Origin of the sequence: Pseudomonas sp., from assembly GCF_028293835.1 — a bacterium.
In the GTDB taxonomy this organism is placed as follows: Bacteria; Pseudomonadota; Gammaproteobacteria; order Pseudomonadales; family Pseudomonadaceae; genus Aquipseudomonas.
In genome coordinates this window covers 1-44,518 of sequence record NZ_JAQGNX010000093.1, presented here as the reverse complement: position 1 = coordinate 44,518, position 44,518 = coordinate 1, and the positions used below count along the sequence as shown (strand labels likewise).

General features: G+C 57.0%; 36 protein-coding genes. 22 read left to right on the top strand and 14 right to left on the bottom strand.

The window, feature by feature from the left end; translation table 11 throughout:
- Positions 1 to 274, bottom strand: a 274-nt coding sequence (locus JWR17_RS12675) for a PIN domain-containing protein (RefSeq protein ID WP_299831931.1), incomplete at its 3' end; no start/stop codon positions are given.
- Positions 275 to 609: 335 nt separating this feature from the next.
- Positions 610 to 1,734: a polysaccharide deacetylase family protein gene (locus JWR17_RS12670; protein WP_299831930.1), complete on the bottom strand. Its 1,125-nt coding sequence runs from the start codon at positions 1,732 to 1,734 to the stop codon at positions 610 to 612.
- 319 nt (positions 1,735 to 2,053) lie between these two features.
- Between JWR17_RS12670 and yaaA the strand changes: the two genes are divergently transcribed.
- The 13 genes from yaaA to JWR17_RS12605 all read left to right on the top strand — a co-directional run bounded on the left by yaaA (position 2,054) and on the right by JWR17_RS12605 (position 20,039).
- Positions 2,054 to 2,833, top strand: coding sequence for a peroxide stress protein YaaA (yaaA, locus tag JWR17_RS12665; RefSeq protein WP_299831929.1), 780 nt, complete (start codon positions 2,054 to 2,056; stop codon positions 2,831 to 2,833).
- A gap of 826 nt (positions 2,834 to 3,659) precedes the next feature.
- Positions 3,660 to 4,976 (top strand): nucleotide sugar dehydrogenase, encoded by a 1,317-nt coding sequence (locus JWR17_RS12660; RefSeq protein ID WP_299831928.1) that lies wholly within the window; start codon positions 3,660 to 3,662, stop codon positions 4,974 to 4,976.
- Between the two features lie 103 nt (positions 4,977 to 5,079).
- Entirely contained in the window at positions 5,080 to 6,561 is a 1,482-nt protein-coding gene (gene alg8, locus JWR17_RS12655; protein WP_299831927.1) for a mannuronan synthase, read from the top strand.
- Between the two features lie 40 nt (positions 6,562 to 6,601).
- Positions 6,602 to 7,774, top strand: a complete 1,173-nt coding sequence (locus JWR17_RS12650; RefSeq protein WP_299831925.1) for a PilZ domain-containing protein — start codon at positions 6,602 to 6,604, stop codon at positions 7,772 to 7,774.
- A 1-nt stretch (position 7,775) separates the two neighbouring features.
- Positions 7,776 to 9,191 (top strand): alginate biosynthesis TPR repeat lipoprotein AlgK, encoded by a 1,416-nt coding sequence (algK, locus tag JWR17_RS12645; protein ID WP_299831924.1) that lies wholly within the window; start codon positions 7,776 to 7,778, stop codon positions 9,189 to 9,191.
- Positions 9,188 to 10,660 (top strand): alginate export family protein, encoded by a 1,473-nt coding sequence (locus JWR17_RS12640; RefSeq protein ID WP_299831922.1) that lies wholly within the window; start codon positions 9,188 to 9,190, stop codon positions 10,658 to 10,660. The genes algK and JWR17_RS12640 overlap by 4 nt, the downstream gene beginning before the upstream one ends.
- Positions 10,661 to 10,685: 25 nt before the next feature.
- Positions 10,686 to 12,266, top strand: coding sequence for a mannuronan 5-epimerase AlgG (gene algG / locus JWR17_RS12635; RefSeq protein WP_299831920.1), 1,581 nt, complete (start codon positions 10,686 to 10,688; stop codon positions 12,264 to 12,266).
- A gap of 11 nt (positions 12,267 to 12,277) precedes the next feature.
- Positions 12,278 to 13,735, top strand: a complete 1,458-nt coding sequence (locus JWR17_RS12630) for an alginate O-acetyltransferase (RefSeq protein WP_299831919.1) — start codon at positions 12,278 to 12,280, stop codon at positions 13,733 to 13,735.
- An 8-nt stretch (positions 13,736 to 13,743) separates the two neighbouring features.
- Positions 13,744 to 14,883, top strand: a complete 1,140-nt coding sequence (locus JWR17_RS12625; RefSeq protein ID WP_299831918.1) for a mannuronate-specific alginate lyase — start codon at positions 13,744 to 13,746, stop codon at positions 14,881 to 14,883.
- Between the two features lie 171 nt (positions 14,884 to 15,054).
- On the top strand, positions 15,055 to 16,587 hold the full coding sequence (locus JWR17_RS12620; RefSeq protein WP_299831916.1) for an MBOAT family protein: 1,533 nt from the start codon (positions 15,055 to 15,057) through the stop codon (positions 16,585 to 16,587).
- 10 nt (positions 16,588 to 16,597) lie between these two features.
- Positions 16,598 to 17,773: an alginate O-acetyltransferase gene (locus tag JWR17_RS12615; protein ID WP_299831915.1), complete on the top strand. Its 1,176-nt coding sequence runs from the start codon at positions 16,598 to 16,600 to the stop codon at positions 17,771 to 17,773.
- Positions 17,774 to 17,784: 11 nt separating this feature from the next.
- A complete protein-coding gene (locus tag JWR17_RS12610; protein WP_299831913.1) occupies positions 17,785 to 18,468 on the top strand; it encodes an alginate O-acetyltransferase AlgF in 684 nt (227 codons plus the stop codon).
- A 119-nt stretch (positions 18,469 to 18,587) separates the two neighbouring features.
- On the top strand, positions 18,588 to 20,039 hold the full coding sequence (locus JWR17_RS12605; protein ID WP_299831912.1) for a mannose-1-phosphate guanylyltransferase/mannose-6-phosphate isomerase: 1,452 nt from the start codon (positions 18,588 to 18,590) through the stop codon (positions 20,037 to 20,039).
- 91 nt (positions 20,040 to 20,130) lie between these two features.
- On the opposite strand, the gene JWR17_RS12600 is transcribed toward JWR17_RS12605, so the two are convergent.
- The gene (locus JWR17_RS12600) at positions 20,131 to 22,965 is read right to left on the bottom strand and encodes an RHS repeat-associated core domain-containing protein (RefSeq protein ID WP_299831911.1); all 2,835 of its coding nucleotides are present in this window, start codon (positions 22,963 to 22,965) and stop codon (positions 20,131 to 20,133) included.
- Positions 22,966 to 23,113: 148 nt separating this feature from the next.
- Here JWR17_RS12600 and JWR17_RS12595 point away from each other — a divergent pair, with 148 nt between their 5' ends.
- On the top strand, positions 23,114 to 23,572 hold the full coding sequence (locus JWR17_RS12595; protein ID WP_299831934.1) for a multidrug transporter: 459 nt from the start codon (positions 23,114 to 23,116) through the stop codon (positions 23,570 to 23,572).
- 18 nt (positions 23,573 to 23,590) lie between these two features.
- Positions 23,591 to 24,409, top strand: a complete 819-nt coding sequence (locus JWR17_RS12590) for an SDR family oxidoreductase (protein ID WP_299831909.1) — start codon at positions 23,591 to 23,593, stop codon at positions 24,407 to 24,409.
- Between the two features lie 146 nt (positions 24,410 to 24,555).
- Here the strand turns inward: JWR17_RS12590 and JWR17_RS12585 are convergent, their stop codons facing one another.
- From JWR17_RS12585 to JWR17_RS12570, 4 genes are read right to left on the bottom strand one after another with little or no spacing between them, the layout of a single operon-like run.
- Positions 24,556 to 25,422: an HlyD family secretion protein gene (locus JWR17_RS12585; protein ID WP_299831933.1), complete on the bottom strand. Its 867-nt coding sequence runs from the start codon at positions 25,420 to 25,422 to the stop codon at positions 24,556 to 24,558.
- A gap of 30 nt (positions 25,423 to 25,452) precedes the next feature.
- Entirely contained in the window at positions 25,453 to 25,653 is a 201-nt protein-coding gene (locus JWR17_RS12580) for a DUF1656 domain-containing protein (RefSeq protein WP_299831907.1), read from the bottom strand.
- The gene (locus tag JWR17_RS12575; protein WP_299831905.1) at positions 25,643 to 27,820 is read right to left on the bottom strand and encodes an FUSC family protein; all 2,178 of its coding nucleotides are present in this window, start codon (positions 27,818 to 27,820) and stop codon (positions 25,643 to 25,645) included. The genes JWR17_RS12580 and JWR17_RS12575 overlap by 11 nt, the downstream gene beginning before the upstream one ends.
- 34 nt (positions 27,821 to 27,854) lie before the next feature.
- Positions 27,855 to 29,366 carry an efflux transporter outer membrane subunit gene (locus JWR17_RS12570; RefSeq protein ID WP_299831903.1) on the bottom strand — a complete coding sequence of 504 codons (1,512 nt, stop codon included), beginning with the start codon at positions 29,364 to 29,366 and terminating at the stop codon, positions 27,855 to 27,857.
- Positions 29,367 to 29,551: 185 nt separating this feature from the next.
- On the opposite strand from JWR17_RS12570, the gene JWR17_RS12565 reads away from it, so the two are divergent.
- Together JWR17_RS12565 and JWR17_RS12560 are read left to right on the top strand one after the other, a co-directional pair.
- Positions 29,552 to 30,526: a LysR family transcriptional regulator gene (locus tag JWR17_RS12565; protein ID WP_299831901.1), complete on the top strand. Its 975-nt coding sequence runs from the start codon at positions 29,552 to 29,554 to the stop codon at positions 30,524 to 30,526.
- Entirely contained in the window at positions 30,523 to 31,497 is a 975-nt protein-coding gene (locus tag JWR17_RS12560; RefSeq protein ID WP_299831899.1) for a D-glycerate dehydrogenase, read from the top strand. The genes JWR17_RS12565 and JWR17_RS12560 overlap by 4 nt, the downstream gene beginning before the upstream one ends.
- A gap of 110 nt (positions 31,498 to 31,607) precedes the next feature.
- Here the strand turns inward: JWR17_RS12560 and JWR17_RS12555 are convergent, their stop codons facing one another.
- Positions 31,608 to 32,525, bottom strand: coding sequence for a DMT family transporter (locus JWR17_RS12555; protein ID WP_299831897.1), 918 nt, complete (start codon positions 32,523 to 32,525; stop codon positions 31,608 to 31,610).
- Positions 32,526 to 32,660: 135 nt separating this feature from the next.
- Here JWR17_RS12555 and JWR17_RS12550 point away from each other — a divergent pair, with 135 nt between their 5' ends.
- From JWR17_RS12550 to JWR17_RS12540, 3 genes are all read left to right on the top strand, one after another.
- Positions 32,661 to 33,533: an AraC family transcriptional regulator gene (locus JWR17_RS12550; RefSeq protein WP_299831895.1), complete on the top strand. Its 873-nt coding sequence runs from the start codon at positions 32,661 to 32,663 to the stop codon at positions 33,531 to 33,533.
- Between the two features lie 152 nt (positions 33,534 to 33,685).
- Positions 33,686 to 34,096 carry an HPF/RaiA family ribosome-associated protein gene (locus JWR17_RS12545; protein WP_299831893.1) on the top strand — a complete coding sequence of 137 codons (411 nt, stop codon included), beginning with the start codon at positions 33,686 to 33,688 and terminating at the stop codon, positions 34,094 to 34,096.
- A 201-nt stretch (positions 34,097 to 34,297) separates the two neighbouring features.
- Positions 34,298 to 34,621 (top strand): DUF3509 domain-containing protein, encoded by a 324-nt coding sequence (locus JWR17_RS12540; RefSeq protein WP_299831891.1) that lies wholly within the window; start codon positions 34,298 to 34,300, stop codon positions 34,619 to 34,621.
- Positions 34,622 to 34,627: 6 nt separating this feature from the next.
- Here JWR17_RS12540 and JWR17_RS12535 read toward each other — a convergent pair whose 3' ends face one another.
- Positions 34,628 to 35,116, bottom strand: a complete 489-nt coding sequence (locus JWR17_RS12535; protein ID WP_299831889.1) for a phosphate-starvation-inducible protein PsiE — start codon at positions 35,114 to 35,116, stop codon at positions 34,628 to 34,630.
- Positions 35,117 to 35,449: 333 nt separating this feature from the next.
- On the opposite strand from JWR17_RS12535, the gene JWR17_RS12530 reads away from it, so the two are divergent.
- Positions 35,450 to 35,710, top strand: coding sequence for a YebG family protein (locus JWR17_RS12530; protein ID WP_299831887.1), 261 nt, complete (start codon positions 35,450 to 35,452; stop codon positions 35,708 to 35,710).
- Positions 35,711 to 35,924: 214 nt separating this feature from the next.
- Here JWR17_RS12530 and JWR17_RS12525 read toward each other — a convergent pair whose 3' ends face one another.
- Positions 35,925 to 36,950 carry a Glu/Leu/Phe/Val dehydrogenase dimerization domain-containing protein gene (locus tag JWR17_RS12525; RefSeq protein ID WP_299831885.1) on the bottom strand — a complete coding sequence of 342 codons (1,026 nt, stop codon included), beginning with the start codon at positions 36,948 to 36,950 and terminating at the stop codon, positions 35,925 to 35,927.
- Between the two features lie 194 nt (positions 36,951 to 37,144).
- On the opposite strand from JWR17_RS12525, the gene JWR17_RS12520 reads away from it, so the two are divergent.
- Positions 37,145 to 37,948 (top strand): transglutaminase family protein, encoded by an 804-nt coding sequence (locus JWR17_RS12520; RefSeq protein ID WP_299831883.1) that lies wholly within the window; start codon positions 37,145 to 37,147, stop codon positions 37,946 to 37,948.
- A gap of 19 nt (positions 37,949 to 37,967) precedes the next feature.
- On the opposite strand, the gene JWR17_RS12515 is transcribed toward JWR17_RS12520, so the two are convergent.
- From JWR17_RS12515 to JWR17_RS12500, 4 genes are all read right to left on the bottom strand, one after another.
- On the bottom strand, positions 37,968 to 40,523 hold the full coding sequence (locus JWR17_RS12515) for a LuxR C-terminal-related transcriptional regulator (protein WP_299831881.1): 2,556 nt from the start codon (positions 40,521 to 40,523) through the stop codon (positions 37,968 to 37,970).
- A gap of 159 nt (positions 40,524 to 40,682) precedes the next feature.
- On the bottom strand, positions 40,683 to 42,047 hold the full coding sequence (locus JWR17_RS12510) for a DUF1329 domain-containing protein (RefSeq protein ID WP_299831932.1): 1,365 nt from the start codon (positions 42,045 to 42,047) through the stop codon (positions 40,683 to 40,685).
- A 22-nt stretch (positions 42,048 to 42,069) separates the two neighbouring features.
- A complete protein-coding gene (locus JWR17_RS12505; RefSeq protein ID WP_299831879.1) occupies positions 42,070 to 43,866 on the bottom strand; it encodes a DUF1302 domain-containing protein in 1,797 nt (598 codons plus the stop codon).
- A 370-nt stretch (positions 43,867 to 44,236) separates the two neighbouring features.
- On the bottom strand, positions 44,237 to 44,518 hold a 282-nt coding region (locus tag JWR17_RS12500), incomplete at its 5' end, for a hypothetical protein (RefSeq protein ID WP_299831877.1).

Here is a 44,518-nt window from a genome sequence, read left to right as displayed (position 1 = left end):
TTTTGCCACGCTGGATCGGTACACCCAGTTCATCGTCTTCAGGGCTGGCATCGCCCAGGGTCTTGTCGATCAGGCGAATTGCCTGCCGGCATTCCGCAGCCACGCTGTGATGCCCGCTCTTGAGCTTGTCCAGCTCCTCAAGCACGGTCATCGGAATCGCGACGTGGTGTTCTTCGAAGTTAAGCAGGGCGTTTGGATCGTGAATCAATACGTTGGTATCGAGTACATAAAGGATTGGCTGGTTGGAGGAAGAACTACGTCCGTGATCATCCATACTCGGTCACCTTTGTGGGAGCCAGGCGACGCAATACCTTGACAGTGCTGCGCCTCGAAGTGACTGCCGAATTCACCTGCGAGGGATCAAGTGAACTGCTCACAAAATGGGTCTTGGGAGACGCCACCTGTGTTGCAGGTTTCGGCGGTCTGTCTTCGTAATACTCCAAAACGTGTGACAGGAAAAAGCACTTTGACGTTTTTTTGAAGTTTATTTTTCAGAGTGACGAATAGCCCTTGGCGTGCAGGCAATGTGCCGTTAAAGTCGGAAGTCCGCCTGCATCGAAATCTCTCGCAAAATCGCCCCTGAGCCAATGATTACGGGCTTTTGCGCTTTCAACGAAATCCGTCCTGACAGTCCTCCCAACCGATCCCGCTGGGCGCCGTTTGCGTGATCAGCCACGGCAGCGCCGTTTTCACCCCGTCCTGCTTCACGTTGAAGTTGATCACCCCGTGCCGCCACAACAGCATCAGGGTCAGCACCCGCTGCGCGCTCTGACTGGCCTTGAGCTTGCCGGCACCGTCCTGGGCATCAATGTCCCACAATGCCACCTGCAACCCCTGGGACTTGAAGAAGCCTTCAGCGTCGGAACGGCGCTGGCCATCGGGCGGGCGAAACAGCGGTACGTAGTTCTCCGGCAATTTGCTTTTGACCAGTTCGGCGCTGCGCCGCACCGAGTCCTGCCAGTCTTGCCAATAGCTGTGGGAGCGGAACTCCCAGCCTTGCACACCGATGCACTGCGTGGAGTAGGTCGACTGCAGGCTGGCCACCGAGCGATCACTCAACCGCGCCTGGATATCCTTGCCCAGCACAAAGAACGTGCCGGTCATGTTGGCCTTGCGCAGGTACTCGGTGACCCACGCGGTGTTGTCCGGCGCGGCGTTGGCGGCGCTGTCGAACGTCAGCAGAAACAGCCGGTCATGCATCGACTCGCCATTGCGCTCATAGTCGCCAAAACGATCGACTTCGCTGCTGGTCTGCGGAAACAGCGCGGCCTTGCGCAACTGCTCGTCCAGGTACTGGGCGTGGAACAGCCGGCTCGGCTCGGCCCATTTGATGTAATAGCTGTCCTCGCTGACCTGAAACTTGCCCGCCTGCTCACGCAGGGTGGCCAGGTCTTCGACGAGGAAACAGAAGGAGGCATCCTGATCGCAGCTCTGCTGGGCGAAGTTGTAGTTGGCCAGCAGCCGTTGCCACAGGCGCTGGCGCAGGCGATTGACCGACTCCAGATTGACCGTGCGCAAGCCCAGGCGCTGGGCCAGGGCCGGTTCATCCAGCGACTCGCTGGCCAGCAGCACGCGCGAGAACATCAGGATCTCTGCCCGCGAGGCGACATCGAACAGCGTCGGGTTGCTGAGTTGTTCAGGCCAGGTGCTGCGATCAAGCGTCGCCACATCGCCGGGCGCCGCGAGAGCACCGAAGCTCAATAGCCAGGCCGAGAATAGAAAAACGATACGCAAAGGGATGTCTCCATAACAAAACCCGCGCGGCACTATAGCTGATCCCACCCACATTCCCGCAGCAACACCGCCCCTTGTGGCGAGGGAGCTTGCTCCCGCTGGGTTGCGAAGCAGCCCCTATTAGCGACGTCATTCGCTCAGGTGAAACAGGTCCGCCTCTTTGCGACCGCTTCGCGCTCGAGCGGGAGCAAGCTCCCTCGCCACAAAAGACCATCCAGTCCAACACCGCACTGAGCCACCGATCACCTATCACCTTGATAGCTGGAGTCATTCAGGACAACCCCCTAGAATCGCCCCCACGATTAAAGGAGACGACTTCATGCTGATGGTGATTTCCCCCGCCAAGACCCTCGATTACGAAACACCCCCGGCGACCCAGCGTTTTACCCAGCCGCAGTACCTCGATCATTCCCAAGAGCTGATCATGCAGCTGCGCGACCTGACGCCGGCGCAGATCAGCGAGTTGATGCACGTCTCCGACAAGATCGGCGGGCTCAACGCCGCGCGTTTCGGCAGCTGGACCCCGGCCTTCACGCCGGAGAATGCGAAACAGGCCCTGCTCGCCTTCAAGGGCGATGTGTATACCGGCCTCAACGCGCAGACCTTCAGCGAAGCCGATTTCGATTACGCCCAGCAACATCTGCGCATGCTCTCCGGTCTCTATGGCCTGTTGCGCCCACTGGACCTGATGCAACCGTATCGCCTGGAAATGGGCACCAAACTGGCGAATGCCCGTGGCAAGGATCTGTATGCCTTCTGGGGCACGCGCATCAGTGAGTGGTTGAACGAAGCCCTGGCTGACCAAGGCGATGATGTGCTGCTGAACCTGGCATCCAACGAGTACTTCTCGGCGGTCAAACGCAACGCCTTGAATGCACGCATCATCAATACCGACTTCAAGGACCTGAAAAACGGTCAGTACAAGATCATCAGCTTCTACGCGAAAAAGGCCCGCGGCATGATGAGCCGCTTCGTCATTGAAGAGCGCATCAATGACCCGGCTGCGCTCAAGCAGTTCGATGTCCAGGGCTATCGGTACAGTGCCGAGCAGTCTAAACCGGACCACCTGGTATTCCTGCGCGATCACGCACCCGAGTAATGCACTCGGTTGGCGCACGACCTTATAAAGCTGTCGTGCGCCAGCGTCCGATCGTCCAACAATTTCCCGCCCACTTAGCCATTTTGTTGGCGCCAAAAACCAAGCAGTCATTTTCCTAACTTTAGTTTCACTCGACTTCGCTGATTTTTTTCAGTAGTGGCACTGAAAATTTTTATCAGTAGTGGCACAAAACTATCTAAGCCGCTCATACCCCTATGTATCAAGGGTGAAACAGTCGTTGCTATCAAAATGAAAGCAGTGCCATCTTTTTCAATATTTCAAGAAATTTCAGAATTCGCGATGGGCGGACAGGAACTATGTCCAAATGCGTAGCTCATACCACCGGTAACGATTATCTCTGAACATGTACGAGATAACTTACGCAGAGAAGAGACTCACGTAGCGAAGTTGTCACATTAATTAGCGCTACATGACCCCTGATCTGGACAACATCAAAGGACAGGAGATAACGCATCACTGCTATCCCCTACAAGGCCAAGGCTGCGCCCCTTATTAACGTGCTCATCTGAGCACCCAACCGCTTGATTTACGGGCTTCTAGCCTGGCTTCAAGCGCGCAAGACTTTTGCACGATTACCTCTGACCAGAGGACTCGGCTGCATAACAGGGCAAGTCATAACAATAAGGCCTAGTTGCGCACACCTTGAGTGCACTTATTTAGACACTCGGAACTTAGTATGCCTGTACACGGCTTTGCGGCGCCTGTCAGCCGCACTTCCGAGTGCACTATGACCGCGGAACATGATTAACACCGGCCATGTAAATGGCCTGGTAAATACCGGCTTGATAATAGAGAGGTAAATGCGATGCGCATCAGCATATTTGGTTTGGGTTACGTCGGTGCAGTATGTGCCGGTTGCTTGTCTGCACGGGGCCACGACGTCGTTGGCGTCGATGTTGCCAAAGACAAGATCGATATGATCAACGCCGGCAAATCGCCGATCGTTGAACCCGGCCTGGGCGAACTTCTGCAGAAAGGTATCGAGACCGGCCGCCTGCGCGGTACGACCAACTTCGCCGAAGCGATTCGTGACACCGACCTGTCGATGATCTGCGTCGGTACGCCGAGCAAGAAGAACGGCGACCTGGAACTGAACTACATCGAAGCCGTGTGCCGCGAGATCGGTTTTGTCCTGCGCGACAAGACCACCCGCCACACCATCGTGGTTCGCAGCACCGTCCTTCCGGGCACGGTCGCAAACGTTGTCATCCCGATCCTCGAAGACTGCTCCGGCAAGAAAGCCGGTGTTGATTTCGGCGTCGCGGTCAACCCGGAATTCCTGCGTGAAAGCACGGCGATCGCCGACTACGACTTGCCTCCGATGACCGTCATCGGCGAGTTCGACAAGGCATCGGGTGATGTTCTGCAATCGCTGTACGAAGAGCTCGACGCGCCGATCATCCGCAAGGACATCGCCGTTGCCGAGATGATCAAGTACACCTGCAACGTCTGGCACGCCACCAAAGTGACCTTCGCCAACGAAATCGGCAACATCGCCAAAGCGTGTGGCGTCGACGGTCGCGAAGTGATGGAAGTGGTCTGCCAGGACAAGACACTGAACCTGTCCCAGTACTACATGCGCCCGGGCTTCGCGTTCGGCGGCTCCTGCCTGCCGAAAGACGTACGCGCCCTGACCTACCGCGCCGGTGCCCTCGACGTGGAATCGCCTCTGCTCAACTCGTTGATGCGCAGTAACGAGTCCCAGGTGCAGAACGCTTTCGACATCGTTTCCAGCCACGACAAACGCAAAGTCGCCCTGCTCGGCCTGAGCTTCAAGGCCGGCACCGATGACCTGCGCGAAAGCCCGCTGGTTGATCTGGCAGAAATGCTGATCGGCAAAGGCTACGACCTGAGCATCTACGACGCCAACGTCGAATACGCCCGCGTTCACGGGGCGAACAAGGATTACATCGAGTCGAAGATCCCGCACGTCTCGTCCTTGCTCAATTCCGACTTCGACGAAGTGATCAACAACTCCGACGTGATCATCCTCGGTAACCGTGACGAGAAATTCCGCGCCCTGGCGCAGAAAGCTCCGCACGGCAAGCAAGTGATCGACCTGGTGGGCTTCATGTCCCAGGCCACCAGCGCCTCCGATCGCACCGAAGGCATCTGCTGGTAAAGCAGCCGCAAGCTTCAAGCTCCAAGCCGCAAGTTCAAAAGCGCCTCGCTCCAGGCTTGTCGCTTGGAGCTTGGGGCTTGCAACTGACTTTAGGATGTTGACTATGCACAGGCTAAAGCACGGCCTACTTCAGGCCGCCGGTTGGCTGTTTTACTTAAGTATTCTGATGGGCATCGCCATGGCGTTGCCTGCGACGACGTTCGATTCCGAGTCGAAGGATTTCATTTTCCTGATCGGCTTTATCGGCATCTGGCGTTATTCGATGGGTGCCACGCACTTCCTGCGCGGCATGCTGTTTCTGTACGTGGTCTACCCGCACCTGCGGCGCAAAGTGCGCAAGCTGGGTAAAGCGGCGGACCCGTCCCACGTGTACCTGATGGTCACCAGTTTTCGTATCGACGCACTGACCACCGCCCAGGTGTACAGCTCGGTGATCCGCGAAGCGATTGACTGCGGCCTGCCGACCACCATGGTCTGCTCGATCGTGGAAATGTCCGATGAGCTGCTGGTGAAAAGCCTGTGGGCGCGGATGAATCCGCCGGATCGGGTCAAACTCGACTTCGTGCGCATTCCCGGTACCGGCAAACGCGACGGACTGGCTTACGGTTTCCGCGCCATCTCTCGCCACCTGCCGGACGACCGCGCCGTGGTGGCCGTGATCGATGGCGACACCGTGCTCGGCGAAGGCACTGTGCGCAAGACCGTGCCGTGGTTCCAGCTGTTCGGCAACGTCGGCGGCCTGACCACCAATGAGTTCTGCGAAGTGCGCGGCGGCTACATCATGGCCCAGTGGCACAAACTGCGCTTCGCTCAGCGCCACCTCAACATGTGTTCCATGGCCCTGTCCAAGCGCGTGCTGACCATGACCGGGCGGATGTCGGTGTTCCGCGCAGAAGTCGTGACCAACCCGGACTTTATTGCCGACGTGGAAAGCGATTCCCTGGAGCATTGGCGCCTGGGCACGTTCAAGTTTCTCACCGGCGACGACAAGTCCAGCTGGTTCAGCCTGATGCGCTTGGGCTACGACACCTTCTACGTGCCCGATGCCGCCATCAACACCGTTGAGCATCCACCGGAAAAAAGCTTCCTCAAGGCCAGCCGCAAACTGATGTTTCGCTGGTACGGCAACAATTTGCGCCAGAACTCACGGGCCTTGGGTCTTGGGGTAAAGCGCCTGGGATTGTTCACCAGCGTGGTGCTGTTTGACCAGCGGGTGTCGATGTGGACATCAATTCTCGGCCTGACCGTGGCCCTGATCGCCAGCTTCAAATACGGCGTGACGTTCATCCTGGTGTACCTGTTGTGGATTGGCTTTACCCGCTTGATTTTGACCCTGCTGCTGTCTTGCACTGGGCACAGCATTGGCCCTGCTTACCCAATGATTCTCTATTACAACCAGATCGTCGGCGCGTTGGTGAAGATCTACGTGTTCTTCCGCCTCGATCAACAGTCCTGGACCCGCCAGGACACCAAACTCACTCGCGACCTGGCCAGCTTTCAACGTTGGTTCAATACATGGTCGTCCCGAACCATGACGTTCTCCGCCTTCAGCGTGTTTGTCGCTGTGCTGCTGGGAATGGTTTGACCGGGCCGATGGATCAAATCAATTTAGTAGGAGCTACGCCATGAATACCGCCGTGAATGCCAATGTTGTGCACGAATCGGAAGCCCAGCGTCAGCACGCCAGGGTCAAAATTCCCGCCAAGCTGCGTTTGCTCACCGGCCAGCCGAACGCCCCGCTGGTGCGCGTGGAAGACTTGTCGGCTGGCGGCCTGAGCTACATCGCCCCAAGCCATCAGAAACCCACCGTTGGGGAAGTGATCAAAGCTCGTATGCAGTTCCTGATCGACAACCTTGGTCTGGCCATGGATGTCGAATTGCAGATCCGTTCGGTCGACGCCGCCACCGGCCGCGTGGGCTGCCAGTTCCAGAACCTGGAACAGCAAGACATTGCCACCCTGCGTCACTTGATCACCTCACACTTGAGCGGCGACATCGTCAGCATGGGTGAAGTATTGGCGACCTTGCAGCGCGACAACTTCACCAAGGCGCGCAAACAAAAAGGCACCGGCGGCGGTATGTCGGCCTTCGCTCGGCTACGCGCCGTGACGTTTAGTGCGGGTATTTTTGTGGTCGGCCTGGTCGCCTTCGGTTTCATCGTCAAGTCGGTCTACGGTTTGTACTTCGTCAGTCATGCCACTGCAGGCGTGGTCAGCGTCGCCAGCCTCGATGTGACCATGCCCCGGGAAGGCACGGTGCAAAGTCTGGTTGGGATTAACGGCGAGGTTGCCAAAGGCGCGCCACTGGCTTCGTTCAACACCAGCATGCTGGAAATGCTTAAAGACCATTTGGCTGACACCCAGTTGCAGCCGGCGAAAATCGAAGAGTTGTTCGCTCGCCAACTGAGCGGCACCCTGACCAGCCCCTGCGATTGCATCGTTTCCAAGCAGCTGATTCCGGACGGCCAGTTCGCCGGTAAAGGCGCAGTGATTTTCCAGCTGGTGCCGCGCAATACCCAAGCCGACATCGAAGCACGCTTCACTTATCGCCAATTCGCCGACGTGCGTCCCGGCGCTCGGGTGAACTTTCAGGTGGCCGGCGACGACACCATTCGCAGCGGCAAAATTGTCAGCAGCGCCAACTTGAGCAGCGTCGATCTGTCCACCGACATTCGTGTACGCATCAAGCCAGACGAGTCGCTGAGCAGCAGCTTGTCCGGGCGCCCCGTGGAAGTCACCAGCGACCGCGGTCCGTCGTTGAACTGGCTGATCGATAAAGCCACGGCAGCAGGTATCTGACATGGCGCGCCCTCTAAGCCCACTACGAACGCTGTCGGCCCCGGCGCTGCTGGGCCTGGCGGTTGCGATCGGCCTCAGCGGTTGTGCCGGGCTGCCCGATCAACGCCTGGCCAATGAGGCCCTGAAACGCGGCGACACAGCGTTGGCGACGCAGAATTATCGGCAACTGGCAGACCTGGGTTACAGCGATGCTCAGGTTGACTTGGCTGATATTCAGGTTGAAACCCATGATCCGGAACAGCTCAAGCTGGCCGAAGCGACTTACCGCGCCGCAGCCGACACTTCGCCACGGGCTCAGGCCCGTTTGGGTCGGTTGTTGGTAGCGCGCCCTGACGCGACGGAAGCTGAACACCGTGAAGCCGAGGGCCTGCTGAAGAAAGCCTTTGCCAATGGCGAAGGCGGCACCTTGATTCCCCTGGCCATGCTCTACCTGCAATACCCGCAGAGTTTCCCCGGTGTCAACGCGCAGCAGAAGATCGACCAGTGGACCAAGGCGCGTTACCCGGAAGCCAACCTGGCGCAGGTATTGCTCTACCGCACGCAAAATACCTATGACCAACACCTGGATGACGTCGAGCGCCTGTGCAAAGCCTCGTTGACCGTCACTGATATTTGCTATGTCGAATTGGCCACCGTTTACCAGAAACGCGCCCAGGCCGATCAACAGTCAGCCTTGATTGCGCAGCTTGAAGCCGCTCACGCCACGGGCAAAGTTTCGTCACAGCGGGTGGATGCCGTAGCCCGCGTATTGAGCGACGCCGACCTTGGCAAGCCGGATGAAAAAACCGCACAGCGGCTGCTCGAAGGCGTGGCGCCAGGTTATCCGGTTTCCTGGGTGGCCTTGGCCAAGCTGCTGTACGACTTTCCCGAGCTGGGCGACGTAAACAAGATGATGGAGTACTTGAACAACGGTCGCGCTGCCGATCAACCCCGCGCCGAACTGCTGTTGGGCAAGTTGTATTACGAAGGTAAATGGGTGCTGCCGGATGCCAAGGCCGCCGAGCAACACTTGAAAAAAGCCGAGGGCAGCGAAATCGCCGCCCACTACTACCTCGGTCAGATTTATCGCCGAGGCTACCTGGGCAACGTCGACTCGCAAAAAGCCGCCGACCAACTGCTGACCGCTGCGCGTGGCGGTCAGAACAGCGCCGATTACGCCCTGGCCCAGTTGTTCTCCCAAGGCCGTGGCACCAAACCGAATCTGCTTAATGCCTACGTGTTCAGCCAATTGGCGCTGGCCCAAGGCACGCCTGAAGCCACCGATCTCGCTCAGCAACTCAATGAACAACTACCGCCTGCACAACACGCCGATGCGCAACGCCTGTTGCAACAAGAGCAACAACTGCGCGGCACGACCGCTCAGAACGCACGCGCCCTGAGTGCATTGCAGCAAGTTGATGGCGAGGAAGCCCTATGAAGTTGAATCCCTGGATGACTGCCGGTTTGGGTCTGAGTATTTCCCTGCTGTCGGCAGGCCATGCATTGGCTGCTGACATGACTGAAACCAAGAATTTCGGCCTTGAAGTGAAAATAACCGGCCAGTCCGAAGACGACCGCGACCTTGGCACTCAAGGCGGTGGCGACGTCAACGGTCTTGGTCTGGACTTACGTCCCTGGGCCTACGGCGAGCGCGGCGATTGGAGCGGCTACGTCATGGGTCAGGCCGTCACCTCTACTGACATTATCGAAACCGATCCCCTGCAAAAAACCGACGATGCCGACAACAGCAGCAACAAGCGCAAGCCCGACAAAAGTTATTTGGCCTTGCGTGAGTTCTGGATCGGTTACAAAGGTTTCACCCCCTACCCCGGCGAGCAACTGCGGTTCGGCCGTCAACGCCTGCACAATGACGACGGCGAGTGGCGCGACACCAACATCGAAGCCCTGAACTGGGATTTCGATACGACACTGCTCAAAGCGCACCTTGGCGCAGCAGAACGCTTCAGCGACTACCGCACCGACTTCAGCCAACTGGCGCCCAGAGACAAGGATCGCCTGCATATCTATGGCGACCTTTCTACGCAATGGACCCCAGGGCAATGGGTCGGCCTGCGTGCCCATCACACCCACGATGACGGCAAATTGAAAACCGGTCTTGATCAAACCGATTCCCTGGACAAGACCGAGAACGGCGACCTGACCTGGCTCGGTATCGAAGCCAACAGCGACGCATACAACTACCGCAACACCAACACCCTCAACTATTGGGCCAGCCTGACCGGACTTTCCGGCAATCGTGATTCCATCAGTCCTACGTCGCAAAACGGCGTGACGGTGGCGGGTGATAAAACCGGCGACCACGTCAACGGATGGGCCACTGATCTTGGCCTGCGCCTGCGTCTGGGTCCTAGTTGGCAAGTCGGCGCGGCGTATGCCCGTGCCAGCAGCGATTACGAACAAAACGGCCTGCAAAGTAACCGCTCCAACTACACCGGCACCCAGTCGCGAGTCCACCGTTTCGGTGAGGCGTTTCGCGGCGAGATGAATAACATGCAGTCCGCGACGCTGTTCGGCTCCTGGATGCTGCGAGACGAGTACGACGCCAGCCTGATCTACCACAAATTCTGGCGCGTAGATGGCAACAAGCCGGTGGGCGTCGACGGTATCGATGCCGTCGAAAACAACTTCAACGCCGAAAGCGGCGTGGAGTCCAGTACGTCCCTGCCACTGATGGACGGCAAAAAAGACCTCGGCCAGGAAATGGACCTGGTGGTCACCAAGTATTTCAAACAGGGCCTGTTGCCGGCGGGACTCAGCCAGTCCATTGACGAACCGGCGGCATTGGTGCGTTTGCGTGGCGGCGTGTTCAAACCGGGCGATGCCTATGGCAGCGGCGTGGATTCGTACATGCACCGCGCCTTTGTCGACGTCATCTGGCGCTTCTGATGCAAGCCGCGAAGGGAGCAATGCGATGATTGATTACAGTAAAAAAGGCGCCTTAAGCCTACTCGCCAGCGCGTTGTTGCTGAGCGGTGCCGCAGCCTTTGCAGCGGACGAGCCCACGGTTGCCGCTCCGGCGAACCAGGTCAAAGGATTGCAGCAAGCCAGAACCTATACCGTGACCGACGCGCCTATCGCGCCGCTGGAATTGGCCACGCCTGAATTGCCGAGCCTGACGGGCTACACCGCAGAAGCAGTGGCGAAAAAGATCGTTCGCAGCAAAGCCGGCAAAGTCAAAATCAAGCGGATGATGGAAGAGATTCCCCTGAAGGAATTCATCGGTGGCGACAACAAAATGGAAGAGTGGGTAGCCCGTCAACACGGTATTCCCCAGGCGATTTTCATCGATGACGGCTACGTGAACCTGCGTGACCTGACCAAAGTCGTGCCCAAGCAGTACTTCAGCGAAACCGCGCCTGGCGTGTTCCTCGCCAGATTGCCCATCGTAGTCGGGCACAAGGGCACCCTTGAGATCGACAGCAAAACTCAAGAATTGCGTCTGTCCCAAGAAGCCGGCGCCTTCATCATCAACGACGGCAATCTGTTCGTACGTGACACCAGAATCACCGGCTGGCGCGAAGCAGATAAAGGACCGGCCACCCAGCGCACGCTTAAAGAATTTCGCCCGTTCTTGCTGTCGTGGGGCGGCACCGAGACCTACATCGTCAACAGCAAGATCGCCAGCCTCGGCTACGCCAACAGCAAGTCGTACGGCGTGAGTATTTCCCAATACACGCCGAACATGGCCAAGGTCATGAAGCGTGCAGAACCGACCGGCTGGATTATCGGCTCGGAGTTCTCGGACATGTGGTACGGCTTCTACTGCTATGAAGCCCGGGACGTGGTGGTCAAGAGCAATATCTACCGCGACAACATCGTCTACGGAATTGACCCCCATGACCGTTCTCACGGGCTGATCATTGCCGACAACACCGTGTACGGCACCCACAAAAAACACGGGATCATTATCTCCCGTGAGGTCAACGACAGCTTCATCTTCAACAACCGAAGCTACGACAACAACCTGTCGGGCATCGTGATTGACCGTAACAGCGTGAACAATTTGATCGCCTACAACGAGGTGTATCAGAACCACACAGACGGCATCACCTTGTACGAGAGCGGCGACAACCTGCTCTGGGGCAACCGTGCAGTAAAAAATCAGCGACACGGGATCCGTGTGCGTAACAGCGTGAACATTCGTCTTTACGAAAACATCGCCATGGCCAACGGTTTGATGGGCGTCTACGGCCACATCAAAGACCTGAGCGACACCGACCGTAACATCGACCTCGACCCGTTCGACGCCAAGGTTTCGCTGATTGTGGTGGGTGGGGAACTGGCGGCCAATGGTTCGGGACCGCTGTCCATCGCGTCACCCTTGAGTGTCGAGTTGTATCGGGTGTCCATGCTCGCCCCGACCAAGGCCAGCGGTATCACCTTTAACGGCATTCTCGGCGAACGTCAGGAGGAAATTCTCGACCTCATTGTCCGTCAGAAAAAAGCCGTGTTGATCGACCCGGTCGAACGCCAGACCGAACTCCGGGATTGAGGAAAGAAACCATGCACGCTCAGTTGATCAAGCGATTCAAACTGCCGGGATTGTTAAGCCTTTCCGGTTTCGCCGCCGCCCTGCTCGCCGCTACCGGCAGCGCGCAGGCTGCCGATGTGCACGCACCGACGTTCACCGCCGACCCGTGCTGCAACTTATGCCCGGAAGCCCTGGACGCGAAAAACTACACCACCCGCTATCAGCAGAACTTCACTACCCTGGTGCAGGCTCAAGGCGACTGGCTGTTCCGGACGCAGGAAGATTTGCGCACTGAGTTCGACACCACGCCTGAAGGCTATCGCCGGATGAAAGAACTCCACGACGCGTTCAAAAGCAAAGGCATCGAATTGGTCGTGGTCTATCAACCGACCCGTGGCCTGGTGGATCGTAACAAGCTGTTCCCGGCTGACCGCGCCAGGTTCGACTATGAAAAAGCCGTGAAAAACTACCAGGCCATGCTCGGTCGGTTCAGCGCCATGGGCTATACCGTGCCTGATTTGTCGCCACTGACCAACGAGCAACAGGCCCACGACTTTTACTTCCGCGGCGACCAGCACTGGACGCCATATGGCGCCCAGCGCACCGCTAAAATCGTTGCCGAAACAGTCAAGCGCATGCCCGAGTTCGCCGGGATTCCCAAGCGGGAATTCGAAAGTCATTTGTCGGGGCGCATGGGTAAAACCGGCACCTTGCACAACATGGCTGGTCAGCTGTGCGGCACCAGTTATGCGATCCAGTACATGGACCAATTCGTCACTGAGCCTAAAGGCGAAGCGGCGGACGGCGATCTGTTTGGCGATTCCGGCAATCCGGAAATCACCTTGGTCGGCACCAGCCACAGCGGCAAAAACTATAACTTCTCGGGCTTTCTTGAAGAGTACATCGGCGCCGACATCCTCAACGTGGCCTTCCCCGGCGGCGGACTGGAAGGCTCGATGTTGCAATACCTGGGCAGCGATGATTTTCAGAAAAAGCCGCCAAAAATCCTGATTTGGGAATTCTCGCCGCTGTATCGCCTCGATCAAGAGACGATCTACCGCCAGATGATGTCGATGCTGGACAACGGCTGCGAAGGCAAGACCGCCATCATGTCCAGCAGCGCCACCCTGAAAACCGGCGCCAATGAGCTGCTGGTCAACGGCACCAACGGAATCAAGGACGTACGCAACGGCAGTAATCAGGTCGATATCAAATTCGCCGACACCTCGGTGAAGGACTTGCACGCCCGGCTTTGGTACATGAACGGCCGGCACGAAGACCTGAAAATCGAAAAACCGACTACATCCGACACCGACGGGCGCTTCGCCTTTGAGCTGCGCGACGACAAGGACTGGGCTGACCAGCAATTGCTCGCCGTAGAAGTACAGGGTCCGGAAGCGGGCGCTGCACCCCAGCAAGTTGAAGCGAAAATTTGCAAACGCAACGTATTCCCTGGGCGTGCGCCCTCTACTGCGCAAGCCGGGTTATGAGGTCTCTTATGCTTATCAATACCGGAAAAACGAGTCTGAAACTGATGGTGCCGACGCTGCTCGGCCTGGCCCTGATGGCCGCCACCAATGCGGCATCTGCGGCCCAGTCGTTGGTGCCGCCCCAGGGTTATATGGCGGGCATCGAAAAAGCCAAGAGCGGCGGCGGCTCGTTTAGTTGTGAAGCGGTTCCTAAGCCGTACACCGACAAACTGGTGTTTCGCAGCAAGTATGAAGGCTCGGACAAATCACGTTCGACCTTCAATGCCGACTCGGATAAAGCCTTCCGTGATGCCACTAACGACATTACAAAAATAGAGCGCGACACCGCGAAAGTCGTCATGCAGTACATGCGTGACGGGCGCCCGGAACAGCTGGATTGTGCATTGAATCTGCTGACTACATGGGCCAACGCGGGCGCACTGGAATCCAAGGATTTCAACCACACCGGCAAGTCCATGCGCAAATGGGCGCTGGGCAGCATGTCGTCGTCTTATCTGCATTTGAAGTTCTCCAGTTCGCAGCCAATGGCTGCGCATCCAGAGCAAGCGAAGATTATTGAAACCTGGTTCAGCACCTTAGCCGATCAGGTGGTCAGCGATTGGGACAACTTGCCGCTGGACAAGAACAACAACCATACCTACTGGGCTGCCTGGTCGGTCATGGCCACGTCGATCGTGACCAACCGTCGCGACTTGTTCGATTGGTCGGTGAAAGAGTTCCGTGTCGCCGCCAATCAGATCGACAAAGACGGTTTTCTGCCCAACGAAGTCAAGCGTAAACAACGCGCCCTGGCCTATCACAACTACGCCCTGCCCCCGCTGGCGATGATCGCCAGTTTTGCCCAGGCCAATGGTGTTGATTTGCGTCCGGAAAACCACGGCGCCCTGCAGCGTCTGGGTGAGCGAGTGATCAACGGGGTCAAGGACAACAGTAGCTTCGCCCAACGCAGCGGCGAGCAGCAGGACATGACCGATCTGAAAGTCGACAGCAAGTTCTCGTGGCTTGAACCCTATTGCTCGCTCTACACCTGCGCGCCGGATGTGTTGGACCGCAAACGTGCAATGGAACCGTTCAAAGCCTTCCGCTTGGGTGGCGACGTCACTCGGGTATATGACCCGGCGCATGAGAAAGGTAACAAAGGTACCTGAGTCACAAATCTGTAGGAGCCAACTTGTTGGCGAGGCGGTGTGTCTGACACACCGCGTTTAACTTCTCGCCAACACGTTGGCTCCTACAGGACGACGCAATAACCTCCTTTTTCATGGGGGGTTTGGGGGGGCTTTGCGCTCCTTACTGTTGGACCAACGGAGGGGTTTAGGATGGTGTTCTCATCCAACGTGTTCCTGTTCTTGTTCTTGCCGGTATTTCTCGGCTTGTACTACTTGAGCGGACAACGCTATCGCAATTTGCTGCTGCTGCTTGCCAGCTATGGGTTTTATGCCTGGTGGCGAGTGGACTTCCTGGCCCTGTTCGTCGGCGTGACGCTGTGGAACTACTGGATAGGCCTCAAAGTCGGCGCCGCAGGCGTGCGAACCAAACCCGCGCAACGCTGGCTCCTGGCCGGTGTGGTGGTGGATCTGGGCATCCTCGGCTACTTCAAATATGCCAACTTCGGCGTCGACAGCATCAACGCGATGATGACCTCGCTGGGTCTGGAGCCGTTTATCCTGACCCACGTGCTGTTGCCGATCGGGATCTCGTTCTACATCTTCGAGTCCATCAGCTACATCATTGACGTTTACCGGGGTGACACACCGGCCACTCGCAACCTGATCGACTTCGCAGCGTTCGTGGCGATCTTTCCGCACTTGATTGCTGGCCCGGTTTTGCGCTTTCGCGACTTGGCGGACCAGTTCAATAACCGCACCCACACGCTGGATAAGTTCAGCGAAGGCGCGACGCGTTTCATGCAGGGTTTCATCAAGAAGGTCTTTATCGCCGACACCTTGGCGGTGGTGGCTGACCACAGCTTCGCGTTGTTGCACCCCACCACCGGCGATGCCTGGCTCGGCGCGTTGGCCTACACCGCGCAGTTGTATTTCGACTTCTCCGGTTACAGCGACATGGCCATTGGTTTGGGCTTGATGATGGGATTCCGCTTCATGGAAAACTTCAAGCAGCCCTACATCAGTCAGTCGATCACCGAGTTCTGGCGCCGCTGGCATATCAGCCTGTCCACCTGGCTGCGCGACTACTTGTACATCACCCTTGGCGGCAACCGTGGCGGTACGTTGAAAACCTACCGCAATCTGTTTCTGACCATGCTTCTTGGCGGTCTGTGGCACGGCGCCAACATCACCTACATCGTCTGGGGCGCCTGGCACGGCATGTGGCTGGCGATTGAAAAAGCCCTGGGTCTCAACACCTCCGCCCGCACCTTCAACCCGATCCGTTGGGCACTGACCTTCCTGCTGGTGATCATGGGCTGGGTAATTTTCCGCTCGGAAAACCTCCACGTCGCGGCACGCATGTACGGCGCAATGTTCAGCTTCGGCGACTGGCAACTGTCGGAACTCAACCGCGCCAGCGTCACCGGTCTGCAAGTGGCGACCTTGATTGTGGCGTACCTGACCCTGGCGTTCTTTGGTCTGCGCGACTTCCTGGCCAACCGCGCCAAACCGGACAACACCACGATGCAACCCGGCGTGATCAAAGCAGTACCGGGTGACCAGCCCAATGATATTCATCTGCCGGGTTATACCGTTGGCACCGACGCGCAAGTGCAGCCTGCATTCTGGGTGGCTGACTGGCCGCGCTATGCCATGCGTGGCGCCGTGTTGCTGATGTTCGTGGCCTCGATCCTCAAACTTTCGGCGCAAAGCTTCTCGCCGTTCCTTTACTTTCAGTTTTGAGGAGCCCGCCATGACCCGCTCATTTCGCATCCTCTACATCGCCCTGTTTCTCGGCATCTTGCTGGCACTTGGGATCTGGTCGCTGCGCAGCTTCGGCAGCTTCTCGACCTCGGCCGAAACCACGGTGCTCAACGGGCGCTGGACCAAGGCCGCCGAGACCCATTACGACGATGAATTCCCCATCAAGCGTCTGGGCACCAACCTTTGGGCGGCGCTGGACTTCAAGCTGTTCAACGAAGGTCGTCCCGGCGTGGTGTTGGGCAGCGATCAATGGTTGTACAGCGACGAAGAATTTAACCCGGTGGCCAACGGTGCGCAGAACGAAGCGGACAACCTGGCGCTGATTCAAGGGGTGCGTGATGCGCTGGAAAAGCGAGGCACGAAACTGGTATTGGCCATCGTTCCAGCAAAGACCCGTTTGTACCCGGAACATGTCGGCACCAATATTCCTGCCGCGCTGCATAGCAACCTGTATCAACAGTTTCACGATCAAGTGGCCCAGGCCGGGATTCTCGCGCCGGACCTGTTGCAACCATTGCAGACTGCCAAACAGGCCGGGGCTGTGTTTTTACGCACCGACACGCACTGGACGCCCATGGGTGCCGAGGTCGTGGCCCAACGCTTGGGCGCCACCATCGCCGTCGACACGCCCTTGAGCGGAGAGCCGGAACGCTTCGTCACCGAGGCCAAGGAAACCGCGCCGTACAAGGGTGACCTGACCACGTTCTTGCCGCTGGACCCACTGTTTAGCAACCTGTTGCCCAAGCCCGATGATCTGCAACAGCGCAGCACTAACCCAGTACCGGCCCAAGCGGCTGGCGACGATGCCTTGTTCGCTAACACTGACGTGCCGGTGGCGCTAGTCGGCACCAGCTACAGCGCCAACCCGAACTGGAACTTCCTCGGTGCGCTGAAGCAAGCGCTGCACAGCGACGTGGTCAATTACGCCGAAGACGGCCACGGGCCGATTCTGCCAATGCTCAAGTATTTGCAAACCGATGCCTTTAAAAACAGCCCACCTCAAGTACTGATCTGGGAATTCCCGGAGCGTTACTTACCTGCCCATAACGACCTTGGCGAGTTCGATCAGAAGTGGATCGCTGAACTCAAGAAGGCCCGTGACCCCCAACAAAACCTGGCACTCAACGCCAACAACTCCGAGTCGCCCCGCCGGGCGCAAAACTGAGAGGAACCCCCATGACCTTACAGACCGCTGCAAACCGTTTGGCGAACACGACGTCGACCAAAAGCCTGCTGAAAACCTGCGCGTTGGTTGCCGGTATCAGCCTGTTCTCTGTGCAAGCGTTCGCCGGTGGCGACTCTGCGCTCTATGGCCCGACTGCACCAAAAGGCTCGACCTTCATTCGGGTCTATAACGCCAGCAACGCCGAAGTCAGCGCCACCGTGGGCAACACTGCCCTTAACGAAATCGCCCCGCTGGCCAGTAGCGCTTTCAGCTTCATGCCCCAAGGCGATTACAGCGCCAAAGTCGGCAGCCAAACCGTGCCGGTGAAATTAGCCAGCGACCAGTATTACACCTTGGTCAGCAACACCAGTGGCGCCCCACAACTGGTTGAAGAACCGCCGTTCAAAAACAAGCAGAAATCATTGGTGCGCGTGCAGAACCTCAGCGACAAACCGCTGACCTTGAAAACCGCCGACGGCAAAACCGATGTGGTCACAGCCGTTGCCGCTAAAGGCCGTGGCGATCGTGAAATCAATCCGGTGAAAGTCAGCCTGGCGCTGTACGAAGGCGACAAGAAAGTCAGCGACCTGAAGCCCGTTGCCCTGGAACGGGGTGAAGCCGCCGTGCTGTATGTCACCGGCAGCGGCAGCAACTTATCGCCGGTTTGGGTCAAGCCGCCGGTCGCTTCGCGCTAATCATTTAACGGCTGGCCCTGGGCGTTTTGCCGTGAGGGGGCCGGCTGGCACAGAACAACAACAAGACTGAAACGACGGAATACGACGTACAACCATTCGAACGCATTTGGAGAAATAAAATGATTCCAGTGATCTTGTCAGGTGGTAGCGGCTCGCGACTCTGGCCGCTTTCGCGCAAACAATTTCCCAAGCAGTTCCTGGCGCTGACCGGCGAGCACACTCTGTTCCAGCAGACCCTGGAGCGCCTGGTGTTCGATGGCATGGAGGAACCTATCGTGGTCTGCAACAAGGACCATCGCTTTATCGTCAACGAGCAGCTTTCAGCCCTGCGGCTGGATACCCAGGCGATCGTGCTGGAACCCTTTGGCCGTAACACGGCGCCAGCGGTGGCGATCACTGCCATGCTGCTGCTCAGCGAAGGCCGCGATGAACTGATGCTGGTATTGCCAGCCGACCACGTTATCGACGATCAAAAAGCCTTGCAGCGCGCCTTGGCGTTGGCCACTGTCGCCGCCGAGCGCGGCGAAATGGTGCTGTTCGGTGTACCGGCGACCAAACCGGAAACCGGCTACGGGTACATCAAATCGACCAACGATGCGTTGCTGCCAGAAGGCGTCAGCCGGGTATCGCACTTCGTCGAAAAACCGGATGAAAAGCGCGCTGCGGAGTTTGTCGAAGCCGGCAACTATTTCTGGAACAGCGGCATGTTCCTGTTCCGTGCCAGCCGCTTCCTGGAAGAGCTGAAAAGGCACGAGCCAGACATTTACGACACCTGCATGTTGGCCCTGGAACGCAGCAAGCGTGACGGCGATAACATCGACATCGACGAAGCCACATTCGCTTGCTGCCCGGACAACTCCATTGACTACGCGGTCATGGAAAAAACCCAACGCGCCTGCGTGGTGCCATTGACTGCGGGCTGGAATGACGTCGGTTGCTGGTCATCACTGTGGGACGTGCAGGAAAAAGACCACAACGGCAACGTCAGCAAAGGCGATGTGGTGATTCAGGACAGCCGCAATTGCATGATCCACGGCAATGGCAAGCTGGTCTCGGTGATTGGCCTGGACAACATTGTCGTGGTTGAAACCAAAGACGCCATGATGATCGCCCACAAGGACAAGGTTCAGGGCGTCAAACAGATGGTCAACACCCTCAACGAACAGGGCCGCAGCGAAACCCAGAACCACTGCGAAGTGTACCGGCCGTGGGGTTCCTACGACTCGGTGGACATGGGTGGTCGTTTCCAGGTCAAGCACATCTCGGTCAAACCGGGTGCCAGCCTGTCGCTGCAAATGCACCATCACCGCGCAGAACACTGGATCGTTGTTTCCGGCACCGCAGAAGTCACCTGCGACGAGAATGTGTTCCTGCTCTGCGAAAACCAATCGACCTACATTCCAATAGCCTCCGTGCACCGCTTGCGCAACCCCGGCAAGATCGCGCTAGAGATTATCGAAGTGCAGTCCGGCAGTTATTTGGGCGAGGATGATATCGAACGCTTCGAAGATATTTATGGTCGTTCGAAGAGTGCAGAGATTGGGGTTCAGACCAAGACAATTGCGCGCTGATAGAGAGTAGCGCAAGGCCTATCGCCGGCAGTCCCCCGCGCATTTCAAATGTGCCGGGATTGCCGTTTTTTTTAAGCCTGACGGAGGGCAATCAAGCCTGGAAACGACTTCGAATAAAACTGATCCTGTTCAAAAACTCAGACTTTGCCTGCCCCCTTCTGTCGGTAAATTGCGGTGAGATGTTTTCTTCAAAAAAATGGTCCCAGTCAGTTTCAAGCAAACTCACCTTGGTGATGGGATCGCTACCGAAAATAGCAAGCGCTTCTGGCGAAATCTGGGATTCAGAAATTGCTTCGTAACCTGGCTCCAAAATCAAATCGTGATCAATTGCAAACGCACGTCCACCTTTGTCGAAAACAATATTCCCATTCCGTCCGTCATCAAGACGATCTCGTGTATTCAATAGAAAGTCGAAAACATACAAACTAGATTGCTGCCTATTGAATGCTACGTCGCCGGGCATCGAATCGACGTATCGTGAAATAACCTCTCTGTCAGTTCCTGGTCGCATGACCGTTGCCGGAACGATGTTCAAGTTGAGCGCCTTACTGAACTGATACGCAAAGATTTCGTTCGCTGCGCCGATCTTTTGTTTAGCCAAACCGTGTGCGTCCAACGCTGTCATTGATGAATAGTCTTTATGCACACCCCACTCCGTGTCCGAAAGCTCCACGACCCAGCTTTCATAACTGCTGGATACGTTCCTTATATTCCTTAACAGAATTGGCCTGCTGCCCAGTGATAGATCTTCGTAAGGTACCGGCAAGCCTGACGGCACTTTAGGAGCGATTGATTTTCTTTTACAGCCAGTAGGAGATGAGGGTCGAGGCGTAACAAAGGGTCCACGTCCCATTGGCGCGGGTCTGTCGGGCACAGGGGGCGGCACTCCACGGCCGCGTAAAGAGGTGACAGGACGTTCCGCTACGGGAGGAGGTCGCTGCATAAGCCCCTCACGATCCACGCGACTGGCAGGACTGTTTCCGACCATTCGATAGCGATTAAGTCCATCAACCTCCCCCGCCGGATCCGGATTTATCCAGCGCTGTAACCAAGGCGCGTAGTACCGCAGCCCATAGTAATAAAGCCCCGTCGCATCTCGCTCCTTGCCCGAATAACGCACGGTTTTATAATTTGCTTCAACAGCATCTCTGCCTGCCCAACACGCCGTGCCGCCGAAAGGGTAATAACTTTCCTGACTGATTAGCTGCGCTTCATGGTCCAGTTCCAGGGTGCGGGAACCCAAATGGTCACTCTGGCTGTAACGATACTGATTGTTATCGATGCCCTCGGGTTTGCCCGCTTCCCAGTGCAATACCCGCACTTCGCTACGCCCCGCCTGAGCCGTGATCACCTGCAATACCTCGCCGGTCGCTGTGTTCGTACGAACCTCTAGACCCGGCAAGTAACGCACTTCACTGCGATGAGTAACAGCTTTGGCTAGGCTGATTCGTACTTTGCGTACACGCTGTCCGCTGGCGTCGTAGATGTAACGCTCGCTGTCGTCGTTGCCAGACTCTCGCACAACCGGGCGCACTTGCTGCAGTTGGTTACCTGAGTCCCACTCCAACGGCTGGCCGGGCTGCAACTGCCGCAAGTTACCGTTTTCATCGAACCCATTGGCGATGTCGGCCTCGGTGGGCGGTTGATCATCGAGTTGCGGCAAACTTCGATTGCTGTAGTGGGCAGTGATTAACGTGCGGGAGTGATTTTGCGCGCCCACATGGGTAAGTTTCTGCAAGTTGCCAGCGGCATCGTAGCCGTAGGTTTGCGTGTAATTGGCCAGTTGCGACGAGTCTGGCGGTGTGTGAAAGACCGGAAAGAGTGGCCCGTGATTGACACTGGCTGTTTCCCGGCCCGTGGCTTCGATCAGTTGATTCAGCGTGTCGTAGCGATAGGTCGAGACGGGTTCGATCCGCTGATTGGCAAAAAAGCGCGTGGATTGCGAACTGTCTTCGATGCGTATGACATTGCCCAGCGGGTCGTAGTCATAATGCAGATCTCGCAGCACCTCGCCGTTGGAACGCTGGGCAGAAAGCTGAGTCAGACGCCCGTCATTTTCGCGATAACGGCTCGTGCTGATGACGCCGTTGCCCAAGGTTTCCGATTCGACACGGCCTTGGGCGTCGTAACTGATATCACCGACGATAGGCCGTGGTGGTTGACCCTTAAGCTGTAAAGCGCTGCCCTTTAGTTGGCCCGCAACAGTGTGAGCATAGAGTTGACTATTGCCTTGTGCATCGGTCTGAGCCAGCAGATTACCCAGCGAGTTGTAGCGCCACGTTGATGTTGCGCCAGCACCCGACTCCCACATCTCATCGCGCCCAGCATTCGGCCAGTCAGGAGATTGAAGCTCGGACAGAAAATGTTGAGTGAGTTCAAGCACAGCACCCGTCAAACCGAACCCACTGATTAACCGAGAACCCGCCTGATCATCATGTCGGATCAATTGGCCCAATTGATTGTGCAGCACACTGGCTTCGTTGGTCCCGTAATCAAACCGCTCGACACAGCGCTCAGCCTGTTCATTACTGGTCTCGAATAGTGTTGTCGGCCTGAGTAACGCGTCGTAAGCATGGCGCCGCCGAAAACCGCGCCCGTCCCATGTTTCCTGAGCTTGCCCGGCCTCGCCGAACAAGCCGACACGCCAGCCAGCATCAACGCTGTCGCTTCCCAACAAATGACCGGTTAACGAATACACCATTACCAGATTCGCGGGTGCGGACGCATTTTCTGAAGCCTCGGCCCACAAACGTGGGTCCCATTGCTGCACAACACGCCCGGCCGCGTCGAATGCTGAACGGTTAACGCGTATGTGCAGGCTCTCGGCAATATCGGTTCGATACCAAGCAACCGACCGCGCCACCAGACCGCGGGGTTCGGTGACAGCCAATGTGGGGGTAAAAGCATGAAGCGTCATGGTGTCCATCCATCCCTGATCGACAATTGAAGCCTAGGCATCTCCCGGATAGTTGCATTGAAACCCGGTCAGGTTCAGATGAATGGTTACGCTATTGGTCAACCTCGCTCTCATTTCTGTACGATGCCTAGCATCTGCTATGACCAAGGTTTCCTACATGCTGATCGGCATCATTCTCATCCTTTCATGGCTCATCTTACTGCTGCGTTACCCGACCAAAGCCTTGTCGGTATCGTTGGCAGCGGTGCTGTGTTTAGGACTGGTAACGCTGTGGGTGCTGTGGCAGGACAGCACGGAAACCCGTCAGCTAGAGCGTCTTGAGTTGCGCCTGAGCTATTCGCCTGAACAATGCCCTGCTGATCGACCCTTGCGGATTCAGTTGCACAATGGCAACAAGGTGCCGCTGCAGGCGTTGCAGTGGCGAGTTGCGGCTTATCGACCGGGCGATACGGTGAACCTGGCAGACAACGTCTACGCTGCACCTCGCTACAGCGGTCCGGGGGAATTGCCGGCAGGTGGCGACTGGCAAGACTGCCTGCCTGCCCCGCCGTTACGTTCAGGGTATCGACCGGAAACGGTGGAATATCGTGCCGAACATTTGCAGGGTAATTTTTAAACAATAAGGACAACAACTATGCCCATCGCGTTAATCACCGGGTGTTCCAGCGGCATTGGCAGGGCTATGGCTGATGCGTTCAAAGCCGCTGGGTATGACGTATGGGCCACCGCGCGCAAACCTTCGGATGTGGCAACCCTGGAGGCCGCGGGTTTTTCTTCCGTGGAGCTGGACGTTAACGACAGCGCAGCGCTGGAGCGGTTAGCGGTAACGCTTGGTGAGGGCGGCGGGCTTGATCTGTTGATTAACAACGCCGGCTATGGCGCCATGGGGCCGCTGCTGGATGGCGGCGTCGAGGCCATGCGCCGTCAGTTTGAAACCAATGTGTTTTCGGTAGTGGGCGTCACCCGTGCGCTGTTTCCATTGTTGCGTCGAAACAAGGGAATGGTGGTGAACATCGGCAGCGTATCGGGGGTGTTGGCGACGCCGTTTGCTGGTGCTTATTGCGCGTCTAAGGCGGCGGTGCATGCGTTGAGCGATGCATTGCGTCTGGAGCTGGCCCCCTTTGGTGTCAGGCTGATGGAGGTACAGCCCGGCGCCCTCGACACCCAGTTTGCCAGTAATGCGTCCCGGGAAGCAGAGATGTTGATCGCTGAGTCCTCGCCCTGGTGGCCGTTACGCGCCGGGATTCGGGCCAGAGCCAACGCTTCACAAGGCAACCCGACGCCCGCCTTGGAATTCGCCCATGACCTGCTCCGGGCAGTGCAAAAAGACACACCACCGCGCGTGCTGCGCCTGGGCAACGGTTGCCGTGCTCTGCCACTGATGGCATGGCTGCCCAAAGGACTGTTGGAGAAAGTGCTGCGCAAGCGGTATGGGTTGGATAAAGCACTGTGAATCGAACGCAATCTTCTGTAGGAGCTTTTGTGTTTGCTGCGCGACAGCGCGGCGTCGGAGACGTGGCGGAACCTCCTGCGGAAAACAGAAAATCGCGGTGATCTGGATGTCGCCAACAAGTTGGCTCAGAAGTCCTGTGTCTTACCCTAGTCAACCCCCGGATTAACGATCACGGTGCAGGTGCTGCCAGCCGCCAACACCACGGCGTCGGGCACGCTGTCCAGGTGGATACGCACCGGCACTCGTTGCGCCAGGCGAACCCAGTTGAAGGTTGGGTTGACGTCGGCGATCAGTTCTCGGCTTTGCGGGTTGTCTCGGTCATAAATAGCGCGGGCAATGCTTTCAACGTGCCCCTTGAGCAACTGACCGCTCATGAGTTGCATGTCAGCCGGATCGCCGACGCGGATGTGCGGCAATTTGGTCTCTTCAAAGAAGCCGTACACCCAGAATGAGTTCATGTCGACCACGGCCATCTTCGCGTCGCCAATGCGCGCGTAGTCACCGCGATGGACATTGAGGTTAGTCACATAACCGTCCACCGAAGCCAATACTCGGGTGCGTTGCAGGTTGAGTTCAGCCGCCTCGAGTTGCGCCTGGGCCAACTGATAGTCCGCTTGGGCAGACACCGCAATGTTGCTGGCATCGTCACGGCTCTCGCGGGAAATCACCAGGCTGTCCATGTCGGCGCGGCGGCTGGCATTGAGCTTGCGCATCTCCCAGGTGGCTTTACGTGACGCCACAGTCGCCTGTGCCTGTTTCACCGCGAGCTGGTAGTGATCCGGGTCGATCTGCATCAGCAGGTCGCCTTTCTTCACCTGCTGGTTATCGTGCACCGGCACATCAACCACGGTGCCAGAGACGTCCGCCGCGACGTTGATCACGTCGGCACGCACGCGGCCATCGCGGGTCCACGGGGTGTCCATGTAATGCACCCACAGGGTGTGGCCGATCCAGATGGCCAGGGCCAGGACCAATAACGTGGCAGTCAGACTGAAGAGCTTTTTCATCCAGATTCTCAAGAAGGCGTTCTAATTCGGAGTATTTCAACCGTAAACGGTCAGTCCCAGGCCACCGAAAATGCAGGCGAACAGGCTCAGCCGCAGTAACGCCGGGTGCCAGAAAAATCGGTACAGATCCAGCGCAGACAGCATTCGGTCCAGCACCCAGGCCAAGACAGCCGCAATCAAAAACATCACAGTCACGGTGGGCATATAAAGGCCATGGAACGCTATTTCACGAGGCATGCAGAAGTCCTAGCGGCTCACGTTGGGCGGCATAGGCGGCCAACGGCGATTGCGGGTCGAGCAATGAGGTACGAATAAAATGCAGGTAACTCTGGACCCTACGCAGCGCCGAGGTTTCGAAGTGTGGGGCGAAAGGCTCATCGGTATCCTGCACGCAAACAATCGCGTGATTGACCGCACTCAAGCTGCGTTCAAGATTGTTGCGGCCAGGCTGGACGAACAATCGAACCAACGAGCGGCCCATGACTCGGATCGCGTGACGCCACGGCTGCGAATCGGCATAACAGGCGACGTCGGGCAAAGCCGCTTGCTCACGCCGTAACTCGATAATCGCGTGGCCGACTTCCAGCACCACGAACATCCAGCGCAACAGACCGCGTTGCACCAACGGCTGCCCTGCGGCCAGGCCGTAGGCTTGATGCAACATATCGCGGGTGCGACTTTCAAAGCCCGTCCCCAGGCCACGCAACGGCGCAGTCAGGGCAAACAACACTTGCCGCCGTAGGTGATCCTCCAGCCGACGCCACAGCCAACGGCTGTTGGGTGGGAGAATAATGGCCCCCGCTGCGGCACATACCAGCATGCCCAGGACCATGGCGATGTAGTCGTTGATGAACAGATAGGGATCGAAAATCGTCAGGTTATCGGGCACCGATTCGATGCTGAAAAAGATCAGCAGGCCTAACCCGATACCGGCCCATTTTGGTCGCGAAGCAAGGAATGCCCCGAGCACAAACACCGGTGCCAGACACACGCACAGCAGCGCAAAGCCATCGATGTACGGGAAGATAAAAAAGGTTTCCACAAAGCCGAAAACAGCCGCCATCAGCGTGCCGCAGGCCATTTGAAAGGCCATGCGCTTGGGATTGGGCGTGGTGGCGGACAGCGCAATGGTGGCCGCCGAGACCAAGGTCATGGTCACGCCGCTGGGCCAGGCTGTCGCCACCCAATAACTGCCCAGCGCGCCAACGATGAACAAGGCGCGAATGCCCGACGCCGCTGACGACAACCAACTGGTGGTGGACTTGAACGACTCATCCCATTGCTCGCGAACGTGATGGTGATCAGCCAGTGACGCATGGGTCTGCGCGTAGTTGTGCAGGTCATCGACAAAGCGGTACAGCAACTCATAGGCGGTATGAAAATCCAACAGGTCAGCGGCGTTCGGACGGGTTGCGGTCAATGCCTCACGCAAGCTGCGCACATGCCCCGGCAAGCCGGCCTTGTAGGCAGCCAAGCGCTGGTCAAGTATCGCCGCGTCAGGGCTGGTCAACGCGCGTTCGGCGAAACCATCGAGCAATTCTGACAGAATCGCCAGACCCGGTTCGATGGCAGCGACCACCTGGGTAGTGCCCCTCGCCCGCAGCCTTTCAAGCAACTGATGCAGTGCATTGAAGCGCGTGGTGATGGCCATGAACTCGCTGTTCAAGCGATTCAACCGACCGTTGCGCCGGCGCATGTGCGGGTCTTCAAATACCGTGACGCTGCGCAGCCCTTCCAGGCCGACGGCTTCGACGATGAAGCGCACGTTGCTCGCTTCGAATGCCGCACGTTCGCTGACCCCGCGCATGCCATCCGCAGCAAATCGGGCAAACACGCCGAAGCGCTGATAGAGGGCGTTGCGCATGGCGGCGCTGGTGGTTTGCGGCAGAATCGCGGCGCTGACCAGGGTCGAGCAAACAATCCCGAGAGAGATTTCCATCACCCGCCACACGGCTGCCATGAATGAGCTTTCCGGGTGCGCCAATGCTGGCAAGCCGATCATGGCTGCGGTGTAGCCAGCCAGGACAAATCCATAAGCCCGCAGGTTGCGATAACGCGCCGCGCCTGCCGAGCAAAAGCCGACCCACAACGCCAGGCTGCCAAGGAATAATTCGGTGTTCTGCGCGAACAACGACATCAGCAATACCATCACCGCCGAACCGGCCAAGGTACCCAGGAAGCGATAAAAACTCTTGGCGAACACATGGCCGCTTTGCGGCTGCATAACGATAAATACCGTGATCATGGCCGTGCGCGGCTGGGGCAGTTCCAGTCGCAGCGCAATCCAATAAGTCAGGAATGCGGCGATCAGGACTTTGAAAATGTAGATCCAGGTCACGCCATCGCTGCGCGCCCAGGCAAAGAATTCACGCCGCCATTCCAGGGAAGTCAGGTCGCGGATCATGGGCAAATCAACTTATATCTGTAGAGGGTTGTGTTCAATGGTCAAACACCGCGAGTACTGCCGGGGTTTTAGCGGGCAGGGTCTTTTCTACGGCGGGCGCGTCGGCGCCTGCAGACAAACCACCGCCCAGCGCCACAACTAACTCAGCATGGGCGGTCAGGCGCGCAGCCTGGACCTGCTGTTGAATCTGTTGTTGATGGAACAACAGGCTTTGGGCATTGAGCACGTTCAAGTAGTCAGTCAGCCCACGCTTGTATGCCACTAGGGCGATGTCGTAGGTTTTCTGTGCCGATGCGACGGACTCACCAGCGAAGGCTTGCTGCTTATCCATGGACGCGCGGCGAATCAACTGATCGGAAATTTCTTTCAATGCGGTAATCAATGTCTGGTTGTATTGCGCGACTGCAATGTCATACCCCGCTGCGGCTTCACCCAGTTCCGAACGCAAGCGACCGCCGTCGAAGATTGGCAAGGTAATGGCCGGGCCGACGTTGTAATTAAATTTGGTGCCGGTAAGGAACGACAGCATACCGCCGCCGGTGGCCATGTAACCGAGGCTGCCGGCGAGATCGACGTTGGGATAGAAACCGGCATGAGCGACGTCGATACCGCGTGCTTGAGCCGCTACCCGCCAGCGGCTGGCGACCACGTCCGGACGCTGCCCGAGTAATTCGGCAGGCAATGCAGAAGGCAGCTTCAGTGCGGACAGCAAGGACAATGTCGGTCGCTGTAAACGTGCGCCCTCTCCCGGCCCCTTACCGGCCAGGGCCGCCAGTTGATTACCGCTCAGGGCGATGGCCTCGTCTAAGGCGTCAATCTGGCGATGGGTTTCCGGTAGCGGGGTTTGCGCTTGGCTGATCTCAAAGTGAGTGCCGATTCCACCGTCGAAGCGTCGTTGCGCCAACTGCAGAATTTGCTCCTGCTGAGCAAGCGTGGCCTGAACAATGTCGCGTTGTGCGTAATTCAGCGATAACTGAATGTAGGCCCGGATAATGTTGTTTTGCAGTTCCAACTGAGCTTGGCGGGCTTCGGCGGCGCTCATGTGGGCCAAGTCAAGCGCGCGTTCGGTGGCATTGCTTTCCTGGCCCCAGAGATCAAGGGAATAACTCAGGCCCAGCGAGGCATTGTTATCCCAGGTGCTGGTATTCGACAGTTCGCCGGGGCCATAAAACTGGTCGGTTGGCCAGTTATGCCGCTTGATCGTCGAGTCGCCGTTGATGCGCAACGACTCCGCAGACTCGGCGACCCCGGCCATGGCCTTGGCCTGCCGGACGCGGGCGGCAGCCATCGCCAGGCTTGGGCTGCCTTTGGCGGCCAATTCGATCCAACTGTTCAGTTGCTCGTCGCCGTATGCTCGCCACCATTGGGCGAGGGGCCAATGAGCCTCTTTAGCTGCACGCTGAATCGCTTCGTCGGTTGCAAGCTCGTTCACCGTGAGGGAATGATCCTGAGGGCCAATACCTCCGGTGCCTATACAGCCGCCGATTGCGAGGGAATAAGCCAAAACAAATAAGGGTTTGAGCCCTCTGGTCATGCGACGCGGCACTGCTGAAAATTCCCGACTGAAGGTGGACGCTGGAGGGTAGGCAGCAATTCTAGAGGCCAGTCCAGGAGACGATAAGACAGGTGAAGTGCGATTCTTTGTTACCGATTGGGTGATAATCCCGAGGCCAGGCTCACGTCTGACGTTACTTCATGTCACAATTTGTCGATCTCATCAGAGCACTGCCAATGGATACCCTGCAAAACATGCGTGCTTTCAGCTGTGTGGCGCAAGCGGGCAGCTTTACTGCCGCAGCGGTACAGCTTGATACAACCACCGCGAACGTATCTAGAGCAGTCTCAAATCTTGAAGCGCACCTGCAAACCCGTCTGCTGAACCGCACTACACGGCGCATTGCCTTGACCGAAGCGGGCAAGCGCTATTTGTTGCGCTGCGAACAAATACTCGGATACGTGGAAGAAGCCGAAGCCGAAGCCAGCGACGCCCATGCGCGTCCGGCAGGTCAGCTAAAAGTGCATTCGATGACCGGTGTCGGCCAGCATTACGTGATTGACGCCATCGCCCGGTATCGCAAACACCATCCGGACGTCAGCTTCGACCTGACCATGGCCAACCGCGTGCCGGACCTGCTGGATGAGGGGTATGACGTCTCCATCGTGCTGGCCAGCGAACTGGCGGATTCGGGCTTCGTTTCCCAGCGCCTGGGCATTACCTACAGCATCGTTTGCGCGTCACCGGCCTACATCAAGGCGTTCGGTATGCCGCAAAAGCCTCAGGATTTACTCAATCACGCCTGTCTACGCCTGGTGAGTCCGGTGATTCCGTTGGACAAGTGGGCCTTCGACGGTCCGGAAGGCCAGGAAGTGGTGACCATACTCACATCGCCTTTTTTGGTTAATTCCGCCGACGCTATGAAAACCGCCATCGGCAGCGGCATGGGCGTTGGCATCCTGCCGATTTACTCGGCGATCGAAGGGTTGCGCGATGGTTCGCTGGTTCGGGTATTGACCCATTACCGCTCGCAAGAATTAAATCTGTACGCCATCTATCCATCGCGCCAGTACCTGGATGCGAAGATCAGAACGTGGGTCGAGTATTTGCGCGGCTCATTGCCGGAAATTCTCGCCGCCCATGAAGCCGATTTGAAAACCCATGACGTGTTGAATCTCGTCATTCAACCGTCCGAGAGTATCGTCCGATGAAAAAGACTGTCCTGGCGTTTAGCCGCGTGTCCCCTGAAATGGCCGAGCGCCTTCAGCAAGATTTCAACGTGATCGTGCCCGACCCGAAGCTGGGCGACATGAATGAACAGTTCAACGATGCGCTGGCCCACGCCCACGGCATGATTGGCGCAGGTCGCAAACTGGGCCGCGAGCAACTGCAAAACGCGAGCAAGCTGGAAGTGGTGTCGAGCATCTCGGTGGGCTACGACAACTACGAGGTGGGCTATTTCAACGAGCGCGGCATCATGCTGACCAACACTCCGGACGTGCTGACCGAAAGCACTGCCGATCTGGCCTTTGCGCTGTTGATGAGCAGCGCCCGCCGGGTTGCTGAACTCGACGCATGGACCAAAGCCGGTCAGTGGAAACGCACGGTTGAGGCCGCACATTTCGGCACCGACGTGCATGGCAAAACCCTGGGTATCGTCGGGATGGGCAACATCGGCGCGTCTATCGCCAGACGTGGTCATTTCGGTTTTAACATGCCGATCCTCTACAGCGGTAACAGTCGCAAGGCCGAGCTGGAACAGCAGATGAGCGCGCAGTTTCGCAGTCTTGATCAGTTGCTCGCTGAATCGGACTTCGTCTGCCTCGTCGTGCCATTGAGCGAGAAGACCAGGCACCTCATTGGCAAACGTGAATTGGGCCTGATGAAGTCCAGCGCGATCCTGATCAACATCTCCCGCGGCCCGGTGGTTGACGAGTTGGCCCTGATCGATGCTTTGCAAAACGGCACCCTTCGCGGCGCGGGCCTGGACGTGTACGAAAAAGAACCGTTGACCGAATCGCCACTGTTTCAACTGAGCAACGCCGTGACTCTCCCGCACATCGGTTCTGCCACCAACGAAACGCGCCAAGCCATGGCCGATCGCGCTTATCAAAACCTGCGCAGCGCCTTGCTGGGCGAGAAGCCTCAGGATTTGATTAATCCGCAGGTGTGGAAGGGCTGATTTGATTCATCTGACCACCGCGTTGCTGTCTTCGCCAACACGTTGGCTCCTACAGAGGTTTACGTGAATATGTAGGAACCAACAGGTTGGCGAGGCAAGCGACGCGGTATTCAAGATGACCGTGTCTCGCCCTTCGCGAACACATTCGCTTCCACCACGGGTTTAGGCTTACGAAACACCAGCACATTGCCCAGCATCACCAACACCAGGCCCATCAATGCAGGCAGGGTCCATTGATAGCCTTCGGCATACGCCGAGATGTTCAGCGCGACCACCGGGAACAGCACTGTGCAATACGCGGCACGTTCCGGCCCCATGCGCCCAACCAGGGTCAAGTAGGCCGTAAAGCCAATCACCGAACCTGCAATCACCAGGTACGACAGCGAACCGATGTAGCGGGTGTTCCATTCGAAACTGAAGGGCGTGCCGCTCAGCACGCAATACACCGCCAGCATCCCCGCGCCGTAGAGCATGCCCCAGGCATTGGTCGTCAGGGGCCGCAACCCGGCTTTCTGCTGCAGGCTAGAGAGCATATTGCCGGCCGAGAAACACAGCGTACCCAATAACGCGAGGCCCAGACCAAGCAGCGTTTCATGGCTGGCGGTGTGTCCGGACAGCTCCGGCCAAAACAGGCACGCCAGACCGATCAACCCCAGCCCGCCACCGGCCAATACATTTCGCGCGACCTTTTGACGGAAGAAGATTCGGGCGTTGAGTGCGTTCCATAACGTCGAGGTGGAAAACACCACGGCGATCAAGCCGCTGGGGATCCATTGGCTGGCCGTGTAAAAGCACATGAAGTTGACGCAGAACAGGCACAAGCCCTGTGCGACGCAGAGCAACTGCCCACGCCGATTAACCGTCTGCAGGCGCCCGCTAAGCAGCAACATGACGAACAGCACCAACGCCGCGAAGCCGAAGCGATAGACGATCGACACCGGAATGGCGACGTCACCCAACTGCCATTTAAGGGCGATCCAAGTGGTGCCCCAAATCAAAACGGTGAGCAGGTACAAAGTAAGGTTCATCGTGTCAGCTCCTGAATTGAGCCTCAGTCTGAAGAGTTGCTCTACAGGCGGCTTGCACAAACTTGCGCTTATGATCGTTTGGAGACTGGCAGCTTGCAGGCGACTTGGTAGGATGCAAACTACAGAGGATTCGTTATGCCGCCACTGGAAACCATCCAGGTCTTTCAAGCCCTTAACAGCTCGCCCAATGCTCGCCTTGAACAAAGCGCGGGCCTGGGTGACGGGATGGTTGCAGCCCTGTGGAACAACCATCACGACGCGCAAGAATACCAAGCGCCGAGCCACCACACGCTGTCGTGCTATATCGCTGGCGGCACCGGCACGTTTCGCCGCAATAAACCCAGCGAAAAAGGCGCTCCCGGCAAGTTATGCATACTGCCGGCCGGGCATGAATCTGCCTGGGTTATCAACGGCGAGATCCGCCTCGCGCATGTCTATATCAGCCCCGAACAATTCGCCCTCGGTTGCGTCACATTGCTCGACCGCGAGCCTCGTGAACTGCAACTGTGTGAACGCACATTCATAGACGATCCAGAACAAACAGCGCGTTTTCTAAGCATGATCGAGCTTGATTGGCACGAACCTGGTGAACGATTACTGACCAGCAGCCTCGCCCACGAAATGCTTAGCCATGCGTTGCTCAACCAAGTCGGACAACGCCACGATTTACGTCTAAAAGGTGGTCTGGCACCGCACTTACGGCGGCAACTGGTGGACTACATCGAACACCGACTTGCGGAGCCGATCAGCCTCGGGGAGCTCGCGTCGATTTGCGCACTGTCCGAATACCATTTTGCGCGCATGTTTCGCGAGAGTTTTGGCCTGCCCCCGCATCAGTATGTACTGGCGCGTCGCTTAAATTATGCCCGGCAGCTGTTGAGAGCCGGACAACAGCCGCTGGGAGGGATAGCGATGGCCTGCGGGTTTGCCAGTGCGAGTCATTTTAATAATCGATTCAGGCAAGCGATGGGGGCTACGCCGGGGGAGTATCGGTTGGCATTTTTGTAGCTGTACTTTTTTCACGAGAAAATATTTCTGCATCCAAGGGCTTGAATTGTTTCCTCATTGGCGCCAACACTGAGGGTGTGAGGCGAGCAGTTACTCCTCGACCGAGGCAGGCCGTTCGTCCTCGTGAGCAAAGCCTAAGTAAGGGAAAAACTATGCAAATCCAGGTCAATAGCGATAACCACATTGAAAGCAGCATCCGACTGGAGGAGTGGGTACGTACCACCGTTGAAAGCACGCTCGAACACTACGAGGAAGATTTGACTCGCGTTGAGGTTCATATCCGCGACGAGAATGGTGACAAGCCTGGCCCCCATGACATTCGCTGCCAGATGGAAGCCCGTCCTAAAGGTCACCAACCGATTTCCGTTACTCATAAAGCCGATGCACTGGATCAGGCAGTGGAAGGCGCGGCAGAAAAATTAAGTCATGCTCTTGAACACCTGTTCGGCAAATTGCGCGACAAACGCGCCCTGCCGTCCACCGAGTCGGACCTGGATTCCGAGAATCCGGATGCCCTGCTCCAAGAAGAGTTTTTGGAAAAAGACGACGCTTTGCATGGGTGATGCAACAGCGCTAACTATTTAACTTCACTGTTTGAGCAACACCTGAATAAAGGGCGGCCCTGTGCAGACAGGGCCGCCCTTTTTTGTGGCGCAGTTGATGCATGCGGTCTGTACCAACACAGCAACATTCTTCCTGCTTTGCGAACTTAATCCCTCGATAGCCGGTCAACTTAAACAGAATCCCCTAAGCAGGCACCGGCTATGGACAACCCTTTTCAACTGATCACTGATGTTTTTCAGCCTGAGTATCGGGTCAACCTGAGCATTCAAGGCCTGGATGGCGGGATCATGCTGACCCTGTCCAACGACACCGGGGTCGTTGCCAAGCGCTGGATCAGCGCAGAGCAACGCAATGAACCCAAGCGCTTGCGCAGGCTTATCCAGAGCGTGCAGTTCGGCATCGCCATCGAACAAGGCCATAGCGCCATGGCCATTCTTACCGCGATGACCAGAAGCGATCGTCTGGAACAACCCGTTCCGCGCAAGAACTGGCACGGCAACCAGCCGCAGCTTTCTGCCCGTTAAATCAAACTACAGCTCCCCCTTCTCCTCGGTCAGCGCGCCCCTGGCTTTGCTGTCGGGGTCCGGAACCTTCGCCGACGGGAACTGCGATGAGGCGTAACGCACGACCAGAATCGCAAAGGCCAGCAACAAAATTGCACCAGAAAGATAAACCACACCCAAGTCGGGTGGATTGTGGTGCGAAACGTCTGAAATAAGCAGGCGTGTTAATGCTGTGATTGCCACGTAAATCAGGAATCGCACCGGCATGTGGTTGGTTTTAAAGTAAATTCCTACCATTGCGCCCAATTCCAAATAGATGAACAGCAACAAAATGTCATCTACCGTGATATGCCCCTTCTCCAGCATTTCCAGAAACGCCATTACGGCAGCCCACGCCGTGACCCCGCCAATGGCAAACAGCGCCAAATAATGGAACGTTTCGACACACAGATTTCCCATTGACTCGGCCAGGCCGTGAACGTTTTTACGCAGAGATTCAGCCCAGTTGATTTTCAAAATGTACTTCCTTGAATAGCTCGAGCAGATGATGCCGTGCCGACGTGACGGTTTACTGTCGCGACGCTTTGCGGGGGTGTTTCGTTATAAAACAAGCAGAACGGATGCCAGCGGCTAGGGTTGAGAGCGTGGTGGATTGTCGCAAGGCATATTCTCCCTCTTCGAAAATGAGCATAAGGCAAAAAAGCCACTATCCAAGCTGCGCAAGTTGGCTTATGCTTTTACCTGTATAAAAATACAGTAGTCGCTGAAGTGCGCGGCATCCGTAGATTTAGCCAGACCCAAAGCCCAAGGGAATTCCCTTCCAATACTGCACCGATGACGAGGCCGAAAATGGCTGTTGAAACCCTGTATCGCAGTACCCGCGACTTGGAGACTACATTCGTGGACCGTAAACTCGCCGATGCGCACGACCAAATGCTTGAGTTGGCCGAATCGCTCACAGAGGTTCTGCTGAAAAACGTTGCCGACCTGACCGAAAAACAGGCAGAAGATGCCGGTATTTTCATGGCTAAAAATCGGACGATCTTCGCTGCAGCGTTCAAGAATAATGCCGGGGCTCTTGCCGAGCTGGGCAGTGAACCGAGCGAATAAACGGATAGCGCGGTTCAGCCGCGCTGGGGGGGCGAATCTCTGTAGGAACTGCCGAAGGCTGCGATAGGCCGGAGTTGCGGGCGACCGGTTCCCGGTCGAATCGCAGCCTTCGGCAGCTCCTAAAGGTATCCTTTTGAGTCAATCAGTTATGCGTTGCGCATGGAACGCGACCCCCGGACCGACGTTCGATAGGTACGCATTCTTCGAGTGCATTTCAATGTCCGCCATTCAGCAAGTTCTCTGCCAGGGTATTGGCGACATGCGCAGGCGAGCGTTTTTCCGCTTGAGCGTGAGCAAACACCTCGGTCAGCCTCACACCAATACGCGATAAGTTCGCAGTGATGATGTTCAGCGGTTCGCCTTGATGTTGCAGCGCAACGTAGATAAGTCCTCCTGAATTGATCACATAGTCCGGCGCATAAAGAATGCCGCGACCTTCCAGCTGGTCGGCAACCTGTAGGTTGCTCAACTGGTTACTGGCCGCGCCAGCGACTGCGGCACAGCGCAGTTCACCGACACTTTTGCTGTTGAGCACACCGCCCCACCCGCACGGCGCAAATATATCGCACGGTGTGCTGTGCAATGCTTCGCTAGCGATGGGGTGGGCGCCAAATTGGTCCATGGCCAGTTGCACCTTGCCACTGTCCAGGTCACTGACCAACAAGTCGGCGCCTGCCGCGTGCAACTGTTCAGCCAGCGGATAGCCCACGTTCCCCAACCCTTGCACAGCAATGCGCAAGCCTTCGAGATTGTCGCTGCCCAAACGCGCCATTGCCGTGGTACGGATTCCAGCGAACACACCCATGGCGGTGTGCAGCGACGGATCTCCCGACTCGGTGGTACTGGTGACGTGTTGTGTGTGCTGGGCGATGCAGTCCATGTCAGCACTGGACGTGCCGCTGTCGATAGCAGTGATATACCGTCCGTCCAGGGTTTCGATAAACCGCCCGAACGCTTCAAACAGCGCCCCGCGGTTGGGAACGTGGGCAGGACGCATGATCACCGCCTTGCCGCCACCATAGGGCAACCCTGCCAGCACCGCTTTATAACTCATGTTGTGAGCGAGACGAACGGCGTCCTCGATAGCGCTTTGTTCGTCAACGTAATCGATATAACGGCAGCCCCCAAGGGCTGGCCCTCGCTGACTGTCATGGATGGCGATCAGCGCTTTGAGTCCGGTTTCCGGATCGACAATGAAATGCAGTGTTTCCACTTGTGAGCTTTGCATGAGAGCGAACATCGGCAGTGCTCCCGGTTTCGGAATTCTACTAGCGAGTATAGGCGTTGGAAAAAAAAACGACTGACCGCTCGAGCACACGCACATAAAAACCGCCAACGCTGGACGAAGGCTGCAGCTAGGGCTAAAACGGAATGCGAAGGCACACGATATGACCCACCTCAAGAAGCACTGCGCCGATCGTACCGGAGAGGTTAATGACCCCGCGCCAAGCCTGCCTTGCCAGCCTGCAACGCAATCCACCTTCTGTTCTGGAAGCGGCATTATGGGTGTCGGCCGAACACGACGTGGAGTTTTCGCTGCCCCACGGCCTGGAAATCGTCGAGGACTTGAAACGGCAGGTCAGCGCTACGTTGCCAATGCTACCCGCCAGCGAACTGGCTCAACCCATGTTACGGCGCTTGAGTACGTTGGGGTTTCAACAGGATGACTGGAGTCAGCCGCGGCCCCAGTCCGCGCTGCTGCACAAAATTCTGCAGCGTCGGCGCGGACAACCCCTGGGGCTGGCGATCGTGGCGCTGGAAGTGGCGAGGCGGTTAGAAATCCCTCTGGAAGGGGTAAATTTCCCCGGACATTTCCTGCTGCGGGTGCCAGGAGCCGATCACCTGCTTGACCCCTGCGGAGGGCGCCGGCTATATCCAAAAGATTGCCGCGAGTTGCTAGTCCGTCAATTTGGCCCTGAGATGCAGCTCAAGGCCGAGCACATGGTGCTGGCGACCGAGATGGCGATGGTGCAGCGATTGTCGCGAAACCTCAGGCATTTGCACCAAATGAACAACGATTTTCTGGCATCGCTCAAAGACGCAGACCGGGTGGTAGAGCTAGGCCAGGCAACCACCAGTGATCATTTGGCCCGTGCAAGTTTGTACCAGTCCCTCGAATGCCCCCAGGCCGAACGCTTCGACCTGGAGCATGCATTATTGCTCAGTGAAGACCCGATTCAGCGCTTACGACTCGCTGAACGGTTGAGTCATTTGCCGCCAAACAGGGCGTACCACTGAGCCATAACCCGCCGCGAGCCTAAGCCATCAGGCCCAGCGCTTTGGCTTTTGCCACCGCTTGAGTACGACGCTCGACCCCCAGTTTGCTGTGAATGCGTCGCGCATGGGTCTTTACCGTGTGCAGGGAGATAAACAGCTGTTCGGCGATTTGCAGATTTGAACTGCCCTGAGCGATCAATTTAAGGACTTCCAGCTCACGATGGCTAAGGGGATTATCGGCCGCAGCAATCAAATGTTCTTCTATCCCCAGGTCACGCAGCATGGAGGGCTGGCGAAGTCTTAGTTCGCGCAAAGGTTGCTGCAAATTGAAGCGGCCGACCAGCGCCAACCCTTCGCCTAAACAGCTATTCGCCGTTCGGGCGTCATTCTGCAGATAGGCCACTTCAGCCATCACCAGATAAAGCTCGGTTTCGAGGCTGTGCATGCCCTGCTGATTAGCTTGACGCTGTAACGCTTGCAAGCGCTGCATCGGCTGTTCGGCCTGGCTTAAATAAACCTCAGCCAGTACCAACAAGTACTCAATATGCGGGATGAGTTCCAGCGTCGCGGGGGGTGCATGTTTCGCTGGCGCACTTCTCAAGTGGAGCAATACTTTGACCAGGGCTTCTCGGGCTAATGCCGGGCGGCCTTGCTGCAGCCAGAAGTGACTGCTGACTTGCAATAACACGCCGCGCCAAAAGTATTCCGGCACATGATTCTGTTGCATCACCCGTTCGGCATCACGCAACCAGACGAAGGCGCGAGCGTAGTCACCCCGATTCCCCTCCAGTATCGCCAAACCCAAAAACCCAAACAGCGCCAACTTGTCTTTGCTGCGCAGGGCTTGTTCAAGTCCTGCCCGAAAGTGCTTTCGCGCGTGCTGGTCCAGCCCCTGCTGCAGGGCCAGGCGACCACGACGTAGTGCAATTCGGCCCAGCAGCGGCCCTGTAACGGCGTGGTGTGATAACAACAGATCATGCATTTTCTGCAATGTACTTTCACTGCGTTCCAATGCGCCACGCTGTTCAAGTAATTGCGCGTGGTCCAGTTCTAACAGGGCCTCAAATACCAAAGAGCCCTCGCCGCGCACCAGGCACAGCGCCGCACGATTATGCAGTAACGCCTCTTCGAACTCGCCGTTAAGCAGCGCTTGTTGAGTCATCCCGGAAAGACATAACACGCGACAAGCCCAAGCGTCATGGGCGAGGTGAGCACAGGCATCGTGAAAATGCCCGACAGCGCTTTCAGCGTTACCCCACAAGTGCTGCAGCCAACCTTGTTGCGTCTGCCAGGCGGCGATGAAGTCCCGTTGTTGCACTGCGGAGGGTTGCGGCAAGAAACGCCCGAGATGCTCCAGACACGCTGCCGCCAAGTCAAAACGACCGGTGTAAATCAACGCCGAACAGGTCAGCCTTATCAAATGCGGTGTACCGCGCATCAAGTCAGCAAAACGCTCGTACAGATCAAGCAACAGCGCAATATTCTGGCCCTGTAACAGGTAAGTAAAATTGTAATGCTGCAACAGACTGACCGCGACTTCATATTGTTCGGCCTGCACGGCGTGTTCCACCGCCGATTGCCAGTCACCTTCGGTGCTGAACCATTGGCAGGCGCGACGGTGCCACGAGCGGCGCTCGGGCCATTCTTCATCACGTAAACACTGAGCAAGCGGAGGAAAGACCTGAAGCCACTCGTTACCATGCTTCCAAGGCTCAATAAATCCGCCGATATCTTGTAACGTTTTAAGCCACTTGCCACCCTCACCCGCGCCAAACAAATGCTCGCACAGACTCGAATTGAAGCGTGGTAAATGGGCCAATACCCGCCAGGCTTCGGCCAATTCCGGAGCAAGCCCGGTAAACAGTTCATGCTCAAGGTATTCAGACAGCGTCTGAGAACAGTGTTGCTTGCGCGGCGGCCGCGTGGTGTTTTCAGCCACGGTCCATTCAGCCGGATTCAATAAGGCTACCCGCACCCCGACGCACCAGCCCTCGCTCTCGGCAAAAATCGCCGCGCTTGCGTCAAGAGGCCATCCGGCCGGCTCATTGATCAATAATTGCTCTATCTCAGGCAGGTTAAACGCCAGCGCCGGTCCATCGCGTTCGAACAACTCACCGCTCAGCAACAGCCGTGGCCAGTTACAAATCGGCCGCCGACGCGCCGCTATCCACCAGGTCACCGCCGGACTGCTGATGGCTAGAAAACGATCCAGGCAATGGTCCAGTTCAGGCGCGGGCATACGGCAGTAATCGTCCAACACGATCCAGCACGGCGATTGCCACTGGGCCAAATGGTGCAACAAACTTGCCTCATCGCTGTATTGAAGGCCCAACGCGTTAGCGAGTTGAACGCAAAACTCAGTAGGTGCTTGGGCATCGCCGCCCATGGGCAGCCATGTGATACGCGCGTCTGCTGGCGCTTGATGAATGCATTCGCCGAGGAGTGCACTTTTGCCGCTTCCTGCTGGTGCGCAAAGTAATTTCACCCGTGCGCTGGAGGTTAACAACGGCACCGTTAGTCGGTCACGCGACATGTGCTGGGGAGACAGTCGCGGCCTGTAGTCCGGGCGACCCGAATGAACGGTAAAGGCAGTCATGGGAGAGTCCCTTTTATTATTCTTACCTTGTGCGCCCACACTATGCCGTTCAACCGCATTGGATGTAGGAATATTCGGCGCAGTGATCATCCTACATAAAAAAAGCCACTTATATCGCTATAAGTGGCTTAGGGTTAACTAAAGGTGCGTTTTAGTAGCTTAACGAATTCCCGCGTTACGCAAGGCGTTGGGGGTGAAGTCGGAAACGCGGAACTTCTGGTCGAACTGGTAGCTGTGCTTTTCCTCGTTCTTCATACCCAAGGCGATGTAACGACCGGCGTTCAGGTCATACAGAGCCTCAAGCGTATACGCAGCGGCTTGGCGGGCGTAGTGAAATTCGGCGTGACCTTCGGCGACACGCCACAGTGCGCCGCGACCGTCGTAGTGATCGACCAATGCCACTTGCCAGCTGTCCTCGTCAATGTACATGTGGCGCTTGGCATAGATATGGCGCTGCCCGGCTTTCAAGGTGCCGATCACTTCCCAGACGCGGTGCAACTCATAACGGGTCAGGTCTTGATTGATGTGCCCTGCCTTTACCACGTCGCTGTACTTAAGGGTCGGCTGATCAAGTTTGTAGCTGTTGTAAGGGATGTACATTTCTTTCTTGCCGACCAACTGCCAGTCGTAGCGATCGGGGGCGCCAGAGAACATGTCAAAGTTGTCCGAGGTGCGTAAGCCATCAGCAGCAGTACCCGGCCCGTCATAAGCCACTTGCGGTGCACGGCGCACACGACGTTGGCCGGCGTTGTAGATCCAGGCCTCACGCGGTTCTTTTACCTGGTCAATGGTTTCGTGAACCAGCAACACGTTGCCCGCCAACCGTGCAGGCTTGGTCACCTCCTGTTTGAAGTAGGTCAGGATGTTGGCACTGGCTACCTTGTCTATGTCCGGAATATCCTCGGGGGCTCCGATATCTTCTTCAAAGGTCACAGCGTCAAATGCACCGTTAGTTTGCGGTGTCACCTGAACAATGGTGCGATGCACATTGCCGCCGTGGTACCGGGTGATATGGTTCCATAGCACTTCGTTAGCGGTTTTCGGAATCGGGAACGCGTAATAGCGGCTATCGGCAAAGTTAGCCAAGCCATTACCGTCGTTGATCGTGGTCACCGTGGTTGCGCTTTTCTTTGCCAGGTCATAGATTTTTTGCGGCAATGCGAACGTGCGGTGCGTTGTGTAAACCGGAATGGTGTAGTCGGCATAACGCGCCAGCATGGCTTGCTGACCTTCAGACAATTTGTCCTTGTACTGGGCTACGTTGGCAGCGGTGATGACAAATAACGGTTTTTCACTGGCGAACGGGTCGGATAAAAACCCTTTGGCGTCAACGGTGCCAGCATTCGTCGGCAGACCGCCGGTGTAGGCCGGAATAGTACCAGCAGCGTTGCCCGCCATTTCCGCGCCCACCGGCGTCAGGCTCTTGCCCAGCTTGGCAGCTTCTTCCGCCGACACTGCGGCCATTACGTTGGTGGCCAACAGGCTTAACGCCAGGACGCCACATTGCAGGAATATCTTGCGCATAGTCATGCCCTTTTCAAGCCGATCAGAAGTTCACGCCGACGCTCATGGAAACGAAGTCGCGATCGATCAAAGTGTTGTAGTCACCGCCAAAGAAATCGGTGTAGTTCAGGCTCGCGGTGTACGTATTGCGGTAGTCGGCATCAACGCCGAGGCTGACCGCTTTAGCGCCTGCGTTGAATAATCCGTTGGGACCATAACCGTTGACGTCATGGGACCAGGATAGGCTTGGCTTAAGGTTGACGCCGGCAAATACGTTGGCGTAATCGAGGATTGCCCGGGCGCGATAGCCCCACGAAGTCGTCGTCACGAAGCCTTTGGTATCGCCGTTGAAACCATAAGCGCCATACACCGAATCGCGGCCATAGCGCAGGTCATCCTGGGACTCCAGACCGCCCACATGCACGACAGCCGCTTCGCCCACCACGGTCAGCCGTTCAGCGCCCAGCACTTGATCGAAAAAGTGCGTCAGGGTCGATTGAACCTGGGTGATCTCTTTACGCCGGTAGCCCTGGTTGTCCGCACCCGGTGAGGTGGCGATCGGCGAGGCGGCACCGCCTGCGATCGGGTTGACCAACGCCAGCGTCAGGTCAGTAGTGTTGAGCTGTACCGGCGCGTTTGGCCGATAACTGATTTCACCACTCCAGGCAGTACCTTCAGGCAAGGTGGTGGCAAAGCTGGCACCGAACAAACGCACGTTTTCCGGGTACTCAAGGTAGTACTCGCCGTTACCGAGCATGGTGCTTTGCGCCAAACCAGCTGCGGCGGTGGCGCCCGCCAGACCGGTGGCGGTTCTCACAATGCTTGGGATTGCTGCAAGTGTTTGCAGGCTGGCGGTTTTAGTACTCAGCACTGGCGTACGGCTGTGCAGGTTCTCGAAATACAGACCGTACTCCGTATCGTCACCCAACCAGCGCAACGCGGCACCAAACTGGCCGTTGTTACTTGGATCGCGGCTGCTGCCCCGAGGAACGACTACGCCTTCAGACGTGGTCTGGAAACCATGGCCGAACGCTGCGGCAATCGGCTGCAAGGGAGCAATGGCCGGGCTACCAACGGTGTAGTTGTTGTTACACCCCTCTGCGACGACGTCGTTGCCGAAGAAGGTGCCGCAGTTATCGACCACCGTCTCCTGCCAGCGCACTTGGTAGAAACCTTCCATGCTGAGTTTGTCGGTTATCCCTTGAGAAGCGAACAGCATAGGGACCGGAATCAGACCCTCTTTGAGTTCGGCGCCAGGGCGGCGGAACGCAGAAACGTCGATGGGGTTGATCGCGTTGATCGAGTTCCCGATGAACGTACTTTCACCCCAACTAACCACCTGATTACCCGCCCGCACGGTACCCGGTAGATCGGCGATGGTGTAGTTGTGGTAAACAAAGGCGTCGAGCAATTCGTAGCCCGAAGATTTGGCGGCTTCCTTGCGTCCGTTATTGCTGACTTGCTTGAAATCCTGATTGTTGTCTTCTAGCGCGAAGTCATACCAGTACTTGCCGCGGACGAACAAACCGCTGTCGCCCCATTTCAATTGCAGGTCGTGCACGCCCTTGAAGATTTCCGAGAAGGCATCGCCTTTCTGGAAGTTCAAGCGATTGTCATCCCCCGTGGCCGCCTGACCCTTGCCGCCATTCACAGTACTGACTAAACCTGGGTCCGCGTTGCGCAGCGCGAAGCTGGCGCCCAGAGACAGCGAGGAATCGAATTGCCCTTCGATTTCGCCAATGTTGAATGAAACGGCCTGCGCCTGTGCTGTACAGCCCAATGCGACGGCAATCGCCAGCGCCTTTGGCTTGAAGATGGCGCGCATTATTGTTGTTGTCATGCGTCTTCCCCGGTTGATTGCAGAGGAAGATACCCTACCTAGAGCGATCAGGAGCGATAAGCGCACAAAGGAGGTATTTACTGTGTACCTCGAAGGAGTGAATCCCCCATCTGGCCCGGCTCTGCGCGGCGTCATCGACGGCATGGATGATCGATGATTACGGCGTTGGATTGACTTTTGGGGCCATCCTCAATGCCCGGACCAGAGCCTTGGGTGAAATTGGAGCAAAAATCGCGGTTGTTGCCGGGAACGTAACAGTGCATGTCGCAAACCGCTCTGTTTCATTCATGCTGATTTCTCTATTCTTGGCGGGCTTTCACAGCGTTCGGCCAGAACCACTAAAACCCCGATTGCACTGTGTAAGCGTTTTTTATCCCAGGTAAACCGACGTTGATTTTGAAGCTCCTGGTCCACGTCTTATTTTGGCCGCTGTTGATACAGCGGCCTTTTTTTGTCCGGAATCTGGCAGCAAACTCGGAAAGCGCCCACGAACCATCACAAACATTCCCGCCAACCCATCTACGTGGAAAATTCCGACATCTTTTTCGGCTGCAAGACCACAACCAACTGTGATTGAACTGTGTTTACCAAATCGAGATTCAACAAACGTTGGGCGGATATTGGACAGGGCGCGTGCCTTGAACACTTTGAT

Bases quoted from the DNA above. Each gene is read 5' to 3' on its own strand.
- JWR17_RS12595 (WP_299831934.1), top strand. From the start codon at position 23,114: ATGCTGATCGGCATCATTCTCATCCTTTCATGGCTCATCTTACTGCTG.
- JWR17_RS12510 (WP_299831932.1), bottom strand. From the start codon at position 42,047: ATGCGCAAGATATTCCTGCAATGTGGCGTCCTGGCGTTAAGCCTGTTG.
- JWR17_RS12575 (WP_299831905.1), bottom strand. From the start codon at position 27,820: ATGATCCGCGACCTGACTTCCCTGGAATGGCGGCGTGAATTCTTTGCC.
- JWR17_RS12610 (WP_299831913.1), top strand. From the start codon at position 17,785: ATGACCTTACAGACCGCTGCAAACCGTTTGGCGAACACGACGTCGACC.
- yaaA (WP_299831929.1), top strand. From the start codon at position 2,054: ATGCTGATGGTGATTTCCCCCGCCAAGACCCTCGATTACGAAACACCC.
- JWR17_RS12550 (WP_299831895.1), top strand. From the start codon at position 32,661: ATGCCGCCACTGGAAACCATCCAGGTCTTTCAAGCCCTTAACAGCTCG.
- JWR17_RS12505 (WP_299831879.1), bottom strand. From the start codon at position 43,866: ATGACAACAACAATAATGCGCGCCATCTTCAAGCCAAAGGCGCTGGCG.
- JWR17_RS12555 (WP_299831897.1), bottom strand. From the start codon at position 32,525: ATGAACCTTACTTTGTACCTGCTCACCGTTTTGATTTGGGGCACCACT.
- JWR17_RS12660 (WP_299831928.1), top strand. From the start codon at position 3,660: ATGCGCATCAGCATATTTGGTTTGGGTTACGTCGGTGCAGTATGTGCC.
- JWR17_RS12545 (WP_299831893.1), top strand. From the start codon at position 33,686: ATGCAAATCCAGGTCAATAGCGATAACCACATTGAAAGCAGCATCCGA.
- algK (WP_299831924.1), top strand. From the start codon at position 7,776: ATGGCGCGCCCTCTAAGCCCACTACGAACGCTGTCGGCCCCGGCGCTG.
- JWR17_RS12560 (WP_299831899.1), top strand. From the start codon at position 30,523: ATGAAAAAGACTGTCCTGGCGTTTAGCCGCGTGTCCCCTGAAATGGCC.
- JWR17_RS12515 (WP_299831881.1), bottom strand. From the start codon at position 40,523: ATGACTGCCTTTACCGTTCATTCGGGTCGCCCGGACTACAGGCCGCGA.
- alg8 (WP_299831927.1), top strand. From the start codon at position 5,080: ATGCACAGGCTAAAGCACGGCCTACTTCAGGCCGCCGGTTGGCTGTTT.
- JWR17_RS12565 (WP_299831901.1), top strand. From the start codon at position 29,552: ATGGATACCCTGCAAAACATGCGTGCTTTCAGCTGTGTGGCGCAAGCG.
- JWR17_RS12650 (WP_299831925.1), top strand. From the start codon at position 6,602: ATGAATACCGCCGTGAATGCCAATGTTGTGCACGAATCGGAAGCCCAG.
- algG (WP_299831920.1), top strand. From the start codon at position 10,686: ATGATTGATTACAGTAAAAAAGGCGCCTTAAGCCTACTCGCCAGCGCG.
- JWR17_RS12640 (WP_299831922.1), top strand. From the start codon at position 9,188: ATGAAGTTGAATCCCTGGATGACTGCCGGTTTGGGTCTGAGTATTTCC.
- JWR17_RS12520 (WP_299831883.1), top strand. From the start codon at position 37,145: ATGACCCCGCGCCAAGCCTGCCTTGCCAGCCTGCAACGCAATCCACCT.
- JWR17_RS12625 (WP_299831918.1), top strand. From the start codon at position 13,744: ATGCTTATCAATACCGGAAAAACGAGTCTGAAACTGATGGTGCCGACG.
- JWR17_RS12615 (WP_299831915.1), top strand. From the start codon at position 16,598: ATGACCCGCTCATTTCGCATCCTCTACATCGCCCTGTTTCTCGGCATC.
- JWR17_RS12580 (WP_299831907.1), bottom strand. From the start codon at position 25,653: ATGCCTCGTGAAATAGCGTTCCATGGCCTTTATATGCCCACCGTGACT.
- JWR17_RS12530 (WP_299831887.1), top strand. From the start codon at position 35,450: ATGGCTGTTGAAACCCTGTATCGCAGTACCCGCGACTTGGAGACTACA.
- JWR17_RS12540 (WP_299831891.1), top strand. From the start codon at position 34,298: ATGGACAACCCTTTTCAACTGATCACTGATGTTTTTCAGCCTGAGTAT.
- JWR17_RS12620 (WP_299831916.1), top strand. From the start codon at position 15,055: ATGGTGTTCTCATCCAACGTGTTCCTGTTCTTGTTCTTGCCGGTATTT.
- JWR17_RS12605 (WP_299831912.1), top strand. From the start codon at position 18,588: ATGATTCCAGTGATCTTGTCAGGTGGTAGCGGCTCGCGACTCTGGCCG.
- JWR17_RS12525 (WP_299831885.1), bottom strand. From the start codon at position 36,950: ATGTTCGCTCTCATGCAAAGCTCACAAGTGGAAACACTGCATTTCATT.
- JWR17_RS12600 (WP_299831911.1), bottom strand. From the start codon at position 22,965: ATGGACACCATGACGCTTCATGCTTTTACCCCCACATTGGCTGTCACC.
- JWR17_RS12630 (WP_299831919.1), top strand. From the start codon at position 12,278: ATGCACGCTCAGTTGATCAAGCGATTCAAACTGCCGGGATTGTTAAGC.
- JWR17_RS12590 (WP_299831909.1), top strand. From the start codon at position 23,591: ATGCCCATCGCGTTAATCACCGGGTGTTCCAGCGGCATTGGCAGGGCT.